The sequence below is a fragment of the Pseudomonas sp. MWU13-2100 genome, assembly GCF_023242365.1.
GTDB lineage: Bacteria > Pseudomonadota > Gammaproteobacteria > Pseudomonadales > Pseudomonadaceae > Aquipseudomonas.
Genome location: NZ_JALLIX010000022.1, coordinates 1 through 55,453, shown reverse-complemented (window position 1 = coordinate 55,453; position 55,453 = coordinate 1). Strand labels below are relative to the sequence as shown.

59 protein-coding genes (1 of these 59 cut by a window edge) are annotated in these 55,453 nt (G+C 62.6%); 29 read left to right on the top strand and 30 right to left on the bottom strand.

Features of this window, described 5'->3' with window-relative positions:
* From M5B99_RS16675 to M5B99_RS16640, 8 genes are all read right to left on the bottom strand, one after another.
* Positions 1 to 558, bottom strand: partial view of a hypothetical protein gene (locus M5B99_RS16675; protein ID WP_248805070.1) — the start only. Its footprint begins 726 nt before the window's first position; only the first 558 of its 1,284 coding nucleotides appear in the window; its start codon is at positions 556 to 558; its stop codon lies beyond the left edge, outside the window.
* Between the two features lie 194 nt (positions 559 to 752).
* Positions 753 to 1,787 (bottom strand): arginine N-succinyltransferase, encoded by a 1,035-nt coding sequence (gene astA, locus M5B99_RS16670; protein ID WP_248805069.1) that lies wholly within the window; start codon positions 1,785 to 1,787, stop codon positions 753 to 755.
* Complete coding sequence (gene ctlX, locus M5B99_RS16665) at positions 1,784 to 2,722, bottom strand: citrulline utilization hydrolase CtlX (protein ID WP_248805068.1); 939 nt, start codon at positions 2,720 to 2,722, stop codon at positions 1,784 to 1,786. The genes astA and ctlX overlap by 4 nt, the downstream gene beginning before the upstream one ends.
* Before the next feature lie 306 nt (positions 2,723 to 3,028).
* Positions 3,029 to 3,508, bottom strand: a complete 480-nt coding sequence (locus tag M5B99_RS16660; protein ID WP_248805067.1) for an Lrp/AsnC family transcriptional regulator — start codon at positions 3,506 to 3,508, stop codon at positions 3,029 to 3,031.
* A 12-nt stretch (positions 3,509 to 3,520) separates the two neighbouring features.
* Complete coding sequence (locus tag M5B99_RS16655; protein WP_248805066.1) at positions 3,521 to 4,282, bottom strand: ABC transporter ATP-binding protein; 762 nt, start codon at positions 4,280 to 4,282, stop codon at positions 3,521 to 3,523.
* Positions 4,283 to 4,446: 164 nt separating this feature from the next.
* The gene (locus M5B99_RS16650) at positions 4,447 to 5,157 is read right to left on the bottom strand and encodes an ABC transporter permease (RefSeq protein WP_177101921.1); all 711 of its coding nucleotides are present in this window, start codon (positions 5,155 to 5,157) and stop codon (positions 4,447 to 4,449) included.
* Positions 5,154 to 5,879, bottom strand: a complete 726-nt coding sequence (locus M5B99_RS16645; RefSeq protein ID WP_248805112.1) for an ABC transporter permease — start codon at positions 5,877 to 5,879, stop codon at positions 5,154 to 5,156. Before M5B99_RS16645 ends, M5B99_RS16650 begins: the two co-directional genes overlap by 4 nt.
* 61 nt (positions 5,880 to 5,940) lie before the next feature.
* Positions 5,941 to 6,720, bottom strand: a complete 780-nt coding sequence (locus tag M5B99_RS16640; protein ID WP_248805065.1) for a transporter substrate-binding domain-containing protein — start codon at positions 6,718 to 6,720, stop codon at positions 5,941 to 5,943.
* Between the two features lie 496 nt (positions 6,721 to 7,216).
* Between M5B99_RS16640 and M5B99_RS16635 the strand changes: the two genes are divergently transcribed.
* Positions 7,217 to 8,323 (top strand): enoyl-CoA hydratase/isomerase family protein, encoded by a 1,107-nt coding sequence (locus M5B99_RS16635; protein WP_248805064.1) that lies wholly within the window; start codon positions 7,217 to 7,219, stop codon positions 8,321 to 8,323.
* A 3-nt stretch (positions 8,324 to 8,326) separates the two neighbouring features.
* A complete protein-coding gene (locus tag M5B99_RS16630; RefSeq protein ID WP_248805063.1) occupies positions 8,327 to 9,478 on the top strand; it encodes an acyl-CoA dehydrogenase family protein in 1,152 nt (383 codons plus the stop codon).
* 179 nt (positions 9,479 to 9,657) lie between these two features.
* Here the strand turns inward: M5B99_RS16630 and M5B99_RS16625 are convergent, their stop codons facing one another.
* The 6 genes from M5B99_RS16625 to M5B99_RS16600 all read right to left on the bottom strand — a co-directional run bounded on the left by M5B99_RS16625 (position 9,658) and on the right by M5B99_RS16600 (position 16,737).
* Complete coding sequence (locus M5B99_RS16625; protein ID WP_248805062.1) at positions 9,658 to 10,431, bottom strand: enoyl-CoA hydratase; 774 nt, start codon at positions 10,429 to 10,431, stop codon at positions 9,658 to 9,660.
* A gap of 15 nt (positions 10,432 to 10,446) precedes the next feature.
* A complete protein-coding gene (locus tag M5B99_RS16620; protein WP_248805061.1) occupies positions 10,447 to 11,574 on the bottom strand; it encodes an acyl-CoA dehydrogenase in 1,128 nt (375 codons plus the stop codon).
* An 8-nt stretch (positions 11,575 to 11,582) separates the two neighbouring features.
* The gene (locus M5B99_RS16615) at positions 11,583 to 12,773 is read right to left on the bottom strand and encodes an acetyl-CoA C-acyltransferase (protein ID WP_248805060.1); all 1,191 of its coding nucleotides are present in this window, start codon (positions 12,771 to 12,773) and stop codon (positions 11,583 to 11,585) included.
* Positions 12,774 to 12,784: 11 nt separating this feature from the next.
* Entirely contained in the window at positions 12,785 to 13,552 is a 768-nt protein-coding gene (locus M5B99_RS16610) for an SDR family NAD(P)-dependent oxidoreductase (RefSeq protein WP_248805059.1), read from the bottom strand.
* Positions 13,553 to 13,718: 166 nt separating this feature from the next.
* Positions 13,719 to 15,365, bottom strand: a complete 1,647-nt coding sequence (locus M5B99_RS16605) for an AMP-binding protein (protein ID WP_248805058.1) — start codon at positions 15,363 to 15,365, stop codon at positions 13,719 to 13,721.
* A gap of 355 nt (positions 15,366 to 15,720) precedes the next feature.
* Positions 15,721 to 16,737, bottom strand: coding sequence for an AraC family transcriptional regulator (locus tag M5B99_RS16600; protein ID WP_248805057.1), 1,017 nt, complete (start codon positions 16,735 to 16,737; stop codon positions 15,721 to 15,723).
* Positions 16,738 to 16,891: 154 nt separating this feature from the next.
* On the opposite strand from M5B99_RS16600, the gene M5B99_RS16595 reads away from it, so the two are divergent.
* A complete protein-coding gene (locus M5B99_RS16595) occupies positions 16,892 to 17,767 on the top strand; it encodes an alpha/beta fold hydrolase (RefSeq protein WP_248805056.1) in 876 nt (291 codons plus the stop codon).
* Positions 17,768 to 17,860: 93 nt separating this feature from the next.
* Positions 17,861 to 19,174: a dicarboxylate/amino acid:cation symporter gene (locus M5B99_RS16590; protein ID WP_248805055.1), complete on the top strand. Its 1,314-nt coding sequence runs from the start codon at positions 17,861 to 17,863 to the stop codon at positions 19,172 to 19,174.
* Positions 19,175 to 19,307: 133 nt separating this feature from the next.
* On the opposite strand, the gene mnmH is transcribed toward M5B99_RS16590, so the two are convergent.
* Together mnmH and selD are read right to left on the bottom strand one after the other, a co-directional pair.
* Positions 19,308 to 20,405: a tRNA 2-selenouridine(34) synthase MnmH gene (gene mnmH / locus M5B99_RS16585; RefSeq protein ID WP_248805054.1), complete on the bottom strand. Its 1,098-nt coding sequence runs from the start codon at positions 20,403 to 20,405 to the stop codon at positions 19,308 to 19,310.
* Entirely contained in the window at positions 20,405 to 21,439 is a 1,035-nt protein-coding gene (gene selD / locus M5B99_RS16580; protein ID WP_248805053.1) for a selenide, water dikinase SelD, read from the bottom strand. Before selD ends, mnmH begins: the two co-directional genes overlap by 1 nt.
* A gap of 214 nt (positions 21,440 to 21,653) precedes the next feature.
* On the opposite strand from selD, the gene gltP reads away from it, so the two are divergent.
* From gltP to M5B99_RS16550, 6 genes are all read left to right on the top strand, one after another.
* Positions 21,654 to 22,988 carry a glutamate/aspartate:proton symporter GltP gene (gene gltP / locus M5B99_RS16575; RefSeq protein WP_248805052.1) on the top strand — a complete coding sequence of 445 codons (1,335 nt, stop codon included), beginning with the start codon at positions 21,654 to 21,656 and terminating at the stop codon, positions 22,986 to 22,988.
* A gap of 42 nt (positions 22,989 to 23,030) precedes the next feature.
* On the top strand, positions 23,031 to 23,870 hold the full coding sequence (locus M5B99_RS16570) for a helix-turn-helix domain-containing protein (RefSeq protein WP_248805051.1): 840 nt from the start codon (positions 23,031 to 23,033) through the stop codon (positions 23,868 to 23,870).
* 100 nt (positions 23,871 to 23,970) lie between these two features.
* Positions 23,971 to 24,879 (top strand): PhzF family phenazine biosynthesis protein, encoded by a 909-nt coding sequence (locus M5B99_RS16565; protein ID WP_248805050.1) that lies wholly within the window; start codon positions 23,971 to 23,973, stop codon positions 24,877 to 24,879.
* Positions 24,869 to 25,378, top strand: coding sequence for a RidA family protein (locus M5B99_RS16560; protein ID WP_248805049.1), 510 nt, complete (start codon positions 24,869 to 24,871; stop codon positions 25,376 to 25,378). The genes M5B99_RS16565 and M5B99_RS16560 overlap by 11 nt, the downstream gene beginning before the upstream one ends.
* A 57-nt stretch (positions 25,379 to 25,435) precedes the next feature.
* Positions 25,436 to 26,269 (top strand): AraC family transcriptional regulator, encoded by an 834-nt coding sequence (locus tag M5B99_RS16555; protein WP_248805048.1) that lies wholly within the window; start codon positions 25,436 to 25,438, stop codon positions 26,267 to 26,269.
* Positions 26,270 to 26,316: 47 nt separating this feature from the next.
* Positions 26,317 to 26,694, top strand: a complete 378-nt coding sequence (locus tag M5B99_RS16550) for a cupin domain-containing protein (RefSeq protein ID WP_248805047.1) — start codon at positions 26,317 to 26,319, stop codon at positions 26,692 to 26,694.
* Positions 26,695 to 26,841: 147 nt separating this feature from the next.
* Here the strand turns inward: M5B99_RS16550 and M5B99_RS16545 are convergent, their stop codons facing one another.
* Positions 26,842 to 28,119, bottom strand: a complete 1,278-nt coding sequence (locus M5B99_RS16545) for a serine/threonine transporter (RefSeq protein ID WP_248805046.1) — start codon at positions 28,117 to 28,119, stop codon at positions 26,842 to 26,844.
* Between the two features lie 229 nt (positions 28,120 to 28,348).
* Here M5B99_RS16545 and M5B99_RS16540 point away from each other — a divergent pair, with 229 nt between their 5' ends.
* The gene (locus M5B99_RS16540) at positions 28,349 to 28,894 is read left to right on the top strand and encodes a DUF4946 domain-containing protein (RefSeq protein ID WP_248805045.1); all 546 of its coding nucleotides are present in this window, start codon (positions 28,349 to 28,351) and stop codon (positions 28,892 to 28,894) included.
* 67 nt (positions 28,895 to 28,961) lie between these two features.
* Here M5B99_RS16540 and M5B99_RS16535 read toward each other — a convergent pair whose 3' ends face one another.
* From M5B99_RS16535 to galU, 6 genes are all read right to left on the bottom strand, one after another.
* Positions 28,962 to 29,420, bottom strand: coding sequence for a DUF2214 family protein (locus tag M5B99_RS16535; RefSeq protein ID WP_248805044.1), 459 nt, complete (start codon positions 29,418 to 29,420; stop codon positions 28,962 to 28,964).
* A 73-nt stretch (positions 29,421 to 29,493) separates the two neighbouring features.
* A complete protein-coding gene (locus tag M5B99_RS16530) occupies positions 29,494 to 30,453 on the bottom strand; it encodes a quinone oxidoreductase family protein (RefSeq protein WP_248805043.1) in 960 nt (319 codons plus the stop codon).
* A 35-nt stretch (positions 30,454 to 30,488) separates the two neighbouring features.
* Positions 30,489 to 30,662 (bottom strand): DUF1427 family protein, encoded by a 174-nt coding sequence (locus M5B99_RS16525; protein ID WP_084615061.1) that lies wholly within the window; start codon positions 30,660 to 30,662, stop codon positions 30,489 to 30,491.
* A 141-nt stretch (positions 30,663 to 30,803) separates the two neighbouring features.
* On the bottom strand, positions 30,804 to 31,571 hold the full coding sequence (locus M5B99_RS16520) for an AraC family transcriptional regulator (RefSeq protein WP_248805042.1): 768 nt from the start codon (positions 31,569 to 31,571) through the stop codon (positions 30,804 to 30,806).
* A 3-nt stretch (positions 31,572 to 31,574) separates the two neighbouring features.
* On the bottom strand, positions 31,575 to 32,933 hold the full coding sequence (gene gorA / locus M5B99_RS16515; RefSeq protein ID WP_248805041.1) for a glutathione-disulfide reductase: 1,359 nt from the start codon (positions 32,931 to 32,933) through the stop codon (positions 31,575 to 31,577).
* A 144-nt stretch (positions 32,934 to 33,077) separates the two neighbouring features.
* A complete protein-coding gene (gene galU / locus M5B99_RS16510; RefSeq protein WP_100943795.1) occupies positions 33,078 to 33,917 on the bottom strand; it encodes a UTP--glucose-1-phosphate uridylyltransferase GalU in 840 nt (279 codons plus the stop codon).
* A 277-nt stretch (positions 33,918 to 34,194) separates the two neighbouring features.
* Here galU and M5B99_RS16505 point away from each other — a divergent pair, with 277 nt between their 5' ends.
* Both M5B99_RS16505 and M5B99_RS16500 read left to right on the top strand, forming a co-directional pair.
* Complete coding sequence (locus M5B99_RS16505; protein WP_248805040.1) at positions 34,195 to 34,383, top strand: hypothetical protein; 189 nt, start codon at positions 34,195 to 34,197, stop codon at positions 34,381 to 34,383.
* Positions 34,384 to 34,390: 7 nt separating this feature from the next.
* Positions 34,391 to 34,672, top strand: coding sequence for a hypothetical protein (locus tag M5B99_RS16500; protein ID WP_248805039.1), 282 nt, complete (start codon positions 34,391 to 34,393; stop codon positions 34,670 to 34,672).
* A 15-nt stretch (positions 34,673 to 34,687) separates the two neighbouring features.
* Here M5B99_RS16500 and M5B99_RS16495 read toward each other — a convergent pair whose 3' ends face one another.
* Positions 34,688 to 35,044, bottom strand: coding sequence for a hypothetical protein (locus tag M5B99_RS16495; RefSeq protein WP_248805038.1), 357 nt, complete (start codon positions 35,042 to 35,044; stop codon positions 34,688 to 34,690).
* Between the two features lie 209 nt (positions 35,045 to 35,253).
* Here M5B99_RS16495 and M5B99_RS16490 point away from each other — a divergent pair, with 209 nt between their 5' ends.
* From M5B99_RS16490 to alkB, 3 genes are read left to right on the top strand one after another with little or no spacing between them, the layout of a single operon-like run.
* The gene (locus tag M5B99_RS16490) at positions 35,254 to 35,559 is read left to right on the top strand and encodes a DUF1883 domain-containing protein (RefSeq protein WP_100943791.1); all 306 of its coding nucleotides are present in this window, start codon (positions 35,254 to 35,256) and stop codon (positions 35,557 to 35,559) included.
* Positions 35,560 to 35,599: 40 nt separating this feature from the next.
* Positions 35,600 to 35,776 carry a hypothetical protein gene (locus M5B99_RS16485; protein WP_177098710.1) on the top strand — a complete coding sequence of 59 codons (177 nt, stop codon included), beginning with the start codon at positions 35,600 to 35,602 and terminating at the stop codon, positions 35,774 to 35,776.
* Between the two features lie 22 nt (positions 35,777 to 35,798).
* Positions 35,799 to 36,455: a DNA oxidative demethylase AlkB gene (gene alkB, locus M5B99_RS16480; protein WP_248805037.1), complete on the top strand. Its 657-nt coding sequence runs from the start codon at positions 35,799 to 35,801 to the stop codon at positions 36,453 to 36,455.
* A 43-nt stretch (positions 36,456 to 36,498) separates the two neighbouring features.
* Here the strand turns inward: alkB and M5B99_RS16475 are convergent, their stop codons facing one another.
* Positions 36,499 to 36,957, bottom strand: a complete 459-nt coding sequence (locus M5B99_RS16475; RefSeq protein WP_248805036.1) for a GyrI-like domain-containing protein — start codon at positions 36,955 to 36,957, stop codon at positions 36,499 to 36,501.
* A 189-nt stretch (positions 36,958 to 37,146) separates the two neighbouring features.
* Here M5B99_RS16475 and M5B99_RS16470 point away from each other — a divergent pair, with 189 nt between their 5' ends.
* From M5B99_RS16470 to M5B99_RS16420, 11 genes are all read left to right on the top strand, one after another.
* Positions 37,147 to 38,211: an NAD(P)H-dependent flavin oxidoreductase gene (locus M5B99_RS16470; RefSeq protein ID WP_248805035.1), complete on the top strand. Its 1,065-nt coding sequence runs from the start codon at positions 37,147 to 37,149 to the stop codon at positions 38,209 to 38,211.
* 243 nt (positions 38,212 to 38,454) lie between these two features.
* Positions 38,455 to 39,222 (top strand): molybdate ABC transporter substrate-binding protein, encoded by a 768-nt coding sequence (modA, locus tag M5B99_RS16465; RefSeq protein WP_248805034.1) that lies wholly within the window; start codon positions 38,455 to 38,457, stop codon positions 39,220 to 39,222.
* The gene (gene modB / locus M5B99_RS16460) at positions 39,223 to 39,903 is read left to right on the top strand and encodes a molybdate ABC transporter permease subunit (RefSeq protein WP_248805033.1); all 681 of its coding nucleotides are present in this window, start codon (positions 39,223 to 39,225) and stop codon (positions 39,901 to 39,903) included.
* A 3-nt stretch (positions 39,904 to 39,906) separates the two neighbouring features.
* Entirely contained in the window at positions 39,907 to 40,995 is a 1,089-nt protein-coding gene (modC, locus tag M5B99_RS16455) for a molybdenum ABC transporter ATP-binding protein (protein ID WP_248805032.1), read from the top strand.
* A gap of 93 nt (positions 40,996 to 41,088) precedes the next feature.
* On the top strand, positions 41,089 to 43,722 hold the full coding sequence (locus M5B99_RS16450) for an MGH1-like glycoside hydrolase domain-containing protein (RefSeq protein ID WP_248805031.1): 2,634 nt from the start codon (positions 41,089 to 41,091) through the stop codon (positions 43,720 to 43,722).
* 412 nt (positions 43,723 to 44,134) lie between these two features.
* A complete protein-coding gene (locus M5B99_RS16445; protein WP_248805030.1) occupies positions 44,135 to 44,428 on the top strand; it encodes a hypothetical protein in 294 nt (97 codons plus the stop codon).
* A gap of 286 nt (positions 44,429 to 44,714) precedes the next feature.
* Entirely contained in the window at positions 44,715 to 47,426 is a 2,712-nt protein-coding gene (mgtA, locus tag M5B99_RS16440) for a magnesium-translocating P-type ATPase (RefSeq protein ID WP_248805029.1), read from the top strand.
* 152 nt (positions 47,427 to 47,578) lie between these two features.
* Positions 47,579 to 47,794, top strand: a complete 216-nt coding sequence (locus M5B99_RS16435; RefSeq protein WP_248805028.1) for a hypothetical protein — start codon at positions 47,579 to 47,581, stop codon at positions 47,792 to 47,794.
* A gap of 24 nt (positions 47,795 to 47,818) precedes the next feature.
* On the top strand, positions 47,819 to 49,549 hold the full coding sequence (locus M5B99_RS16430; protein ID WP_248805027.1) for a Na/Pi cotransporter family protein: 1,731 nt from the start codon (positions 47,819 to 47,821) through the stop codon (positions 49,547 to 49,549).
* Entirely contained in the window at positions 49,537 to 49,887 is a 351-nt protein-coding gene (locus M5B99_RS16425; RefSeq protein ID WP_248805026.1) for a DUF2493 domain-containing protein, read from the top strand. Before M5B99_RS16430 ends, M5B99_RS16425 begins: the two co-directional genes overlap by 13 nt.
* Complete coding sequence (locus M5B99_RS16420; RefSeq protein WP_248805025.1) at positions 49,880 to 50,653, top strand: hypothetical protein; 774 nt, start codon at positions 49,880 to 49,882, stop codon at positions 50,651 to 50,653. Before M5B99_RS16425 ends, M5B99_RS16420 begins: the two co-directional genes overlap by 8 nt.
* A gap of 45 nt (positions 50,654 to 50,698) precedes the next feature.
* Here M5B99_RS16420 and M5B99_RS16415 read toward each other — a convergent pair whose 3' ends face one another.
* The 4 genes from M5B99_RS16415 to M5B99_RS16400 all read right to left on the bottom strand — a co-directional run bounded on the left by M5B99_RS16415 (position 50,699) and on the right by M5B99_RS16400 (position 52,240).
* Positions 50,699 to 50,998 (bottom strand): putative quinol monooxygenase, encoded by a 300-nt coding sequence (locus M5B99_RS16415; protein WP_248805024.1) that lies wholly within the window; start codon positions 50,996 to 50,998, stop codon positions 50,699 to 50,701.
* A gap of 164 nt (positions 50,999 to 51,162) precedes the next feature.
* On the bottom strand, positions 51,163 to 51,381 hold the full coding sequence (locus M5B99_RS16410) for a hypothetical protein (RefSeq protein ID WP_248805114.1): 219 nt from the start codon (positions 51,379 to 51,381) through the stop codon (positions 51,163 to 51,165).
* Between the two features lie 161 nt (positions 51,382 to 51,542).
* Positions 51,543 to 51,707 carry a hypothetical protein gene (locus M5B99_RS16405; protein WP_412548741.1) on the bottom strand — a complete coding sequence of 55 codons (165 nt, stop codon included), beginning with the start codon at positions 51,705 to 51,707 and terminating at the stop codon, positions 51,543 to 51,545.
* A complete protein-coding gene (locus tag M5B99_RS16400; protein ID WP_248805023.1) occupies positions 51,704 to 52,240 on the bottom strand; it encodes a DUF3833 domain-containing protein in 537 nt (178 codons plus the stop codon). Before M5B99_RS16400 ends, M5B99_RS16405 begins: the two co-directional genes overlap by 4 nt.
* Positions 52,241 to 52,718: 478 nt before the next feature.
* On the opposite strand from M5B99_RS16400, the gene M5B99_RS16395 reads away from it, so the two are divergent.
* Both M5B99_RS16395 and M5B99_RS16390 read left to right on the top strand, forming a co-directional pair.
* The gene (locus M5B99_RS16395; RefSeq protein ID WP_248805022.1) at positions 52,719 to 53,291 is read left to right on the top strand and encodes an EAL domain-containing protein; all 573 of its coding nucleotides are present in this window, start codon (positions 52,719 to 52,721) and stop codon (positions 53,289 to 53,291) included.
* 93 nt (positions 53,292 to 53,384) lie between these two features.
* Positions 53,385 to 54,035, top strand: a complete 651-nt coding sequence (locus M5B99_RS16390) for an HAD family hydrolase (protein ID WP_248805021.1) — start codon at positions 53,385 to 53,387, stop codon at positions 54,033 to 54,035.
* A 9-nt stretch (positions 54,036 to 54,044) separates the two neighbouring features.
* On the opposite strand, the gene M5B99_RS16385 is transcribed toward M5B99_RS16390, so the two are convergent.
* Positions 54,045 to 55,298, bottom strand: coding sequence for a 3-phosphoshikimate 1-carboxyvinyltransferase (locus tag M5B99_RS16385; RefSeq protein WP_248805020.1), 1,254 nt, complete (start codon positions 55,296 to 55,298; stop codon positions 54,045 to 54,047).
* Positions 55,299 to 55,453 lie beyond the last annotated feature (155 nt).

Here is a 55,453-nt window from a genome sequence, read left to right as displayed (position 1 = left end):
ATTAGCGACCAGCAGGATCTTGCCGTCCTCCTGCACGGCGCCCGCACAGGCTTCGACACCCGGCAACCCCGGCGGCAACCATCCGTCCCGCGGTCCCTCGGCGAGCCCGCCGGGCAAACGCAGCACTTTCACACCCTGCTCGCCAAAGGTCGGGTCCGGGCACCCGTCGGCGTTGAAACGCGCCACGCCCGGCAAGGTATGCTCATGGTCGAGATAATGCAGGCCGAACAGCAGGATGCGTCCATCGGCGAGCAGTTGCGCGCTGCTGGCCATGGCCTCGACACCGGCCTGGAAGCGGCCACAGACAAATCCGCCGTCACCGAAGGAAGCGTCCGGCGCGCCGTCCTCATGCAGGCGTGCCAGGCCAAAACGACAACCGTCGGCGAAACCTACCTTGAGTACCACCAGGACCTTGCCATCGGCACAGGCCAGCACGTCATTGGCCAGGCTCGATAGACAACCTGGGAACTGCAACCTGACCGTGCCCGACTGCCCAAACGTCGAATCCGCTTCGCCCGCCGGGCCAAGTCGATAGCCTCGCAGTTCCTCCAGTATCATGAGCGGATCCCCCCTGGGGTTGGCAGCCCTGCCTGCCGTGCCGACAGGCAGGGCTGCCGGGTATTCAATCCTTCATCCGCGCGCGCCACAACTGTCAGAAATGACAGTTGCGGCGTTTTTCCGAGCCAGAACACTGACTTTGCGGTCCTTTCCCATTCCCCCGAGCGTTCGACACGTTTCAGCGCAGCAACAGGCTAGGCGGCAGCCTGTTGCGCACGGCGCGCCGACAGGGTCACGGCGCGCACCGAAGCCCCCGCCTCCAGTCCCAGCTCCCTGGCGGTCCGGGCCTCGACCACCAGGGTCCCGGCGGCGATCCGGGCCGGTGCGGCGGCAATCCGGCACTCGGCGAACTGGCGGTTATGGATCAGGTATGGCTCGGCCTGCTCGCCGGGCGTACCGATGCTCAGTACCAGTACCCGACTGTCGCGCACGGCGCGGATTTCATCAGTGGCGCACTCGATCAACGGCCCGCCGTCGAAGATATCGACGTAGTCCTTGAAGCCGAACCCTTCGGCCTTGAGCATGCCCAGCGCCGGTTCAGTATTGGGGTGGACCCGGCCGATCACCGCCTGCGCGGTTTTCGGCAGCAGGCAGGTGGGCAGCGGGAACTTGGGCATCAGTTCGGCGATAAAGGTCTTGTTGCCCTGGCCGGTAAGGAAGTCGGCGTCGGCGAAATCCATCTTGAAGAAGTGTCGCCCCAGCCCCTCCCAGAATGGGGAGATGCCCTGCTCGTCGGAATAACCGCGCATCTCGGCGATCACCTTGTCGCCGAAGCATTCGCGGAATTCGGCGAGGAACAAAAAGCGCGCCTTGGACAACAGCCGGCCGTTCAGGCCCTCGCGATGATTGGCACCGAGGAACAGCGAGCACAGTTCGGAATGTCCGGTCATGTCGTTGCCCAGGAACAGGGTCGGCAGATGCTGGTTGATCGACAGGTTTTTCGACGCCGCAACCAACAGGCCGACCCGGTAGTTGTACCAGGGCTCGCGCAGGCCGACAGCGCCAGCCAGGGCGCAGATACCCACGACTTCGCCCTCAGCGGCCTCAAGGACGAACAGGTAGTCGGCATCGCCGCGCTCGGCGATGCCGGCGAAGGTCTTCTGCGCCCACTCCAGACGATGGTGCAGGCGCTGCGGATCGGCGGGCAATGTGGTCAGGCCGGCGCCGGCGCTTTGCGCCAGGCACAGCAAGGCAGGAAGGTCGGACAGGCGCGCGGGACGGACAATCATCGGGCGCACTCCACGGTGACGGGATGCCTGGGCAAGAAGACTTCGGCGAGCATGCAACGGGCACTGCCGCCGCCAATGCGTTCGATGGTGTCGATCTTGACCGGCAAGGGCGTGGCATGGCGTTCGACTTGTCGTCGTTGCCCGGCGTCGAGCGCCGCCCAGGCCGTGCGCGACATCACCAGTAGCGGCTCGCCCCGGCGGCTGTGCACTTCCAGCATGTTGCCGGCGAAGGACTCCAGCTGCTTCCAGTCCAGGGCCAGGACTTCCTTGCCGCTGGACTCCAGGCGCTGGCGCAGGCCTTCGCGCTCGGTCTGATCGCTGACAGCCTGCAGGCAGACCACGGCCAGATGTCGGCCGACGCTCATCATCACATTGGTGTGGTAGATCGGCACGCCGGCCCGGTCCACGGCATTGAACCCGCAGAGCTCATAACCGAGGTGATCGAGCACTGGCTGCAAGGCCGCGGCATGGGTGCGAGTGGAATAGCCGGCGTAGCAGATTCGCTGTTCGCGGTCGAAGACCATGCTGCCGGTGCCTTCGACAAACAGGCCCTCGGCCTCCAGGCCGGAAAAGTCCACGCAGTGCAACACCTGGTGCTGTTCACGCAGCCAGTCGAGCACCCCCTTGTGGCGCTCCAGGCGGCGGTTATGCCCCTGCATCGGATAGATCACCAGAGTGCCGTCGGGATGACTGCTCCAGCAATTATTGGGAAAGATCGAGTCCGGGGTATGCGGCAAGGCACGGTCGTGGTGCACCAGGACCTCGACGTCGTGGGCGCGCAAGGTCGCGACATACTGGTCGAACTCCTCGAGGGCCTGCTGCTGGACGTTTTCGTCGATCTGGGCCTGCTGCTGGAAGCGGTTGTTGGCGGCGGTATCGGGATTGAAGGCAAAGCTCGCCGGACGAACCATCAAGACGGTGTGGGTGGTTTGCATGGGCACGAATTCAATGAGGGGTTGAGGTGCTCATTGTCTGTTCGAGGCGGGGAAAAACCCGGTTGATAAGTCGGCGGCGAAGGCTGGAAACGGCTGAAAGATTGGCGTGGTGCAGCAGAATCGGCGAGCGGCTGAAATACGTTGCAAGAATGAACATCAGCCTCGCCCTCAAGGCCCTTTTCGCGGGCAAGCTCCGCTCCCACAATGTCGGTGTCCTCTTCAAAATCAGCATACAACCGAGGTCCTGAGGGAGCGGAGCTGGTCGGGACGCCGCGCTGCCGCGAAGAACGATAACGCGGTCCCTCGCTACGCCATCGAGGTCTTGACCATCGCCAGCTCAGGATGACTGACCAGCTTGTCGATATGCAGCTCCGGGTCCTCCAGCCAGGTTTCCGTCAGGACCCGGTAATGTTCCATGTCGCGACAACGCATGCGCAGGCTGTAGTCGAACGCGCCGCTGATCAAGCGACACTCCAGTACCTGGGGGCAGGCCCGGGTCTTGGCCTCGAAGGCCTTCTGCGCCGCCCGCCCGCTCTGGTTCGATAACGCCACCAGCACCAGCAGCGACAGGCCCGCCGAGAGTTTCTTCTCGTCGAGAATCGCCCCGTAACCGCGGATCACACCCAACTGCTCCAGCTTGCGTACCCGCTCCAGGCAAGGCCGGGGCGTCAGGTGCACACGCTCGGAGAGCTTCTGGTAGGTGATACGCCCATCGTGGCGCAACACCTCGATAATTGCCTGGTCGATGCGATCCAGGACGATCGACAGGTCACGAATATCCGCCATGAATGGCTTGCCTCACTTCAAACGGCCAGAAAGAAACTGTTGCAAACGCTCGCTTTGCGGATGGTCGAGCATCCGGGCATCGCCCTGCTCTTCGACCCGACCTTGATGGAGGAACAGCACCTGGCTGGAGACCTGCCGGGCAAAGCCCATCTCGTGCGTTACCATGAGCATTGTACGACCTTCCTCGGCCAGCGCCTGAATCACTTTCAAGACCTCGCCCACCAACTCCGGGTCGAGCGCCGAGGTCGGTTCGTCGAACAGCAGGATCTGCGGCTCCATGGCCAGGGCCCGGGCAATCGCCACCCGTTGCTGCTGGCCGCCGGAGAGAAACGCCGGATGCTGCCCGGCCACCCGCTGGGGCAAGCCGACCTTGTCGAGATAGGCCCGGGCCCGCTCCTCGGCATCCTTGCGCGCCACCCCCAGAACCCGGCACGGTGCCAGGACAATATTCTCCAGCACCGTCAGGTGGCTCCACAGGTTGAAATGCTGGAACACCATGGCCAGTCGGGTGCGCAGGCGCTGCAATTGTGCCGGACTGGTGACCTTCATGCCGCCCGGCGCCGGATGGGTGGCGATCAACTCGCCGTCCAGCTCGATGCGACCTTCGTCGGCGCGTTCGAGGAAATTGATGCAGCGCAGCATGGTACTTTTGCCCGAGCCGCTGGCGCCGATCATGCTCACCACATCGCCGGAGCGGGCCTGGAGCGATACGCCCTTGAGGACTTCGTTATCGCCGAAGCGCTTGTAGAGGTTTTCGATATTCAATTTGTACATGGACTACTCCGGGGTCACGACCCTGGAAAAATGGGAGAAACACGCTCCTTGTAGGAGCCGGCTTGCTGGCGATGAGGTCAGTGAATCCAGCGTTGAATTCGAGGATGCCATCGCCAGCAAACCGGCTCCTCCAGGTTGTGTGGTGTTTACACGATTGATTGGGGTCAGTGCGCCGGGCCGAGGAAGCCCAGCCAGCGCCGCTCCGCCAGCCGGAACACACCCACCAGCCCGAAGGACAGGCCCAGATAGAGCAACCCGGCAATCCCGAAGGCCTGGAAAGTCATGAAGGTCGCGGAGTTGGCGTCCCGGGCGACCTTGAGGATGTCCGGGATGGTCGCGGTAAACGCCACCGACGTCGCGTGCAACATCAGGATCACTTCATTGCCGTAGTACGGCAGCGCCCGGCGCAACGCAGACGGCAGGATCAAGCGCACGGCCAGGCGCCAGCCGCTCAGGCCATAGGCGTGGGCCGCCTCGATTTCACCGTAGGGAATGCTGCGAATCGCCCCGGCGAAAATCTCCACGGTGTAGGCACAGGTGTTAAGCACGAACGCCAGCAAGGTGCAGTTCATCGCATCGCGGAAAAAAGCTTCCAGCAAGGGCTGTTCACGGACCACCGCCATGCCGTAGACGCCGCTGTAGCAGATCAGCAGCTGGATATAGAGCGGCGTGCCGCGAAAGACATAGGTGAAGGCCTGTACCGGCCAGCGCAACAACGGGTTGCGCGACACCCGCAGCAACGCCAACGGCAAGGACAGCACGAAACCAATGGCAATGCTGGCGCACAATAGCCACAGGGTCATGGCCAGGCCCGTCAGGCCCTCGCCGTCAGTGAACAGGAAAGGTTGCCAGTATTCCCGGAACAACTCGATCATCGCGCCGACTCCCGCACACCAAGGTTGAAACGTCGCTCCAGACGACGCAGCACATAGTTCGAAGCGCTGGTGATCAGCAGATAGAGCAACGCCGCCAGCACCAGGAAATACATCATGTTGAAGGTGCTTTTACCGGCGTCCTGAGCGACCTTGACCAGGTCGGCGAGGCCAATGATCGACACCAGCGCCGTGGCCTTGAGCAAAACCAGCCAGTTATTGCCCAGGCTCGGCAAGGCGAAACGCATCATCTGCGGGAAGACCACACAGCGAAACCGCTGCCAGGCGCTTAGCCCATACGCCGTCGCGGCCTCGGTCTGGCCCTGGGGCACGCTCAGGATCGCGCCACGAAAGGTCTCGCTGAAATACGCGCCATAGATAAAGCCCAGGGTCACCACGCCCGCCACGAAGGGATCGATTTCCAGGTAGGGCCAGCCCATGGCCTCGGTCAGATGACTGAGCCAACCCTGCAGGCTGTAGAAAATCAGCAGCATCAGCACCAGGTCGGGAATACCGCGGATCAGCGTGGTGTAGAGGGTCGCCGGCAGGTTGAGCAGCCGCAGCGGCGACAACCTCGCCGTGGCACCGAGCAAGCCCAGGATCATGCTCACCAGCAGCGACAGCGCCGAGAGCTGGGCGGTGACCCACACGCCATGCAACAGCAGCGGGCCATAGCCCTGCAGGCCGGAAGCGTCCAGGCCGAAGAGTTCGAGAAAGGTCGTCACATCGATCACCCGTGTTCCATCGCCACGACCCACCGCCGCACGGGGGTCATGGTCGCTGGGATCAGTTGTTGTAGAGGTCCAGGTCGCCGAAGTATTTCTTCTGCAGTTGGGCGTAGATGCCCTTCTCGTGCAGCGCCTTGATCGCAGCGTTGAGCATGCGTTTCAGCTCGTCGTTGCCTTGGCGTACACCAATGGCGATGTCCGTCGGGATCATCGGGTCGCTGATCGCCACGCTGTTCTGGAAGGCCTCGCCCTGGGGCGACTTGAGGAAACTCATCTCGGCTTGCAGCTTGTCCTGGATCGAGCCGTCGAGACGACCGTAGACCAGGTCGGCGTAGACCTGGTCCTGATTCTGGTAGGCACGGATCTTTACCCCGCCCGGCGCCAGGCGCGCCTTGGCATAGGCCTCCTGGATCGTGCCCTGCATATAGCCGATGGTCTTGCCCTTGAGGGATTCGGCGCTCGGTTGCAGCCCCGAGTCCTTGCGGGTGACGATGGCAGTCGGGCCGGCGTAAAGCCTGTCGGTGAAGTCGATCTGCTTCTTGCGCGGCTCGGTGACGGTCATCGACGACTCGATGGCGTCGAACTTGCCGGCCTTGAGTGCCGGGATCAGCCCGTCGAAATCATTGCTGACCCAGACGCATTTGAGCTTCAGCTCGGCGCAAATAGCATTGCCCAGGTCGATGCCGAAGCCCTGCACGCCACCGTCGGCGGTGCTCGATTCAAACGGCGGGTAAGACGGATTGGTGCCAAAGCGCAGCTCTTTCCATTCCTTGGCGCTTGCGCCGCCACAACAAAGCGCCAATGCCAGCACAGGTAAGGTCAGCCATGTATGAGTCATCTTCAGAGTCCCGGATTATTTGGAGTTATCGCGTGCCGGCGCAGGCCGACACGCTTTTGGACAGGGGCAGAGAATGGTCGCGGTCAATGCCGCGCGATCGTTCTTGTTGTTATGGAATAAGCCCGGACCCGCAAGGATCGGGGCTCGTCCTCTTGCAGACGCTCGGAGGAACATCGTCGCAAGGAGGCCAGAATGCCAACTCAAGACACCAAGCGGGTGTCGTAAGACCACACCGAAACAGCCGGAAGAAGCCCGTGGCGGGACACTCACAGCCGATCCTGTCGCGACGTGTTGCCCGGAGGCGGCGTGATTCGCTTTGAAGCCCAGGCCCGGCTAAGGTCTAGGGACGGCGTATGCGAGTGCAATCGGCCCAGGCAAAAATGCAGATTCAACTTGCGATTATTCCAGTTGTACACGGCAAATTTGCACTGTTACGATCGGGCATCGTTCACCCGCCGAACACACCAAAAAAGACAATAAAAGCAGGGAGTTAGCAATGACTGCTAGGGTTTCATCCTCCGCCACCCCAGAGTTCGACAGCGCCGACGCCGATGTCCTGGCCGACGTGCGCAACCATATCGGCCACCTGACCCTCAACCGCCCCGCCGGCCTCAATGCCCTGACCCTGGACATGATCCGCGCCCTGCACCAACAGCTCGACGCCTGGGCCCACGACCCCGAGGTGAACGCGGTGGTCTTGCGCGGTGCCGGTGAGCGGGCCTTCTGTGCCGGCGGCGATATCCGCTCGCTGTATGACAGCTACCAAAGCGGCGGGTGCCTGCACGAAGACTTCTTCGTCGAGGAATACGCCCTGGACCTGGCGATCCACCACTACCGCAAACCGGTTCTGGCGCTGATGGACGGCTTTGTCCTGGGTGGCGGCATGGGGCTGGTGCAAGGCGCCGACCTGCGAGTGGTCACCGAGCGCAGTCGACTGGCCATGCCGGAAGTCGGCATCGGCTACTTCCCGGATGTCGGCGGCAGTCATTTCCTCCCACGGATTCCCGGTGAACTGGGCATCTACCTGGGAGTTGCCGGCGTGCAGATCCGCGCCGCCGACGCCCTCTACTGCGGGCTGGCCGATTGGTACCTGACCAGCGACAAACTGGCCCAACTGGACGAACGCCTCGACCGCTTGCAATGGCACGAAACGCCGCTCAAGGACCTCCAGGGCCTGCTGGCAAAACTCGCCGTGCAAACCCTGCCCGATGCGCCGCTGGACGCATTGCGTCCGGCCATCGACCACTTCTTCGCCCTGCCGGATGTACCGAGCATGGTCGAGCAGTTGCGTGAAGTGACCGTCGCCGACAGCCATGAATGGGCCCGGGAAACCGCCGACCTGCTGGAGACCCGCTCGCCCCTGGCCATGGCGGTGACCCTGGAAATGCTTCGGCGCGGCCGCCATCTGGCCCTGGAAGACTGCTTCGCCCTGGAGCTGCACCTGGATCGCCAGTGGTTCGACCGTGGCGACCTGATGGAGGGCGTGCGCGCCCTGCTGATCGACAAGGACAAATCCCCACACTGGAACCCACCGACCCTGCGCGAACTGGATGCCGAGCATGTCGCCAGCTTTTTCCATGGCCTCGACACAAGCGGGAACTGAACCATGCACGATATCGAACTGAGCGAAGAACAAGTAATGATCCGCGACATGGCCCGGGACTTCGCCCGTGGCGAGATCGCGCCTCACGCCCAGGCCTGGGAAAAAGCCGGCTGGATCGATGACGGCCTGGTCGCCAAGATGGGCGAGTTGGGCCTGCTGGGCATGGTCGTGCCCGAGGAATGGGGCGGGACCTATGTCGACTACGTGGCCTATGCCCTGGCCGTGGAAGAGATTTCCGCCGGCGACGGCGCCACCGGCGCGCTGATGAGCATTCACAACTCGGTCGGCTGCGGGCCGGTCCTCAACTACGGCAGCCAGGCCCAGAAGGAGATCTGGCTGGAGCGCCTCGCCACCGGCCAGGCCATCGGTTGCTTCTGCCTCACCGAACCCCAGGCCGGCTCCGAGGCCCACAACCTGCGGACCCGTGCTGAATTGAAGGACGGCGAATGGGTCATCAATGGCGCCAAGCAGTTCGTCAGCAACGGCAAGCGTGCCGAACTGGCGATTGTCTTTGCCGTCACCGATCCGAATCTGGGCAAGAAAGGCCTCTCCGCGTTTCTGGTACCGACTGATACACCGGGCTTTATCGTCGACCGTACCGAACACAAGATGGGTATTCGCGCCTCCGACACCTGCGCGGTGACCCTCAACCAGTGCCGCGTGCCCGAGGCCAACCTGTTGGGCGAGCGCGGCAAGGGCCTGGCGATTGCCCTGTCGAACCTGGAAGGTGGTCGCATCGGCATCGCCGCCCAGGCGCTGGGCATCGCCCGGGCCGCGTTCGAGGCGGCGCTGGCCTATGCGCGGGAACGGGTGCAGTTCGACAAGCCGATTATCGAGCACCAGAGCATCGCCAACCTGCTGGCCGACATGCACACCCGGATCAATGCCACACGCCTGCTGATCCTGCATGCGGCGCGCCTGCGCAGTGCCGGGCAGCCATGCCTGTCGGAAGCCTCACAAGCCAAGCTGTTCGCCTCGGAAATGGCCGAGAAGGTCTGCTCCTCGGCCATGCAGATTCATGGTGGCTATGGGTATCTGGAAGATTATCCGGTGGAGCGGTATTACCGCGATGCGCGGATCACGCAGATCTATGAAGGATCGAGCGAGATTCAGCGGATGCTGATCGCGCGGGAACTGAAGCACTACCTGGTGTAACCGCAGAGCACGGCCTTGTGGCGAGCGGGCTTGCCCGCGCTGGGGTGCGAAGCGCCCCTAAAACCATCGAACCCGGTCTATCAGACAGACCGAGATGAGCGGTTTTACGACTGCTGCGCAGCCGAGCGCGGGCAAGCCCGCTCGCCACACTAATCCACCCTACCCAATCCTCCTGCGGCTCAACTGTCCTTGAACCGCGCCTCGCGCTTGGCGATAAACGCCGCCATGCCTTCCTTCTGATCCTGGGTCGCAAACGCCGCATGGAACACCCGGCGCTCGAAACGCACACCTTCCGACAGGCTGACCTCGAAGGCGCGGTTGACGCTTTCCTTGACCATCATGCTGATCGGCACCGACTTGCTGGCAATCAACGCCGCCACCTTCAGCGCTTCCTCCAGCAACTCGTCGGTCGGCACAATCCGCGCCACGATACCGCAACGTTCGGCTTCCAGCGCATCGATAAAACGCCCGGTCAGGCACATTTCCATGGCCTTGGCCTTGCCCACCGCGCGGGTCAGGCGCTGGGTGCCGCCCATGCCCGGCAGCACCCCGAGGTTGATTTCCGGCTGACCGAACTTGGCGTTGTCGCCGGCCAGGATAAAGTCGCACATCAGGGCCAGCTCACAACCGCCACCCAAGGCAAAACCGGACACCGCGGCGATAATCGGCTTGCGTCGGTTGGCCACCCGGTCGCTATCGCTGAACAGGTCGTCCATATAGATACGCGGGTAGGTCAGCTCGGCCATTTCCTTGATATCGGCCCCGGCCGCAAAGGCCTTTTTCGAGCCCGTCAGCACGATGCAGCCAATGTTCGGATCAGCTTCCAGTGCATCCAGCGCCTGGTTCAACTCGCTGATGATCTGGGCGTTCAGGGCGTTGAGCGCCTGCGGGCGGTTCAGGGTAATCAGGCCGACACGGTCCTTGATTTCCAGCAGAATGGTTTCATAACTCATCGATAGATTCCTTGATCACAGGTTGCGCGAAATGACCATGCGCTGAATGTCGCTGGTGCCTTCGTAAATCTGGCAGACCCGCACGTCGCGATAGATCCGCTCCAACGGGAAGTCGCTCAAATAGCCATAGCCGCCCAGGGTTTGCAAGGCTTGCGAGCAGACTTTCTCGGCCATTTCCGAAGCAAACAGCTTGGCCATGGAGGCCTCCACCAGCGCCGGCTTGCCGCTGTCACGCAGGGCCGCCGCGTAGTGCACCATCTGCCGGGCTACGGCAATCTGGGTGGCCATGTCCGCCAGGCGGAAGGCCACGGCCTGATGCTCGATCAGCGCCTTGCCGAAACTTTCCCGCTCGCGGGCATAGTCGCGGGCGGCCTCGAAGGCGGCCCGGGCCATGCCCACCGATTGCGCGGCGATGCCGACACGGCCGCCTTCCAGGTTGGCCAAGGCAATGCGGTAGCCCTCGCCCTCCTCGCCCAGGCGGTTGGCCACCGGCACCTGCACATCCTCGAAGAGGATCTGGCAGGTGTCGGAGGCATGCTGGCCAAGCTTGTCCTCGACCCGGGCGACGATATAGCCCGGTGAATCAGTGGGCACAATAAAGGCGCTGATCCCGCGTTTACCCGCGTCTGGATCGGTCACCGCGAAGACGATCACCACCCCGGCGTTCTGCCCGGAGGTGATGAACTGCTTGCAGCCATTAAGCACGTAATGGTCGCCCACCAGCTTGGCACGGGTTTTCAGGCCACTGGCATCGGAGCCGGCCTGGGGCTCGGTCAGGGCAAAGGCACCGAGCATGGCGCCGCTGGCCAGTGCCGGGAGGAAACGGGCTTTCTGCTCCTCGCTGCCGAGCTTGAGGATCGGCACGCAGCCGACCGAGTTGTGCACACTCATGATGGTCGAGCAGGCACCGTCGCCGGCGGCGATTTCTTCCAGGGCCATGGCGTAGGCCAGGTAGCCGGTGTCGCAGCCGCCCCACTGTTCCGGGACCAGCATGCCGAAAAAGCCCAGCCCGGCCATTTCGCCGATGGCCTCTTTCGGAAAGCGGTGCTCGCGGTCCCATTCGGCGGCGAAGGGTTTCAGGCGTTCCTGGGAAAAATCCCGGGCCGCTTCGGCGATTTGTTGTTGCTCATCGGTGGGTAACATGACAACTCCTAGTACAGGCACTCGACGGCCATGGCCGTGGCTTCACCGCCGCCAATGCAAATGGCCGCGACACCGCGCCTCAGGCCTTTCTGGCGCAGGGCCGAAAGCAGGCTGACCAGAATCCGCGCGCCGGACGCACCGATCGGATGGCCCAAGGCACAGGCACCGCCATGGACGTTGACCTTGTCGTGGTGCAGCGCCAGCTTCTGCATGGTCACCAGGGTGACCACGGCAAAGGCTTCGTTGATTTCGAAGCGATCGACCTGGTCCAGGGACCAGCCGGTTTTTTTCATCAGTTTCTCGATCGCGCCCACCGGGGCCACCGGGAACAGGCCCGGGGTATCGGCGAACGACGCATGCCCGCGAATCACCACCAGGGGTGTGAGGCCGCGCTTCTGCGCTTCGGACTGACGCATCAGCACCAGCGCCGCCGCGCCGTCGGAGATCGAACTGGAGTTCGCCGCCGTGACCGTGCCACCTGGGCGGAATGCCGGTTTCAGGCTGGCAATCTTGTCCAGCCTGGCCTTGGGCGGCTGTTCGTCGTCGCTGATCAGCCGCTGCTCCTTGCCCACGGTGACCGTCAGCGGCACGATTTCCGCGCGGAAACGACCGTCGCGGATAGCCTCTTGCGCGCGGGTCAGCGACGCCACGGCAAAGGCATCCTGGGTTTCGCGGCTGAAGCCGTGGGTTTCGGCGCAATCCTCGGCGAAGGTGCCCATCAGGCGCCCCTTGTCGTAGGCATCTTCCAGGCCATCGAGGAACATATGATCGAGCACCTGGCCGTGGCCCATGCGGTAGCCGCTACGGGCCCGATCCAGCAGGTACGGCGCATTGGACATGCTCTCCATGCCGCCGGACACCACCACTTCGGCGCTGCCGGCCACGAGCATGTCGTGGGCGAGGATGGTCGCTTCCATGCCGGAGCCACACATCTTGTTCAGGGTGGTGCAGCGGGTGGACTTGTCCAGCCCGGCACCGAGGGCCGCCTGGCGGGCCGGAGCCTGGCCGAGACCGGCGGACAGCACGCAGCCGAACAGCACGTGCTCGACTTCGTCCGGTGCCAGCTCGGCGCGCTCGACGGCGGCGCGGATCGCGGCGGCGCCCAGTTGCGGCGCGCTGAGGCTTTTCAGGTCGCCCTGGAAGCCACCCATGGGGGTGCGCACGGCACTGACGATAACAATCGGATCGTTGGCAGTCATGATCGATTCTCCTATTTCGCGGCCATGCGCAAGGCGCCGTCGAGACGGATCACCTCGCCATTGAGCATGCTGTTTTCAATGATATGCCGCACCAGCGCGGCATACTCGGTGGGTTTGCCCAGGCGTGGCGGAAACGGCACGCCGGCCGCGAGCGAGGCGCGGACTTCGGGACTCATGCCGGCCATCATCGGAGTTTCGAAGATGCCAGGGGCGATGGTCATCACCCGAATGCCGAAGCGTGCCAATTCGCGGGCGGCCGGCAGGGTCAGACTGACGATGGCGCCTTTGGAGGCGGCATAGGCGGCCTGGCCTATCTGGCCGTCATAGGCGGCAGCGGAGGCGGTATTGATAATCACCCCGCGCTCGCCCTCGGCATTCGCCTCGGTTTCGGCGATGGCGGCGGCGGCCAGGCGCAGCAGGTTGAAGCTGCCGATCAGGTTGACGTTGATCACCTGGCTGAAGCTTTCCAGCAGGTGTGGGCCGTTCTTGCCGAGGATCTTCTCGCCACGCACGATACCGGCGCAGTTGACCAGGCCGTGCAGGCCGCCAAAGGCCTCGACCGCCGCCTGCACCGCCGCCTGGGCCTGGGTTTCCTGGGTGATGTCCGCGACCATGCTGCGGGCTTGTGTGCCGAGTTTTTTCGCCTGGGCGGCGACGGCCTCGGCATTGAGGTCCACCAACATCACTTTGGCGCCGGCGGCCACCAGCATTTCAGCGGTGGCCGCACCAAGGCCGGAAGCCCCGCCGCTGACCATGAAAGCCTTGTTTTTAATGTCCATTGCATTGTCCTTCGTTAAAACCGTCAATGAGTGCCCTGTAGGAATGGAGCTTTTACAGACGGTGAGCTGGAGCTTTTGTGGGAGCGGAGCTTGCCCGCGAAGGCGTCACTGAGGCGGCTAAAAGCTTCGCGGGCAAGCTCCGCTCCCACACAAGGGGCTGGTGTATTCAGGTCGCGGCCTGGGCCTTGGCGATCTCCTGATTACGCAAGATAAAGCGCTGCAACTTGCCACTCGGGGTCTTGGGCAGCTCGTCGACAAATTCGATTTCCCGTGGATAGGCATGGGCCGCCAGGCGCTTGCGCACATGCAAGCGCAACTCCTCGGCCAACTGCGGCTCGGCACGGTAGCGCGCGCCGAGCACGACAAAGGCCTTCACCACCTCGGTGCGCTCCGGGCAAGGCTTGCCGACCACCGCCGCGTCCACCACCGCCGGATGCTCCACCAGGGCGCTTTCCACATCGAACGGCCCCACCCGATAGCCCGAGGTGGTAATCACATCATCGCTGCGCCCGACGAAGCTGATGCTGCCGTCCGGATTCAGCTCCACAGTGTCACCACTGAGGTAGTACGGGCCGACAAAGGCCTTGGTCTCGAACCCCTGGTAGCCGTTGAACCAGAACATCGGCGACCGGGAACGATCCAGCGCGAGAATCCCCGGCTGCCCGACATCCAGCTCCCGTTGCTGCTCGTCCAGCACCACAATGCGATGCCCGGGCGAGGCTAACCCCGCCGAGCCGATATGCACCGGGTGCTCGAGACCGTGGTGATTGCACAGCACCATGCCGATTTCGGTCTGGCCGTAATGGTCGAGAATAGTCACCCCCAGGTTGTCGGCGAACCAGCGGATCACCTCCGGGTTCAGCGGCTCGCCGGCACTGCTGACCACCCGCAGGCGACCCTTGATCTTGCTGGCGAAAGCCTCGCCGGCGGCAATCAGCAAACGGTAGGCGGTAGGCGATCCGGTGAGGTTGGTGATGGCGTATTTCTCGATGATCCGGCAGGTACTCTCCACCGTGAACGGGCCATCGTAGAAGGTGATCGGGTGGCCAATGCCCAGCGGCCCGGTGATGCCGTAGTACAGACCGTAGGCCCAACCAGGATCGGCGACATTCCAGAACGCGTCTTCAGGGCGCAGGTCGACCGCGTCACGGGTGTAGTTCTGGAACGCGATGATTGCCTTGAGCGGCACCTCCAGGGGTTTCGCCGGGCCGCTGGTGCCTGAGGTGAACATCAGCAGGAACGGGTCTTCCCCCGTAAGCAACACCGGCTCACAGTAGGCCGGGTAGTTGTCCAGTTCGGCCCAGAAGCTGAAATCGCCGCGCATGATGCCCTGTCCCTTGGGGCCGCCGACCGTGACGATGGCCGGGCAGTCGGCGACTTCGCTGAGTTTGTCGCGATTGGCGGCGTCGGTGACCACCAGCTTGGCACCGGAGCCGCTCAGGCGGTGCTCGATGGACTTGGGGCCGAAAGCGGTAAACAGCGGCTGGTAGACGGCGCCGATGCGCCAGGTGGCGAACAGCGTGATCAAGAGCTCGACATTGCGCGGCAACAGCGCGGCGACCTTGTCGCCACGGCGCACACCCTGAGTCAGCAGGAAGTTGGCGAAACGCGCGGCCTTGTCCTGCAATTCACTGAAGGTATGGATCGCGCTGCTGCCGTCGCGGCCTTCCCAGAACAGCGCGATGCGCCCCGGCAAGGCATGCCGGTCGCAGCATTCCACACAGGCGTTGAGTGCCGTCAACGTCCCTTTGAGGCCCGCTTGGGCCGCTTGCTGATAATCGAAGTCCGCGGTGGCAGTCTGATAGTCGCGCATGTCCAGAATCTCTCGGTCTTGTTATTGGAAGGAACCGTAGAAAAATCCTGGAAATAGTCGCGCTGTCAGGGACTTGGGACAATGGTCAAAGCTATCAACCTGATTGACTGGTTTGGCCAATAACGGCCCCGTGCCGACCTTGTGGGAGCCCGCTTGCCGACGATGGGATCGACGCCGTGTCCTGACAAACCGCGTCGCCTGGATCGCCGGCAAGCCAGCTCCTACAGATTTTGTGTCGAATGCACGATCTGAACCCGACTCAAATATTGTGGGAGCGGAGCTTGCCCGCGAAGGGGCCCTCAAGCCTGCACGGTCCGTCCGGGCGCCAGCGTCAGCAAGCCCGGCACAAGACGAGCTAGTGTGCGTCGTTGAGAATCAGGCTGCGATAATGCCCCGGGTTGGACCCGGACCATTTGCGAAAAGCCTTGTAGAACGAACTGGCGTCGGCGAAGCCCAGCCGGGTGGCGATCTCGGCGAAGCTGATCGACGGCTCCGCCAGCCAGACAATCGCCCACTCCTTGCGCACGTTGTCCTTGAGGCCCTGGTAGGTCTGCCCTTCTTCCGCCAACCGCCGACGCAGGGTCGAGGCCGACATGCACCATTGCACGGCCAGGCCTGCGGTTTCCGGCCAGTCTTCGGCCGGCCGTTGGCGCAGGTCCTGCTTGATTCGGCTGGCCAGACTCTGTGCATCGCGGTACTTGACCAGGATATTGGCCGGCGCCAGCGTCAGGAAGCGTCGCAGCTCCTCGGCACTGCGCTTGATTGGCAGGTCCAGGCAGTCGGCGGAAAAGATCATCCGGGTGCGCGGTCGATCAAAACGCAGGTTCTCGGAAAACATCACCCGATAGTCCTCGCAGTAATCCGGCTCGGCACAGCGCAGCTCGATGGCCAGGATCGGAATACGCCGCCCGGCCAGCCAGCAGGCCACGCCATGCACGATCATCCAATAGGTGAAGTAGGTAAACGGCCGGCGCGCCTGGCCTTCCGGCTCCAGCAGGACAATTTCCGCCAGGCTTTGCCGGCGCACCAGTTGCGCCGGCAGGCGCTCGAGCATCAACGAGAGGAAATCCAGCACCGAGTCCAACCCGGCCACCACCGTCGACTGCGCCATGCCGGCGCGGCACAGATAGGCAAAGCTGCCGGAACGCAGCTTGCGCGGATCCATGCCGAAGAACTCGTCATCGTTGCGCCGCGCCAACCGGCGCCACAAGCGCGCATAGTCGCCGGCCGGCACCCGGGCATCGGCTTGTTCCAGCAGCGTCGAGTCGATCCCGACCTTGTCCAGCAGCTGCACGGTGTCCGCACCGGGGGCGCAACTCTGCAACAGTGCCTCGTGCACCAGGTGGATGGAGATGGTGTCTTTTTCCGACATTGGCCGTCACTCAAGCCCTGTACTGATCCGTGTGTCGGCTATCTTAACAGCGCCACGACCCAACACACTTCATGAACAAGCGCACCACGCTTTGCGCCTTGCCCTGCGCGCTGTGGGTCTTAGGATGTACACAACAATCATAAGGAGTCATTCCATGTTCGCCGGATTCCAGAAAGACCAGCGCCACGTCAATGGTGCGGACATTGCCTACCGCGTCGGCGGCAGCGGGCCGGGCCTGCTCCTGCTGCACGGTCACCCGCAGACGCATGTCATCTGGCACAAGATCGCCGGCGAGCTGGCCAAGCACTTCACCGTGGTCGCCGCCGACCTGCGCGGCTATGGCGACAGCGCCCGGCCAGCGGCCGACGAGCAGCATCTGAACTACTCCAAACGCGAGATGGGTCGCGACGGCGTGGCCCTGATGGAGTCCCTGGGTTTCAGCGAGTTCTCGATCCTGGCCCACGACCGTGGGGCTCGCGTTGCCCATCGCCTGGCCCTCGACCATCCCCAGGCCGTGCAACGCATGGTACTGCTGGATATCGCCCCGACCCTGGCGATGTACGCCCAGACCGACGAAGCTTTTGCCCGCGCCTACTGGCACTGGTTCTTCCTGATCCGCCCGGCACCACTGCCGGAAACCCTGATCGAAGCCAACCCGGAACAATACCTGCGCAGCGTGATGGGCAGCCGCAGTGCCGGCCTCAAGCCCTTTACCGACGAAGCCTTCAGCGAATATGTGCGCTGCATCAGCCTGCCCGGCAGCGCGCGGGGTATCTGTGAAGACTACCGCGCCAGCGCCAGCGTCGACCTGGAACACGACCGCGCCGATATCGAGGCCGGACGCCAACTGAACATGCCACTGCTGGTGCTCTGGGGGGCCGAAGGTATCGTGGGACGCTGTTTCGATCCGCTGCGCGAATGGCAACAGGTCGCCACCGATGTACGTGGCAAGGCGCTGCCCGGCGGTCATTACCTGGCTGAAGAAATCCCGCAACAACTGCTCGGCGAAGTCCTGACCTTCCTGCGCTGAACAGCCCGACTCAAAGGACCTGATCCCCCCGGGCCGCCGCCAACGGCCCAGGACGGGATCGGCTTGCCCAAAAACCGCGACGAGATAATAACAATGACAATCCGCAAACTGCTGGGAACCCTGTATATCCAGGTGGTCATCGCCATTGTGCTGGGGGTGCTGATCGGCAACCACTGGCCGCAGACCGGCATCGAGCTCAAACCCCTGGGCGACGGCTTCATCAAGCTGATCAAGATGATCATCGGCCCGATCATCTTCTGCACCGTGGTCTCCGGCATCACCAGCATGCACGACGTCAAACAGGTCGGGCGGGTCGGCGGCAAGGCCCTGCTGTACTTCGAAATCGTCTCCACCTTCGCCCTGGCGATCGGCCTGCTGGCCGCCCACATCCTGCACCCCGGCTCGGGTTTCAATGTCGACGTGAAAACCCTCGACACCTCGGCCATCGCCAACTTTGTCGGCCAGGCCCAGCATGGCGAAGGCGTTATCGGCTTCCTGCTGCACGTAATCCCCAGCACGTTCTTCGACGCCTTCTCCCAGGGCGAAATCCTGCCGGTGCTGTTCGTCTCGATCCTGTTCGGCCTGGCACTGGTCATGGTCGGTGAAAAGGCCCGTCCACTGGTGGGCGTGATCCACCAGGCCAGCGAAGTGTTCTTCCGAATTGTCGGCATGATTGCCCGCGTGGCACCGATCGGCGCGTTCGGCGCAATGGCCTTCACCATCGGTAAATACGGCCTGGGCTCGCTGCTGCCGCTGATGAAGCTGGTCGGCACCTTCTATCTGACGGCGTTCATCTTCATCACCTGCGTACTGGGCAGCATCGCCCGTTATGCCGGTTTCAGCATCTTCCGCCTGCTGGGCTACATCAAGTCGGAATTGCTGATCGTGCTCGGCACCAGTTCGTCGGAATCCGCCCTGCCGCAGCTTATCCAAAAGTTGGAAAGCCTGGGCTGCTCCAAGGGCGTGGTGGGTATCGTGGTGCCGACCGGCTACACCTTCAACCTCGACGGCACCAATATCTACATGACCCTGGCGGTGCTGTTCCTGGCCCAGGCGACCAATATCGACCTGACCCTGGAGCAGCAGTTGACCTTGCTGGCGGTAACCATGCTGACCTCCAAGGGCGCCGGGGCGGTGGTCGGGGCGGGGTTTGTCGCCTTGGCCGCGAGCCTGGCGGTGGTGCCGACCGTACCGGTGGCGGCGATGGTGCTGATCCTCGGGGTCGACCGGTTCATGGCCGAGTGTCGCTCATTGACCAACATCATCGGCAACGCCGTCGCCTCGCTGGTGGTGGCCGCCTGGGAAGGCGAACTGGACCGCAGCAAAATGGCGCCGATCGCCCTCAAGCGTGGCCGCAAGGCCCTGACAGCCCAAGCGGCCGCCGATGCCGCCAAGGTAACCCAATAACCCTGTGGGAGCCGGCTAGGCCCTTGAGTCTTGCATCGATTTCAAGGACACCATCGCCGTAACTCGACTAACGCTCCGTCAGGAGAGCAATAGTTCTACAGTGACCACTGTTGACCCGACATGAAATGTCCGTTCAACTCCTGTTGCGGCGGCTCCTGAGATATTCCAGCACCGCCGCCTGCTCCCCGGCGAATTCGATCCTTTCGCCTTTGCTTTCACGCTGGAAGGCGTACATCGGATCGTAATATTCGTTCAGCAAACCTTCGATCCAGCCCCGGTGCAGATCCACCGCGCCGCTGCGCTCCTGCTCCTCAAGCGCCGCCTGCATCAAGGCCTTCAACCGCTGGTGCCGCTCGCCACCAAGACGCTTGTGGATGTTATCCAGGCTGCCCAGCAGACGCTCGGCAAACAGCCGGAACCCCTGTTCGGCATACACCGTGACGAACTCCGCGCAGAGCTCAACCACATAGTCACGCAGGATACGCTCGACCCGACTCTCCAGGCTGTCTTCGAGCCAGACCATGGAAAACCGTTGCATCCCCTGGTACAGCGCCAATGGCAAGGCGCAACGCCCGACCATGCGGCTTTCATCTTCCAGCACGAAGGACTCGATGCCCCGGTCCTGCTTCTTCAACAGGTCCACGGCCAGGCGATTTTCAAAGTCGATATTCGACGGCTGGCCGGTAGCGCGCTTGCCGAAGCTGGAGCCGCGATGGTTGGCGTGTCCTTCGAGGTCCAGGCTGTTTTCCAGCTGGACGATCACATCGGTCTTGCCCGTACCGGTCATGCCCCCCAACAGGACGAAGTCCGCCTGTGCCACGGCCTGCTCGACGGTCTGCATCAGAAAGCCGCGCATTGCCTTGTAGCCACCGCCCACCCGCGGAAAGTCGATCCCCGCCTCAAAGAGCCACTGCTGGACAATCTGCGAGCGCAGCCCGCCACGGAAGCAATACAGCACACCGTCGGGATGGGCGCGGGTGAAATCGGTCCAGGCCTGGAGCCGGGCCGCCTTGACCTCACCGCCCACCAGTTGGTGGCCGAGGACAATCGCGGCCTGCTGCCCGTGCTGCTTGTAGCAAGTGCCAACCCGTTGCCGCTCCAGGTCGGTCATCAGCGGCAGGTTGACCACCCCGGGAAAGGCGCCCTTGTTGAATTCGACAGGCGCCCGGGTATCCATCATCGGAGTGTCATTGAGAAACAAACTGCGGTAGTCGGTGATATCGCGGGACATCAATACACCTCTACCGCATGGCTCTGTCGCTCCACCAATTGACCGATGGGCTCGAGCGTCAGGCCCAGCTCGGCGGCCACGGCGAGGAACTCGGCCTCGCCTTCGGCGGTCACCGCCACCAACAGCCCACCGCTGGTCTGCGGGTCGCACAGCACGCGCTTGTGCAATTCACGCAGAGGCCCGACCTTGCTGGCGTAGCTGTCGTAATTGCGCAGGGTGCCGCCGGGCACGCAGCCCAGGTCCAGGTAGTATTCGACCATTGGCAGGCGCGGTACCTGCTCATAGACGATACGTGCAGTGAGGCCGCTGCCATCGGCCATTTCCACCAGATGGCCGAGCAGGCCGAAGCCGGTGACGTCGGTCATTGCGGTGACCCCAGCCAGCTTGCCGAAGCGACTGCCGGGTTTGTTCAGGGTGCACATCCAGTCCCGGGCCACACCGACGTCCTCACTGCGCAACTTGCCTTTCTTTTCCGCAGTGGTCAGTACGCCGATACCCAGGGGTTTGGTCAGGTACAGCTTGCAGTCGGCCGTCGCGGTATCGTTGCGCTTCATATGGCGCTTTTCCACCAGACCGGTCACCGCCAGGCCGAAAATCGGCTCGGGGGTGTCGATCGAGTGACCGCCGGCCAACGGAATGCCCGCCGCATCGCACACCGCTCGACCGCCGCGAATCACTTCGCGGGCGATTTCCGGGGCCAGCAGGTTCACCGGCCAGCCAAGAATGGCGATGGCCATGATCGGATCGCCGCCCATGGCATAGATATCACTGATGGCATTGGTCGCGGCAATCCGGCCGAAATCGAAGGGATCGTCGACGATCGGCATGAAAAAGTCGGTGGTGGAGACCACTCCCCGCTCTTCATCGATGGCATACACGGCGGCATCGTCACGCGAGGCATTGCCGACCCAGAGTTTCGGATCAAGATGCTGCGCGCCACTGCCGGCCAGGATGACTTCCAGCACCTGGGGCGAAATCTTGCAGCCGCAGCCGGCGCCGTGGCTGTACTGGGTCAGACGAATCGGTTCGCTCATCGGTACACCTCAATCCGTTTCAAATTCCAACGAGTTTAACAGAGCCACCGACTCAGGGCCCGGATCAGACATGGCCCAATCGTGAGCTTGCCCGGCCCGATTGGCGCTCCTGCCCGGGGATTTGCGGCTCAACATCGAGCTGCCCCACCGGCGAGCCATTGCCCGCCCCCCGGCCCCTGTATCGACCTCCAACAAAAACGGGAACCCTCCTACCATGAACAAGGCAAAACTGAGCCTCGCCTGGCAGATCGTCATCGGTCTGCTGCTGGGCATCGCCGTCGGCGCGCTCCTCAACCACTCCAGCGCGGACAAGGCCTGGTGGATCGGCACACTCCTGCAACCGGCGGGCGACCTGTTCATCCGCCTGATCAAGATGATCGTCATCCCGATCGTCGTTTCCTCGCTGATCGTCGGTATCGCCGGGGTCGGCGACGGCAAGAAACTCGGGCGTATCGGTTTCAAGACCCTGCTGTACTTCGAAATCATCACCACCGTGGCAATCATCGTCGGCCTGGTCCTGGCGAACCTGTTCCAGCCCGGCCATGGCATCGACATGAGTCTGCTGGGGACCACGGATATTTCCCAGTACGAGAAAACCACCAACGAGGTACAGGCCAACCACGCCTTTATCACCACCCTGCTGAACATGGTGCCATCGAATCTGTTCGCCGCCCTCGTACGAGGCGACATGCTGCCGATCATCTTCTTCTCGGTGATGTTCGGCCTTGGCCTGTCGAGCCTCAAGGACGAACTGCGCCTGCCCCTGGTCGGGGTGCTGGAGGGTGTCTCGCAAAGCATGTTCAAGGTCACCCACATGATCATGCGCTATGCCCCGCTCGGAGTCTTCGCGCTGATTTCGGTGACCGTGGCCAACTTCGGCTTCGCCTCGCTGTGGCCGCTGGCGCGTCTGGTGACGCTGGTGTACGCCGCCATCGCATTTTTCGGCGTGGTGGTGTTCGGGCTGGTGGCGCGGATCTGCGGCTTCTCGGTGTTCCGGCTGATGCGCATCCTCAAGGCCGAGCTGATCCTTGGTTTCTCCACCGCCAGCTCGGAAACCGTGCTGCCACGGATCATCGAGAAGATGGAAGCCTTCGGCGCGCCACGGGCGATCAGCCGTTTCGTGGTGCCGACCGGCTACTCCTTCAACCTCGACGGTTCGACCCTGTACCAGAGCATCGCGGCGGTGTTCATTGCCCAGTTGTACGGGATCGACCTGTCCCTCGGCCAGCAGATCACCCTGGTACTGACCCTGATGGTGACCTCCAAGGGCATCGCCGGGGTGCCGGGAGTGTCGTTCGTGGTGCTGCTCGCCACCTTGGGCAGCGTCGGCATTCCCCTCGAAGGCCTGGCGTTCATTGCCGGAGTCGACCGCATCATGGATATGGCCAGGACCGCGCTGAATATCGTCGGCAATGCCCTGGCGGTGGTGGTCGTGGCACGCTGGGAAGGCCTCTACGATGACGCGGCGGGCGAGCGTTACTGGCAATCGCTGTCGCAACCGCAACCGCAACCGCAACCGGACGAGCAGACGCTTGTGCCGGTGCGTTAACAGATAGACTGATACCTGATTCACCACGCCGGAGGTCACCCCATGGCGCATTTATCGCCCAAGCTCAGCGGCATGTCCCCCGACGTGTTCCGCTTCGAGACCAGCGAAAGCAGCGGCTATGCCCAGGACTGGCACGCCCACGACTGTCATATGCTGCTGTTGCCGCGCCAGGGCGGGTTGTTCCTGGCGACCGAAAGCCACACCCACGCACTCCACGTCTCGCGCCAGGCCTTCTCCCTGGTGCCGGCGGATTTCGCCCACTCGACCCAGGCGGCCCCCGGGCGGGAAAAGCATATGGCGCTCTACGTCGACTCGCAGTACATCCACCACCAGGGCCGGCTCGACGGCTACCAGGCCTTTGCCGCACAGGCTGATCGCGCGGCGGTCTGGCAAGGCAGCGAGATCCTGGACAGCATCCTGCGCCTGCATGACCAGCTCGCGACGGGATGCTCGGCCGAAGCCTTCCGGCGCCAGGTCCCGCAGCTCAACCACCTGCTGTTCGAAGAGTGCGCCCGGCTGATCGCCCGCCAGCAACCGCCGGTGCAACACAGCGACAGCCAGCGCAACGCCCTGCTGGTCCGCGATATCCAGCGCTACGTGCGTGAACACCTGCAGGACGAGCTGAATATCGACCTGATCGGCTACCAGTTCCACCTGTCGCGACGCCACCTCACCCGCCTGTTCAAGGCCTGCTGCGATGAAACCCTGGTGGACTTCACCAATCGCACCCGGGTCGAAACCGCCGCGCGACTGATCTCCAGCAGTTCCCTGTCGATCCTCGACGTCAGCCTGGCCGTGGGCATCGACTCGCCGTCCTACCTGGCGCGCCTGTTCAAGCGCTACCTGGGCCTGGTGCCCAGCGACCTACGCAAGCCGCACTGAGGCCATGGCCCAAACGTTCGCCTGCACGACCCGATCCGCCTAGAACCTGTCGCTGTCGGTTGCCAGAATCGACCTCATCCACCGTGTCGCGAGGTCAGGTATGAGTGATGTACAGGTTGTAGAAGTCTTCAAATCAAAACAGGGTGGCGGCAACCCCGCCCCCATCGCCGTCGATGCTGACGGCTTGAGCGCCGGGCAGATGACCGCCATCGCCCGCGCCTACGGACATGAAAGTGGCTTTGCCTTCACCCCGCAGGATCAGGCCAGCCACGACTACCATTTCCGCTTCTTCGTGCCCCTGCATGAAATGAGCATGTGCGGCCACGCCACCATCGGTACCGTCTGGCTGCTGCAACAACTGGGCAAGCTCAACCGCCGGCAACTGTCCATCCAGACCCAGAGCGGCACCGTGACCGCGCATATCCAGGGCAATCCGGGTGACGACGCATTCATCGAGATCTCCCAACCGACAGGCGTGGTCAGCCGAGTCGACGACGCCGAGATCCGGGCCCGGATCATCGAGGCCATCGGCCTGCAGCCGGACGACCTACTCGACCTGCCGTTCCTGAACGTCGCCACCAGCCGGGTCAAGACCCTGGTCCCGGTCAAGACCCCGGCCCTGCTGGATGCCGCACATCCCGACTCACCGCGCATCAAGGACTTGTGCGAGCAGATCGACTCCACCGGGCTCTACCTGTTCTGTCCACGTCCGGACATCCCCCGGCAGTTCGACAGCCGGCAATTCCCCAAGGCCTCGGGCTACCCCGAAGACGCCGCCACCGGCATTGCCGCCACGGCCCTGGCGTTCGGCCTGCTGGAGTACGGCATGATCGAGGCCGATGAACAGCCGATCCTGGTGCATCAGGGCCGGGCCATGGGTCGACCCTCCGATATCTACGTGCGCCTGGACCTGGACGCGGGCAGTGCGCAGCCGGTCGGTTGTTATGTCGGTGGCTACAGCGCCTTTGCCGCCGAACAGCAACCGGCGGGAGAGCAGCATGAGCGCTGAAATCCGCCAATGGCTGCCTTTCTCCGAAGTCCGACAACCGTACCAGGCATTGCTCTGGGCGATTTACCGCGAGGCGCCGCACAGCTTCGTGGTCCCGACACACTTCAAGTTGAGCGTGCGTGACGGCAACCTGCTGTGGGTATCGGGCCAGGTGCCGCGCTTCAACCATGAGATTCGCCATACCGGGATCGTCGGCCAGGATATTTCCCTGGAGCAGGCGCGGGAAGCGGCCCGACTGTGCACGGCAAACTTCCTGTCGATTGTCGCCGCCGCCTGCGATGGCGACCTGGAACGTGTCGAGCAGATCGTTCGCATCACCGGTTATGTACGGGCACCCTCGGATTTCGGCGCTCAATCCGAGGTGATCAACGCGGCCTCCGAAGTCCTGGTCCAGGTCTTCGGCGAGCGTGGCCAACATGCGCGCTCGGCCATCGGCGTGCTGTCCCTGCCAGGTGGCGCGGCGGTGGAGATAGAAGGTGTGGTTCGATTGAAGGATTAAACCGCGTTTTCCTTTACCATTCGCTTACCTCGGACGGCAAAGGGAGCATCAGGCCACATGGATCAGCACACAGCAATCACCGACTGGGTCCGGCGGGCGCCACAATCCAGCCCGCTGGAGCGTATTGAAGCGTTCTTTTCCGGCCACGGCTTCGATCCTCATCGCCACGACACCTACGCCATCGGTTGCACCTTGTCCGGCGTGCAGAGTTTCAAGTATCGCGGTAGCCAGCGGCATAGCCTGCCCGGCGGCACCCTGGTACTGCACCCGGACGAGGTTCACGATGGCCAGGCCGGGACGCGGGACGGTTTCAAGTACCGCATGGTCTATGTACAACCCTCCTTGATCCAATCGGCACTGGGCGGGCAGCCCCTGCCCTTTGTTCCCGGCGGCATCAGCCACGATCCGCGCCTGCGCCGGGCCACCGAAGCCCTGCTGCGGGGCATGGACAACGTCCTTGATCCACTGGAGGAGGAAGACGCGCTGTTCGACCTGGCCCAGACCCTGAATGCGCTCAGCGGCTCACCCCGGCAGCCGCGCAGCTTCGACTACCAGGCGGCGGAACGGGCTCGGGAGTACATTCACAGCGCCCTGGATCGCACGGTTACCCTCGATGAGCTGGCCGAACACAGCGGCCGTGATCGCTGGAATCTGTCACGGGACTTCCGAATGCTGTTCGGCACCAGCCCTTATCGCTACCTGAGCATGCGCCGCCTGGACCTCGTCCGGTCATTGCTGGTTCAGGGCCGATCACTGGCCGAGGCGGCGTTGATCGCCGGCTTTACCGACCAGAGCCATATGACCCGCCAGTTCGGCAAGACCTTCGGCCAGTCGCCGGGACGCTGGCTGAACATGCAGCAGTTGCACAATCGTACAAGCGGCCGACGCTGAAACACGGCTAGGCTGGGTCCCAAGTCATCCACCAAGAGGCCTAGCCCATGAATACCCCGCAAATCCTTTCACCTATCAATTTCGCCCAGAAACTCGCGCTGTTCGATGACCTGTGGAAGCCCCGGGTCATTGCCGAAATGAACGACTACCAGTTCAAGGTGGTAAAGATCGAAGGCGATTTCGTCTGGCACTCCCATGCCGACACCGATGAGACGTTCATCATCCTGGAAGGCGTGCTGCGCATCGACTTTCGCGACCGCCAGGTGCATCTGGCGGCGGGCGAAATGCTGGTGGTGCCCAAGGGCGTCGAACACAAGCCGTTTGCCGAGCGAGAGGTCAAGATGCTGCTGATCGAACCGCGGGGGGTGGTCAATACCGGTGATGTAGGTGGGGAAAGGACAGCCAGTAATGACGTGTGGATTTGAGGCGTCTGTCAGATAGCTTTCGCGGGCAAGCACCGCTCCCACGGTGTTTCGTCGAACCTATGTGCCGTGTACGACACATACCTTGTGGGAGCGGTGCTTGCCCGCGAAGAACGATAACGCGGTCTCTCTGCAAGACCGCGTTTCAGATCACGTCGACAACGAATAGATCAACGCCGAAATCGCCACCAACCCCACCAGCGTGACGAACACGTTGGACATCTGCCCCGAGTACTGCCGCATCGCCGGCACCCGGCGAATCGCGTACATCGGCATCAGGAACAGCAACGCCGCGATGATCGGCCCGCCGAGGGTCTCGATCATGCCGAGAATGCTCGGGTTCAAGGTTGCCACCAACCAGCACACCACCAGCATGAACGCCGCCGTCATCCGGTCCAGGGCCTTGGCACCTGGTTTGCGCCCGCTCTTGGCGATCAGCCCCTTGAGGCCCTCACTGGCCCCGATGTAGTGCCCCAGGAAGGACTTGGCAATGGCCACGAAGGCAATCAACGGCGCCGCGAAGGCGATGGTCGGGTTGCTGAAGTGGTTGGCCAGGTACGACAGGATCGACAGGTTCTGCGCCTTGGCTTCGGCCAATTGCGCCGGCGACAGGGTCAGCACGCAACTGAAGACGAAGAACAGCACCATCACCACCATCAGCAGGTGGGCCCGCGACAGGATCTGCGAACTGCGTTCCTCGGCGTGGTCACCATGGCGACGTTTCTGGTCAACCGCGAAGGCCGAGATGATCGGCGAATGGTTGAAGGAAAAGACCATCACCGGAATGGCCAGCCACAAGGTATGCAGCAAGGCCGACGGCTCGGGCAGATTGCCAGCCGTGGCGAGGATGCCGCCGTTCCAGTGCGGTACCAGGTACACCGCCAGGAACAGCAAGGCGACGATAAACGGATAGACCATCAGGCTCATGGCCTTGACGATCACCTGCTCGCCACAACGCACCACCACCAGCAGGCCGAGGATCAGCATCAGCGACAGCAGCGCCCGGGGCGGCGGCACCAGGTGCAACTGGTGTTCGAGGAAACTGCCGACGGTATTGGTCAGCGCCACGCTGTAGATCAGCAGGATCGGGAAGATCGCGAAGAAGTAGAGCAAGGTGATCAGTGCCCCGGCCTTGATGCCGAAGTGTTCTTCCACCACCTCGGTGATGTCCGTGCCCTCGCGCCCGGAGAGCACGAAACGGGTCAGGCCACGGTGGGCGTAGAAGGTCATGGGGAACGCCAGCACCGCCAGGACCAGCAACGGCCAGAAACCGCCCAGCCCCGCGTTGATCGGCAGAAACAAGGTGCCCGCGCCGACGGCCGTGCCGAACAGGCCCAGCATCCAGGTGGTGTCTTGGCGGCTCCAGCTGCTCAGTGCAGCGGGTGCCGATTCATAGCGTTCGTCGACGCTGTTGGCCTGGTCATTCATCCGGTCGAATCTCCGTTAGCCGGTCATTACCGCGCGACCGGGACGGATAAAAACAGGTTACTGGCAGCGCCCCGGCCAATAAGAGGGGCGCGATTGTCCGGGATTAAGCTTGAGAAGCAAAGGGTTAGCTGAGTAACGGTCGATTGCGCCGGCAGTTTTATCCGCCATCGCCTGCGGAGTATTGATACACTGTAACAAGAACCCCCAGCCTCTCGACCAGTGCCTTGCCATGACCTCCGTGCAATGTCGTGCCTGCTTTACCGCCCTTCTTCTGCTCCTGGGCAGCTCGTCGGCCCCAGCTGACGACCTGATCATCACCTGGCCCGGAGACTGGGAGGTGCAGACCCTGCCCCCGGCCCAGAATGCCGCGGGCGAAGTGATCAGCGGCCTGCGCCAGCGCGCGGTGAAGAACGATGCCAATGGCGACCCGCTGATGGTCATGGAGTTGACCGAGTCGGGGCTCAATCCCGACCATGCAGTCAACCTCCCGGGGGTGTTGCTGGAAATGCGCAAGGCGGTGCAGAAGAACTTTGTCGAGCGCGGTTTCATGAGTGTCTGCAACCGCATTCACGACAGCACGCTGGGGGGGATGGCGGCGGTGGAAACCACCTGCACCATCACCCAGAACGGCGGCCATGTGATGACCCAGACCCTGGTGGCCGCGGCCCGCGACGGCAAGGCCTATTCCTTGCTCTATGCCGGTTCGGCGGACGGTTACAAGAGCGTCGAGCCGGTGGTCAACGGCATCCGGGCGAGCCTGCACCTGCAGCCCTGACGTGGCCCCTGTGGGAGCCGGCTCGCCGGCAAGGGCGGCCGCCCCATCACCGCGGGAGCACAGGCCCCTACCCGGCCAGGAATCCCCGGGCCATGCCGCTGGCGGCAATTACGATCAGCATGATCAACAGCGCTTCGATATGGCTGATCCGGGCGAATAGCCGGGCGCGGCCGATCTCGATGGCCGAGCCCTTCTTCTGCGCAATACGCCATTTGATCAGGCTGATCATCGGTGCCAGCTCCAGCAGCAGGATAATCACGAACAAGGTCAACTTGAGGTGGAACAGCGGCTGGTGCAGGTAGTAATCCGTGCCCTTCTCGAAACCGCCGAAAGCCCGCAGGCCACCGGTGATCAGCAGGATCCCGGCGCTGATGCCCCAGAGGTTGTCCCAGACAAACACCTGCCGCAGCTCCGCCGGGCTGGTGCCGCTGAGGCGACGCAAGGCCCCGCCGCGACCGAAGACCGCCGCCAGGGCGATACCGAACGCCAGAAGATGGAGTGCAGCCAGGGACCAGTGAGCGAACATCGGATCGTCTCCTTGAATGAGCAAGACAGTTGTAGCTCAAGCCGCCGATGTTTGCGCAGGTTCCTGGCTCACCTCAAGGCAGCAGGATCACCTTGTCACTGCCGCCCTGATTGACCTCGGCATAACGCGCCAGGCCCTCGGACAGTGGCGACTCCAACAACCCTGTCGGCAGTTCCAGCAAGCCCTCGTCAAAGAAGCGCCCGAACTGATCGAGCATCCGCGCGCAGGCCTCGGTGCCGTAGAGCAGCGAGTTGATCCCGACCACCGAACCGCCCTTGCGATACAAGGCCAGGGCCGGCAACTGCACATGACCGTCCACCGGCGCGGCGATGATCGCGATCCGGCCGAAAGGCGCCAGGGCCGTCACCGCCGCTGGCAGCCAGAAGCCGGTGGTGTCGAAGATCACATCGGCGCCACCCGGGAATACACTATTGACCGATGCCGCCAGGTCTTCCGGCTTGTCCAGTTGAATGGCCTCAAAACCCTTGTCCCGCAGCGTCTTGACCTGCTCCGCGCGCCGCACCGCCCCCAACACCCGTGCCCCGCGAATCTTCGCCAGGGCCAGCGCGGCGCTGCCGACGGCGCCATTGGCACCGATCACCAGCAAGCGTGTATCGGCCGTCACCAGGCTGCGCTCCAGAGCGTCCCAGGCGGTGGTGAACGGCACGCCGAGGCTGGCGGCCTGGGCGAAGCTCAGATGCGCCGGCTTGATCGCCACACCGCTGGCGGGCAGGGTCAGGTATTGGGCATGGGAACCGTCGCCGGTAAAGCCCAGCTCCTTGCCGGTGCCCCAGACTTCCTGGCCCAGCAACGCTTGCGGCCCTTCGATCACTACGCCGGCGAAGTCCCGCCCGGGAATCCGTGGCAGCGTGGTGTAGGCGAAACGACCGAGCACGTTTTTCACGTCGCTGGGATTCAGGCCGGCCGCCATGATCTGCACCAGGACTTCTCCGGCAGCAGGTACCGGGGTGGGCACGTCGACCAGTTGCAGGGCCGAGAGATCGCCGGTTTTCGCAAATTGCAGGGCTTTCATAAAATACGCATCCGATCAGAGAAAAACGTGGGGATTCAGGACAGCCAGCCGGCGACCAACTGCTTGCCCAGGGGCCAGGCCTTTTCCCCCAGTTGCATGCCCAAAAGGCCAACCAGGGCCACGGCGGGCGGTGCCGGGGAGCGGAAGTCGAGGCCGCCGTAAAGCAGGCCGACGGCGATGCCGATTGCGAGAGAGATAAGGTAGCTCATGATGAACTCCGGGCTCGATGAGAGAATGCCCAGAGTCTATGACCGGCAAAGCGGGGGCGTCGGTCAAAGGCTTCTGTATTTCGGCCAAGGCGCTCGCTCCCACAGCGGCAGACCGTACGCGTTATTGTTGGAGGGTGGCCGCTAGCTCGCCGGATAGTGGGACGGCGCCACGCCCAGGGCACGCCGGAACATGTCGCTGAAACTACTCGGCGAGTAGCCCAGCTCCCGGGCGATACGGCTGACCGGCACGCCCTGGATCAGCTCCGCGACGGCGGTCGCCAATTGCACCTGGCGCCGCCACTCGGCGAAGCCCATGCCCAACTCGCCCTGGAACAAGCGCGCCAGGGTCCGCACGCTGGCTCCGGCCGATTGCGCGTGCTGCTCGAAAGAAATCTCCAGGGACGGTGCACTCATGACCGCCTGGCACAGGTTCATCAACCGACGATCACTCTCCGAAGGCAGGGGAATCTTCAGAAATGCCCGCCGCGCCCGCTTGAGCTCCAGCAGGGCCAGGTTGACCAGCGCTTCGTAATAGTCGCCCCGGGGATCCTCGGCCTGCTCCACCAGATGCACGATCAACTCGCGCAGCAGGCCGCCGACCTCGATCACCTGGACGCTGTCTTCGAGGGTTTCGGCCAACGCCGGGCGCAGGTAGATATTGCGCATCTGCAGGTCCGAGACCACCCGGATCCCATGGGGGACACCGGGCGGCAGCCATACCGCGCGCTGCGGCGGGACCGCCAGGGCCTCGTGGGGCGTCTCGACCCACATCACCCCCGACATCGCGTAGAGCAACTGGCCCCAGACGTGCGCGTGGGGCTCGATGAACAATCCCCGCGGGTAAGTCCGGGCCAAAGGTTGTAGCGGCCTGTCGGTGTCGCTCAGGTCCGGCGGCGCTGCCAGGGCCATGGCTCAGCCAGCAACCGGCGTGCGCATGGTGACGAACTCTTCGGCCGCCGTCGGGTGCACGCCGATGGTTTCGTCGAAATGCTGCTTGGTCGCGCCGGCTTTCAAGGCAATGGCCAGCCCCTGAACGATTTCCCCGGCCTCCGGCCCGACCATATGGCAACCCAGCACCTTGTCGGTCTTGGCGTCCACCACCAGTTTCATCAGGGTCCGCTCCTGACACTCGGTCAGGGTCAGCTTCATCGGCCGAAAGCGGCTTTCGAAGATCTGCACCTCATGGCCCTGCTCCCGTGCCTGCTCTTCGCTCAGGCCGACGGTTCCGATATTCGGCAGGCTGAACACCGCCGTCGGAATCATCGCGTAATCCACCGGACGATACTGCTCGGGCTTGAACAGGCGACGGGCCACCGCCATGCCTTCGGCCAGGGCCACTGGGGTCAGTTGCACACGCCCGATGACATCGCCCAGGGCGAGGATCGACGGTTCGCTGGTCTGGTATTGCTCGTCGACCTGGATAAAGCCGTGTTTGTCCAGCTTCACCCCGGTGTTTTCCAAGCCCAGGTTGTCCAGCATCGGCCGCCGGCCGGTGGCGTAGAAGATGCAATCGGCCTCCAACTCGCGACCATCCTTGAGGGTGGCCTTGAGGCTGCCGTCAGCCTGCTTGTCGATCCGCTCGATATCGGCGTTGAAGTTCAGGCCCAATCCGCGCTTGGTCAGCTCTTCCTTCAGATGACGGCGCACCGAACCGTCGAAACCACGCAGGAACAGGTCGCCACGATAGAGCAGCTGGGTATCGGCGCCCAGGCCGTGGAAAATTCCGGCGAACTCAACGGCAATGTAGCCACCGCCGACCACCAGGATGCGCTTGGGCAGTTCCTTGAGGAAGAAGGCCTCATTGGAACTGATGGCGTGCTCATGGCCCGGAATGTCGGGAATCTGCGGCCAGCCGCCGGTGGCGATGAGGATATGCCTGGCGCTGTAGCGTTGGCCGTTGACTTCGACCTGATGCGGGTCGACCAGCTTGCCGTGACCTTCGAGCAGGGTCACACCGCTGTTGACCAGCAAGCTGCGGTAGATGCCATTGAGGCGGTGAATTTCCTTGTCCTTGTTGGCGATCAGGGTGGCCCAGTCAAAGTCCGCCTCCCCCAGCGACCAGCCAAAGCCCTGGGCCTGCTCGAAGTCCTCGGCGAAATGCGCGCCGTACACCAGGAGCTTTTTCGGCACGCAGCCGACGTTGACGCAGGTCCCGCCCAGGTAGCGGCTTTCGACCACCGCCACCTTGGCACCAAACCCGGCGGCAAACCGCGCCGCACGCACACCGCCGGAACCGGCGCCAATCACAAACAGGTCAAAATCGTAGGCCATTTCAATCTCCTCGGCAGGCGCACAGCATACCCGCTGTAGCCTTCAGGGTCAGCGTCAGGCATACATGAGGGCGCACCAACGAAAAAGCCACCCGGGTGGGTGGCTTTCTTTACTACGAAACGCTTTTTTACAAAAGCAGGCCTATCAGTAAGCCTTGCCAGTTTTGTAGAAGTGCTCAAAGCAGAAGTTGGTGGCTTCGATGTAACCTTCGGCACCACCGCAGTCGAAACGCTTGCCTTTGAACTTATAGGCAATCACGCAACCGTCCTGGGCCTGTTTCATCAGGGCGTCGGTGATCTGGATCTCGCCACCCTTGCCTGGCTCGGTCTGCTCGATCAGGGCGAAGATGTCCGGGGTCAGGATGTAACGACCGATGATCGCCAGGTTCGACGGTGCATCTTCCGGCTTCGGCTTCTCGACCATGTTGCGTACGCGGTACAGGTCGTCGCCGATCAGGTCGCCGGCAATCACGCCGTACTTGTTGGTTTCCTGCGGATCGACTTCCTGGATTGCAACGATGGTGCAGCGATACTGCTTGTACAGCTTGACCATCTGGGTCAGGACGCCGTCGCCTTCGAGGTTGACGCACAGGTCGTCCGCCAGTACCACGGCGAAGGGTTCGTCACCGATCAATGGCCGACCGGTCAGGATCGCGTGACCCAGGCCTTTCATTTCGGTCTGACGGGTGTAGGAGAACGAGCACTCGTCCAGCAGCTTGCGGATACCGACCAGGTACTTTTCCTTGTCGGTGCCCTTGATCTGGTTTTCCAACTCGTAGCTGATGTCGAAGTGGTCTTCCAGTGCGCGTTTGCCGCGACCGGTCACAATCGAGATCTCGGTAAGGCCGGCATCCAGCGCTTCCTCGACGCCGTACTGGATCAGTGGCTTGTTCACCACCGGCAGCATTTCCTTGGGCATGGCTTTAGTCGCTGGGAGGAAGCGAGTACCGTAACCGGCTGCTGGGAACAAGCATTTCTTGATCATATAAGTCCTTGAAAGGGCGGTGTGTACAAGTTTCGGCGCAGTCTAATCAGGCAGCGGTCACCTTACAATGCCCTACTGATAGCAGACTGACGTCAATCTAGAGAAACCTGACGGCAGATAGTTCCGGGTTTGTGTCAAATTTTGCTACATCCGGCGCTTACCGGCCCGGTCAAGCCTCCACCTTTACGCTTCGGCCATCAACTCTAGCCGCTATTGACGGTTTGTGCCTTGATCTGAGCTATCATCAGCACCTTTCATCAGCCCATGAGACAGATCGATGTCGGCAGCAAAGAACGTGAACGGTTACCTGATCAATCAAGCAAAAGATGGCCAATGGTGGCTGACCGGTGTCGATGGCGAAGCGGTTGCCGGTCCGTTCCCCAGCGAAGCCCTGGCCATTGAAGTGGCCTCGGTGTTCGAAGACACCCCTGCCCCCGCCGCCCGGCGCCGTGGCAACAAGGATTGAAGCCGGCATGAACAAATTCCTGGCATTGACCGCTCTACTGACCCTTGGCGGCTGCGCCACGGCGTCCAAAACCTATCTGAACAACGGCCAGCAGGGCCTGGCCATCGACTGTTCGGGCGAAGCGATGTCCTGGGCCAAGTGCTACGAGAAGGCCGACGCCTCCTGTGCCGGTACCGGCTACACCATCGTCGGCACCGATGGCACCCCGTCGCCCAAGGAAAGCGACAAGACCCTGGGCGTCGATGTGGGCAACTTCAAAAGCCGCACGGTGACCGTGGTGTGCAAATAGCCAGAGGCCAGGTGTTCAGCCTGAAATACAGTGTTCCGCGGCATTGAGCACCGCCTTGGAGCGCAAGGGAAAATTCGACATACTCTCGAAGACCTTGATGCTGCTGCCGCTGGAGCGCTCTTCGATAAACAGCACCGCCGACGGGCTGGTGGAGAAGCGGTCACGCACGATCACCTTGACCCCGTCCTTGTGATAAGGCTCGATCAACGAAGGTCCACGATCCTTGGCCAGCCGCGTATCGAAGCACTGGGCATAAGCCATGGGCTTCTTGCCGGAGATCACGGCCATTGTCGGCGGTGACTGCTCGATGTCCGATACGCTTGCGCACCCGCTCATGGCCAGAGCGACCAATGCCCACACACCCCACTTCATAAGCAAATCTCCGATAAAGACGGTAGGACAGCGCCCAAGCGATTTTTCTCCCACACCCTAGGATTTAATCCAACTTTTATGGCGACAAGCCTACACAATCCGTCAGACTGGTGCCCCTGTCGGTCGAATAATTCCGCTGACGCGCTAAAAACACCCTGCGCCACATGCTATCTTTTTGATTTTGTAGAAAAAGCCTTCTGGAGACGCCCTTGAAATTCATCCACCAGCGCGAGCACCTCAACGAAGACGACATCGTCGTGATCGAATGCTCCCAGACGTGCAACATCCGCCTGATGAACGACGCCAACTTTCGCAGCTTCAAGAATGGCGGGCGGCATACCTATCACGGCGGCGCCTTTGATACCTTTCCGGCGAAGATCACCATCCCGAGCACCGGTTTCTGGAACATCACCATTGATACCGTGGTGACCAAGCGCGCCATCAGCGTCACCCGCAAGCCGAACCTGACGCACTCGATTCGCATCATCCGTCGCTCCAGCTCGAAACTGCGCTGAATCGCGCCACCGCCGTCCATCTTCTGTTACTGGAATCGCCGTGAACACCACACCCACCACCAAGTACGTCATCAAATACAAGCTCAACGGTGAGCGTCGCTTCGAATTCGCCCAACTGGAAAACGGCAGCGACGAGCAAGCACTGGCTGCGCTGAAAGCCATTCATGGCGAAAGTGACGATGTCATCAGCGATGTGAAAGCGAGCAAGGCGCTGTAAGACCTCGCCCCCACTACCGGCCATGACCCTCGATCTGTTTGCCGACGCCGACCTGCAGCAACCCGAACGCTTCGAAACCATCGGAGCACAATCCTGCGTGCTGCGCGGCTTTGCGCTGCCCTGGGTCGGGCGCCTGTTGCCGGCCCTGGCCGAAGTACTGGTACAGGCACCGTTTCGGCAGATGATTACCCCGGGAGGTTTCACCATGTCCGCCAGCCTGAGCAGTTGTGGCGAACTGGGCTGGACCACCGATCGCAACGGCTACCGCTACACCCGCGTCGACCCGCAAAGCGGACGGCCCTGGCCGGAAATGCCCGCAGTGTTCCGGCAACTGGCGGCGCAGGCGGCTCAGGCGGCTGGCTTTACCCAGTTCAGCCCCGATGCCTGCCTGATCAATCGCTACCTGCCGGGGGCGAAGATGTCCTTGCACCAGGACCGCAACGAACGCGATTTCAGTGCGCCCGTGGTCTCGGTCTCCCTGGGCCTGCCGGCGATTTTCCTGTTTGGTGGCCACGAACGCAGCGACAAGACCCAGCGCATCCCATTGTTTCACGGTGATATCGTGGTGTGGGGCGGCGTCGACCGACTGCGTTTCCACGGCGTGTTGCCGATCAAGGACGGCCAGCACCCACAGTTGGGGGCCGAGCGCCTGAACTTCACCCTGCGCAGCGCCGGTTAACCGACTGTGCCTTGGCGGTTGACGTCCACCGCCAAGCGTCACTTCAATCGACGATACCGATATACACCGCCACGCTGTCAGGCCCGGTATAGGCTTCGAAATCCGTGGCAAAGCGGCGCTGTCCGGGATGCTGCTCGAAGTAGGACCAGATTCGGCCCCAGGTGTCGATCACGGTTTTCGGCATGGTGCCACGTCCCTCGAAGACCAGGTAGGGCCCTGCCTGCACCTGCAGAGTCTCATAACCGGGTGCGGGCGCGCTGACCGCCACTGCGGCCGTCACATCGAAATAGCCGCTGGCATCGGATTCGTAACCGGAGTAGACGCCGTACACCAGCGAGTCCGGCTGCCGGGTACTGATGCGCCCGGCCAGCCCGTCAGAGAAAAAACCGCCCCACAGCCCGCCGATTCTTGCCGTCTGCGCTTGCTGTTCATCCTGATTGCGGGTACGGACCTGCAGGCCGGACACCTGGAAAGCCGCCACTTCCACGCGTTTCACATCCATCTGAATGGTGCTCCTGAGAGGGTGTTTTGAAGTGCGACAACTTTAGGTGGGTTCTGCGGCGACGTCACTGGGGAGCTCTTTTTTTGCGTGTTCAAATAAGACAGCGACTGGCCTTGCAGACCTTATTCCTGATACAAACCAGCCCTGTTCTCGTCGTTATCCTTTTATCTGCCCCGGAGAAAAGTCGCCATGAGCACCTGGCCTGACACCCGCATTCTTGACCTGTTCGGCATCGAACTCCCGATCATCCAGGGCCCGCTGGCCGGAGCGACCACCTGCGCCATGATGATCGGCGTCGCGCGGGCCGGCGGCCTCGCGTCTTTGCCCTGCGCGATGCTGACCCCGGAGCAGATTCGCCAGGAAGTGCAGCTCTTTCGCAGCTCGACCCAGGCGCCGTTGAACATCAACTTCTTCTGCCACCAGCCGCCGGCGGCGGACCCGGAGCGGGAAAAACGCTGGAAGGAACGCCTGGCGCCCTACTACCGTGAACTGGGCGTGGATTTCAATGCACCGACGCCCGTGTCCAGTCGTGCGCCCTTCGATGAAACCAGCTGCCAGCTGGTGGAAGAACTGCGTCCGGAGATCGTCAGTTTCCACTTTGGCCTGCCGCCCGAGCCCCTGCTCAACCGGGTGAAAGCCACCGGCGCGACGATTGTCGGCTGCGCGACCACCGTAGATGAGGCGCGCTGGCTGGAAGAGCGTGGCTGTCACGCGATCATCGCCATGGGCAACGAAGCCGGCGGCCATCGCGGCATCTTCCTGAGCAAAGACCTCAATACCCAGGTCGGCACCATCGCCCTGGTGCCTCAGATCGCCGACGCGGTGGATGTGCCGGTGATTGCCGCCGGCGGTATCGGCGACGGTCGCGGCATTGCGGCGGCCTTTATGCTCGGGGCCTCGGCGGTACAACTGGGGACCGCTTACCTCTTCACCCCGGAGGCCAAGGTCTCGGCGTCCCATCATCAGGCACTGCGTACGGCGAAGGAAAGCGAGACGGCCCTGACCAACCTGTTCACCGGCCGGCCGGCACGGGGCATCATGAACCGGGTGATGCGTGAGCTGGGGCCGATCAGCGACATGGCCCCGGCGTTTCCCCTGGCCGGCGGTGCGCTGCTGCCGCTGCGGGCCAAGGGCGAGGCGGACTTCAGCAACCTGTGGTCGGGCCAGGCGTTGCGATTGAGTGTGGAGTTGCCGGCCGAGGCATTGACCCGGCAGCTGGCGGAACAGGCCCAGGCGATCCTGAAAGGACGCTGATCCTCTTGCAGGAGCCGGCTTGCCGGCGATGAGGCCCTTGAGTGCTGCGGCGAGCATTCGGACGCCATCGCCGGCAAGCCGGCTCCCACAAGGGATGTGGCGTGTTCAAGAAAGGGGGACCCTCGCCACGGCCATCAAATCGCTATATATTTATTTATATAGCGATTTATCCTCTCAGCGCCGCACACTTCCTATAACAAGCGGCGCATTTGCCTGTCCCTTTCCTTTGAACGGAGCCGCTTCATGACCATTCGCGCCCCACGCTTTGCCCCGATTTGCCTGGCCGCCCTCCTCGGCGTGCTCGCTTTCAGCTCGGCCCAGGCCGCCGAAGTCCAGGTCGCCGTCGCGGCCAACTTCACCGCGCCGATCCAGGCCATCGCCGCCGACTTCGAAAAAGACACCGGCCACAAGCTGGTCGCGGCCTACGGCGCCACGGGCCAGTTCTACACCCAGATCAAGAACGGCGCGCCGTTCGAAGTGTTCCTGGCCGCCGATGACAGCACCCCCGCCAAACTGGAAAAAGAAGGCGATATCGTTGCCGGCTCGCGCTTCACCTATGCCACCGGCACCCTGGCCCTGTGGTCGGCCAAGGACGGTTATGTCGATGCCAAGGGCCAGGTGCTCAAGGACAACCACTACCAGCACCTGTCCATCGCCGACCCGAAGGCCGCGCCTTATGGCCTGGCCGCTACCCAGGTCCTGGCCAGGCTCGGCCTGACCGACAAGGTCAAGGACAAGCTGGTCACCGGCCAGAACATTACCCAGGCCTACCAGTTCATCTCCACCGGCAATGCCGAGTTGGGTTTTGTCGCCCTGTCGCAGATCTACAAGGACGGCAAGGTCACCAGCGGTTCGGCGTGGATCGTTCCAGCCGACATGCACGAGGCGATCAAGCAGGACGCGGTGATCCTGACCAAGGGCAAGGACAATGCCGCCGCCAAGGCGCTGGTCGAGTACCTCAAGGGACCGAAAGCCGCCGCTATCATCAAATCCTACGGTTACCAACTCTAAATGCCGCTCACGAGTGCTGATTTCGCCGCGATCTGGCTGACCCTGAAACTGGCGTCCCTGGTCACTATCATCCTGTTGCTGATCGGCACTCCGATTGCGCTCTGGCTGGCCCGCACCCACTCCTGGCTGCGCGGACCGGTGGGCGCGGTGGTGGCACTGCCGCTGGTGCTGCCGCCGACGGTGATCGGCTTCTACCTGCTGATCGCCTTCGGCCCCCACGGCTTTATCGGCCAGTTCACCCAGTCCATCGGACTGGGCACCCTCACTTTCAGCTTCACCGGGTTGGTGATCGGCTCGGTGATCTACTCGATGCCCTTTGTGGTGCAACCGCTGCAAAACGCGTTCAGTACCATCGGTACTCGCCCGTTGGAGGTGGCGGCGACTTTGCGTGCCAACCCCTGGGACACTTTCTTCAGCGTGGTCCTGCCCCTGGCACGACCAGGCTTTATCACCGCCGCGATCCTCGGCTTTGCCCATACCGTCGGCGAGTTCGGCGTGGTGCTGATGATCGGCGGCAATATCCCGGAAAAGACCCGGGTGGTCTCGGTGCAGATCTACGACCATGTCGAGGCCATGGAATACCTCCAGGCCCACTGGCTGGCCGGCGCCATGCTGGTGTTTTCCTTTCTCGTGTTGCTGGCGCTGTACTCCAGCCGCAAGACCAAAATGGGCTGGAGTTGAGCCATGGCTTCTTCGATACAGGTCCGCCTGCGCCTCGGTTATCCGGACTTTGTCCTGGACCTCGACCTGCAATTGCCCGGCCGTGGCATTACTGCCTTGTATGGGCACTCGGGCTCGGGCAAGACCACCTGCCTGCGCTGCATCGCCGGCTTGGAAAAAGCCTCCGAGGCCTTTATCCAGATCAACGACCAGGTCTGGCAGGACAGCGCGCGCAAGCTGTTCGTCCCGCCGCACAAGCGTGCCCTGGGCTACGTGTTCCAGGAAGCCAGCCTGTTTGCGCACCTGTCGGTGCGCGCCAACCTGGAATTCGGCCTGCGTCGCATTCCCCGCGCACAACGCCGGGTGGACATGGCCCACGCCACCCACTTGCTGGGCATCGGACATCTGCTCGAACGCCAGCCAGAGCATCTGTCCGGCGGCGAGCGCCAGCGTATCGGCATTGCCCGGGCGTTGCTCACCAGCCCGCGACTGCTGCTGATGGACGAACCGCTGGCGGCGCTCGACAGCCAGCGCAAGAACGAGATCCTGCCCTACCTCGAACGCCTGCATGAGGAGCTGGATATCCCGGTGCTCTATGTCAGTCACTCCCAGGACGAAGTGGCGCGCCTGGCCGACCATATCGTCCTGCTCAGCGCGGGCAAGGCCCTGGCCAGCGGCCCCATCGGCGAAACCCTGGCGCGGCTCGACCTGCCCATGGCCCTGGGCGATGACGCCGGGGTGGTGATCGAGGGCACGGTCAGTGCCTACGACAGCCAGTACCAGCTGCTGACCTTGCAACTGCCCGACAGCCTGCTGAACGTGCGGGTCGCTCACGCGGCACTGGCACCGGGCAAGCGCCTGCGCGTCAAGATCCAGGCCCGCGACGTCAGCCTCAGCCGGCAACCGGGCGAACACAGCAGCATCCTCAATCTGCTGCCGGTGACCATCACCGGGGAAGTCCCCGCCGACAACAGTGCCCATGTGCTGATCCGCCTGGAGGCTGCGGGCACGCCGTTGCTGGCGCGGATCACCCGCTACTCCCGTGACCAGCTCAAGCTGACTCCGGGGCAGACCCTCTGGGCGCAGATCAAGGCGGTGGCGGTGCTGGCCTGACGCCTGAATACACGCCACGCGCAACATCCGACTCCCGCAACGCCATCGCCGCGTTCTACACTGCTGCTCATTCCCCAAGCGACGGAAGACCCGATGACGGCCAAACCAGCAGCGACGCTTCTCGACACCCTTGAAGGCCGGCGCCTGGCGGGCGAGGATGCCGTCCGCTGGCGTGAATGGGGCCCCTACCTGAGCGAACGACAATGGGGCACGGTGCGCGAGGACTACAGCGCCGACGGCGATGCCTGGGCCTATTTCCCCCATGAGCACGCCCGCAGCCGCGCCTATCGCTGGGGCGAGGAAGGGCTCGCTGGCTTTTCCGACAAATCCCAGCACTGGTGCCTCGGGCTGGCCCTCTGGAACGAACATGACCCGATTCTCAAGGAGCGCCTGTTCGGCCTGGACAACGCCGAAGGCAACCACGGCGAAGACGTCAAGGAGTTGTACTTCTATGTCGATGGCGTGCCCAGCCACGCCTATATGCGCATGCTCTACAAATACCCCCAGGCAGCCTTTCCCTACAGCGACCTGATCAGCGAAAATGCCCGACGCGGCCTGGGTGATGCCGAGTACGAGATCCTCGATACCGGAGTGTTCGAGGACAACCGCTATTTCGATATCACCGTCGAGTACGCCAAGCAGGGGCCGAACGACATCGTCATGCGGGTCAGCGTGCACAACCGCTTTCACCTGCCCGCCCGGCTGCGCGTGCTGCCGCATCTCTGGGCGCGCAATGACTGGAGCTGGAGCGCCCACGCCCGGCGGCCGAGCCTGACCCTGGAAGGTGACAAGGTCAGCGCCCTGCACGCCGGCTGCGACCCCATGCAGGCCAGTGCCTGGGGTGATCACGGCCACGAATGGCTGTTCTGCGAAAACGAAACCAACACCCGGCGACTGTACGGTTCGCCAGCCGACGGCCCGTTCAAGGATGGCATCAACGACCATGTAGTGAACGGTGCCGAGAGCATTCGCCGGGATGCCGGGACACGGGTGGCGGCGCACTTTTCCCTGGCGCTGCAAGGGGATGAAACCCGTACGGTTTACCTGCGTTTCGCGCCCCCCGACGCCGAAAGGATCAACGCTCGCCAGCTGTTTGCAAAGCGCCGCCAGGAAGCCGATGACTTCTATGCCGTCTTGCAAGAAGGCCTCGAGGACACCGACGCGCGCAATGTCCAGCGCCAGGCCCTGGCCGGCCTGCTGTGGTCCAAGCAGCTCTATTACTTCGATGTGAACCAGTGGCTCGACGGCGACCCGACCCAGCCGCCACCACCGGCCGAACGCCTGCACCTGCGCAACAGCCACTGGCGGCACCTGTCGAACTTCGACATCGTCTCCATGCCGGACAAATGGGAGTACCCCTGGTATGCCTCCTGGGACCTGGGTTTCCAGGCGGTGGCCTTCGCCCTGATCGACCCGGGCTTCGCCAAGCACCAGTTGCTGCTCTTGGTCAAAGACCGCTTCATGCACCCTAATGGCCAGTTGCCCGCCTACGAGTGGCGCTTCGACGACGCCAACCCGCCAGTGCATGCCTGGGCATCGTGGCGGGTCTACCAGCGGGAAAAGGAGCTGATGGGGACCGGCGACCTGGATTTCCTCGAACGGATCTTCCACAAGCTGTTGTTGAACTTCTCCTGGTGGGTCAACCGCAAGGATGCCGAGGGGCGCAACCTGTTCCAGGGCGGCTTCCTGGGGCTGGACAATATCGCCTTGTTCAACCGCTCCGACGACCTGCCGCCCGGTGACAGCCTGGACCAGGCCGACGGCACCGCCTGGGTCGCCGCCTATGCCCTGGACATGATGCGCATTGCCCTGGAACTGGCCAAACGCAATCCGGTGTATGTCGATATCGCGGTGAAATTCTTCGAGCACTTTCTCTATATCGCCGGGGCGATCAACCGGGTCGATGACAGCGCCGAAGGCCTGTGGGACAGCCAGGACGAATTCTTCTACGACGTGCTGCAACATCCCGATGGCCGCAGCGAACCGGTGCGCCTGCGCTCCATCGTCGGACTGATGCCACTGTTCGCCGTGCTGGTGCTGGAGCAGCGCGAACATGAAGGCCTGCCCGGCCTGCGTGAGCGGCTACTGGGCTTCATGCACCACCGACCGGATCTCGCGGCCCTGGTCTCGCGCTGGAACGAACCCGGCGACGGCAATCGCCTGCTGCTGGCCCTGTTGCGTGGCGAACGCACCAAAAACCTGCTCAAGCGCATGCTCGATGAAGCCGAGTTCCTCTCCGACTTCGGTATCCGCTCGCTGTCCAAGGCGTTTGCCGCGCAACCGTTGGCCATGCAGCTCGACGGCAAGATCCTCAGCGCCCGCTACCAACCGGCGGAGTCCGACTCGCGCCTGTACGGCGGCAACTCGAACTGGCGCGGACCGTTGTGGATGCCGATCAACTACTTGCTGATCGAGTCGCTGCGCGAATTCCACCGCTACTACGACGATCACTTTTCCGTGGAGTACCCCAGCGGTTCCGGCTATCTGTCGTCACTGGATGAAGTCGCCGACAGCCTGGGCCAACGCCTGACCTCGCTGTTTCTCCTCGACGACAACGGATACCGTCCGACAATGGCGGCCTACGCACAGTTGCAGGCCGATCCGGCGAGTCGCGACCTGGTGCTGTTCCATGAGTATTTCCATGGCGACAGCGGACGCGGCCTGGGCGCCTCCCATCAAACCGGCTGGAGTGCGTTGGTGGCCTTGCTGCTGCAACCGCGACGCTGATCCCCCACCAGGTGTCCGCTTGAGCACACACATGAATATGTATTCGAACGCCACGACGATACATATTCACTTCATAGAAACAAAACAACTTCAGCAGCCCATAACGGAACAGTATTCCTTTCACTTCAGCTTATATTCAGGTTAATACAAGAAAACACCACATTGGATGTTGACTTCAAGCACCTCGTTGAGTAAATTCCCCCTGCCTGCTGCTCAGGCCTTTTTTCAACTCATAAAAGAACCCAATGGACACAGTATCTAGACGCTGTCCGGTTCCCGCGAATGCGGCTCACCGGGCGCTTAACCCAGAAAATGACGGGACTCGACGCACAGGTCGGGTGAGCTGCGCCAGGGCTTGATGCTCTTTCCGTAACTCGCCTCTGCCGGCGCCAGTCCGGTCGCGAGGTGTGTTATGACTTTCAAATCCTCTGTAATGCCCGGCGTTCGCGCCTTTGCTTCGAACATGCGCGTCAAACTGTCCCGTGAGCCGGTGAAATCGGCCCGCGGCAACGCCCTGTTCGCCGCCCCCTCCTCCAAGGCTTCGGCACGCGCCTCCATCGGCTGGCGTATCTGCCCGAGCACCGGCCAGCTGCAACAACGCTGGAATTTCGATGACAGCCAGGACCCGCAGAGTATCGGGCTTGCGCAGCTGTTCCAGCGCGCCGGCCTGACCCTGAACCTGTATGTCGAGACCCGCGCCGCTTAATTATCCGGCGCTGATACAGACAACTAACACGGCGACACTTTCAACTTGGAAGTGCACGGCATTGTCATGCCCTTAATTATTAAAACTTGAGTACTTCATTATGGACGAAGCCAGTAGGCGGTTCGCTGTCCGTCATTATTTCGTGAACGGGCAGCGAACGTTAAAACCTTATACACCCTCTTATCCGAATCCCTCACATCCGCGTGACTCGGCCTGTATTCGTTCGCCTGTTGAATAGGTGAGTCGTCTATATGCCCGGTCACGAAGATGTGACAGAGGCATCGCTATGAACGCAGTCAAAGACCCTATCCGGCCAACCGCAAACCGCGCGACGCAAGACCCCAAGCTGTCGATGCGCGCCGCCCGCGAATCGCAACACACCCTGGCAACCACCCTGAGCAACGTCAACGCCAGCCGTGACGGCCTGACCGAACTGGACGCCGCCGGCCGCCTGCAGCGCGAAGGCTTCAACGAAGTCGCCCACGACAAGCCGCCACACGTCCTGATCCAGCTCCTCCAGGCGCTGAACAACCCCTTCATCTACGTGCTGCTGATCCTGGCCGGCATCAGCTTCTTCACCGATTTCTGGCTGGCCGAGCGTGCCGGTGAAGAAGGTGACCTGACCAAGGTCATCATCATCATGACCATGGTCACCCTGAGCAGCAGCCTGCGTTTCTGGCAGGAGCACCGTTCAGCCAAGTCCGCCGAAGCCCTCAAGGCCATGGTCCGGACCACCGCCAGCGTGCTGCGGCGCGCGCAACCGGGCAACAAGCCAGTGCTGCGCGAAGTACCGATGCGTGAACTGGTGGCCGGCGATATCGTGCAACTGTCGGCCGGCGACATGATTCCGGCGGATATCCGCCTGATCGAGTCCCGCGACCTGTTTATCAGCCAGGCCGTGCTCACCGGTGAAGCCTTGCCGGTGGAGAAGTACGACACCCTCGGCGATGTAGCGGCCAAATCCGCCACCACCGGCACCGATCAGAGCAATCTACTGGACTTGCAGAACATCTGCTTCATGGGCACCAACGTGGTCAGCGGCACCGCCAAGGCCGTGGTGGTGGCCACCGGTGCGCGCACCTACTTCGGCTCGCTGGCCAAGGCGATTGTCGGCTCGCGGGTGCAGACCGCCTTTGATCGCGGGGTGAACAGTGTCAGCTGGCTGCTGATCCGCTTCATGCTGGTGATGGTACCGGTGGTATTCCTGCTCAATGGTTTTTCCAAAGGCGACTGGAGCGATGCCCTGCTCTTCGCCCTGGCGGTCGCCGTCGGCCTGACCCCGGAAATGCTGCCGATGATCGTCAGCGCCAACCTCGCCAAGGGCGCCATGGCCATGGCCCGGCGCAAGGTGGTGGTCAAGCGCCTGAACGCGATCCAGAACTTCGGTTCCATGGACGTGCTGTGCACCGACAAGACTGGCACCCTGACCCAGGACAAGATCATCCTCGAGCACCATGTCGACACCACCGGACAGCGCGATGACGCGGTGCTCGGCCTGGCCTGGCTCAACAGCTACCACCAGAGCGGCATGAAGAACCTGATGGACCAGGCGGTCCTGCAGTTCTCCAGGGAGAACCCAAAGTTCCAGGAACCGTTCGCCTACAGCAAGGTCGATGAACTGCCCTTCGACTTCGTTCGCCGCCGCCTGTCGGTCATCGTCCAGGACAGCCGTGCCGATCACCTGCTGGTGTGCAAGGGCGCGGTCGAGGAAATGCTCGCCATCTCCAGCCACGTCATGGAAGGCAACGAAGTCATGGCCCTCGACGAGCAGCGCCGCAAGAGCCTGCTGGCCCTGGCCAACGATTACAACAAGGACGGCTTCCGCGTCCTGCTGCTGGCGACCCGCGATATTCTCAAAGGCCAAACCAAGGGGCAATACAAGACCGCCGACGAGCGTGACCTGGTCATCCGCGGTTTCCTGACCTTCCTCGATCCGCCGAAAGAAACCGCGGGGCCGGCGATTGCCGCTCTGCGTGATATCGGCGTCATGGTCAAGGTACTGACCGGCGACAACGCCGTGGTCACCTGCAAGATCTGCCGCGAAGTCGGGCTCGAGCCAGGCCTGCCGCTGCTCGGCCAGGATATCGAGCACATGGACGACGCAACCCTCAAGCTGCGCGTGGAGGAACGCACGGTCTTCGCCAAGCTGACCCCGTTGCAGAAATCCCGGGTGCTCAAGGCGCTGCAATCCAACGGTCACACCGTCGGCTTCCTCGGCGACGGCATCAACGACGCCCCGGCCCTGCGGGACGCCGACGTCGGGATTTCGGTGGACAGCGGCACGGACATCGCCAAGGAGTCGGCCGACATCATCCTGCTGGAAAAGAGCCTGATGGTGCTGGAAGAAGGCGTGCTCAAGGGCCGCGAAACCTTCGGCAATATCATGAAGTACCTGAACATGACCGCCAGCTCCAACTTCGGCAACGTGTTCTCGGTGCTGGTGGCCAGTGCCTTCATCCCGTTCCTGCCGATGCTGTCGATCCACCTGCTGTTGCAGAACCTGATCTACGACATCTCCCAGCTGGCCCTGCCGTGGGACAAGATGGACAAGGAATACCTGCGCAAGCCACGCAAGTGGGACGCGAAGAACATCGGGCGCTTCATGTTATGGATCGGGCCGACCTCATCGATCTTCGACATGACCACTTTTGCCCTGATGTGGTACGTGTTCGCCGCCAACAGCGTGGAAGCCCAGGCGCTGTTCCAGTCCGGCTGGTTCATCGAAGGCCTGCTGTCGCAGACCCTGGTGGTGCATATGCTGCGGACCCAGAAGATCCCATTCTTCCAGAGCACCGCGTCGTTGCCGATCATCGTCATGACATGCCTGGCGGTCAGCATCGGCATCTACCTGCCGTTCTCGCAACTGGGCACGCTGGTCGGCCTGGTGCCGTTGCCGATGACCTACTTCCCGTGGCTGGTTGGCACCCTGCTGGCCTACTGCGTGGTGGCCCAGGGCATGAAGACGTACTACATCCGCCGCTTCAAGCAGTGGTTCTAACGCAGCGCCAAGGATCACACCGAACCTGTAGGAGCAGAGCTTGCTCGCGAAGGGGCCCTTGAGGCCGCCAAAAGCTTCGCGGGCAAGCTCCGCTCCCACACCTTGTATTCACCCATTGGCACCGATAACCCGGCCATCCCCCGGAGCCCACCATGGAACCATTCAGCCAGTTCCTCGCCGTGCTCGACTACAGCTATCGGGCGCTGTCGGTCCTGTTCCTGACCCGAGCGGCAAAAGTGGTCAGGCGGGTCACCGTGAAGCTCTATGTTCGCGGGACGCTGACCGCTATCGAAATGCGCTACCTGCTGGCGTTCTCCAGCAGCATCAGTCGTATCTCGGTGAGGTTGCTGCGCCCACCCAGAAAGTAAAAAACCAGTACGTGGAGAATCCTCATGTCTGGAACCGCTCTGTTGATCCACCTCGCCGGTGCCATAGCCCTGTTGCTATGGGGCACCCACATGATTTCAACCGCCCTGCTGCGCGGCTTCGGCACCCAGTTGCGCAATGGCCTGGGACGCAATCTCGATAAACGCTGGAAGGCCCTGCTCTGCGGCATCGGCATCACCAGCGTGCTGCAAAGCAGTACCGCGGTAAGCCTCATGGCCACCTCGTTCACCGCTGCCGGCACCCTCAGCCTCGCCCCGGCGCTGGCCGTGATGCTGGGGGCCAATATCGGCTCGACCCTGGTCGTGCAACTGCTCAGCTTCGACACCTCGATCGCCATCCCCCTGGTGCTGCTGGTGGGCTTCGTGGTATTCCGCCTGCGCGACGACTCACGCTATGAAAGCGTCGGCTGCGCCCTGATCGGCCTGGGCCTGATGCTGCTGGCGCTGAGCCTGCTGAGCGCGGCCCTGGGGCAGATGGAAAGCACACCGCTGTTCCATGTGCTCATGCAAGGCCTGGACGGCGACCTGCTGATCGCCCTGCTGGTGGCGGTGCTGCTGACCTGGATGTGCCACTCCAGCGTCGCGGTGATCCTGTTGATCGTCTCCCTCGCCGGCACCGGACTGATGTCGCCGGTGACCACCCTGGCGCTGGTGCTCGGGGTCAATATCGGCGGCGCCTTGCCGTCGGTGATGAATGCCGGCACTCCGGTCGCCCGGCGCCTGCCACTGGGCAATCTGCTGGTGCGGTTGTTTGGCGCACTGCTGGTGCTGCCCTTCGCCAATCTGCTGGGCAAGAGCCTGGCCGGCACCAACATCGCCCCCGCGCACCTGGTGGTCTACCTGCATATCGCCTTCAACCTGCTCCTGGCCCTGGGCTTTATCGGCCTGGTGGACTCGCTCGCCAGAGGGCTGACACGCTTGTTGCCGACGCCGGAACAGGCCGCCGACCCGGGCATGCCGCAGTACCTCGACGAGGCCGGCCTGGAAGTGGCCAATATCGGCCTGTCAAACGCCGTGCGCGAAGCCCTGCGCGTCGCCGACATGCTCTCGGTGATGCTCGACCGGGTACTGCAGCTGTTCCAGAAACCCGGCGAAGTGTCGGCCGAGGATATCCGTCAACTCGACCAATCCCTGGATCTGCTCAGCGCGGCGATCCGCGCCTACCTGGCGGACATCGGCCAGGACGGCTTGAGCGACGAGGATGCTGATCGCGCCCAGGAGATCCTCATGTTCGTGATCAACCTGGAGCATGCCGGCGACATCCTCTCCAGCAACCTCGCCCAGTTGGCAGCGCGCCGTCGGCGCCGTGGCGAACGTTTCTCCGAGTTCGAGCTGGGGCATATCTATCCGCTGCACGAAGAACTGCGCGAAAGCCTGAGCCTGGCGGTCACGGTGTTCCTGCGCGAAGACATCGTCACCGCGCACCGCCTGGTGGAGCGCAAGGAAGTGATTCGTCGCCTGGAAGCCAGCGCCAGCCGCGAACACTTTCGCAAACTCAGCGCCGACAAAAGCACCTGGGCCGAATCCGGGGATATTTTCCAGCGGGTGCTGCGCGATTACCGGCGCGTGCACCACCACATCGCGGCACTGGCTTATCCGGTTCTCGAACGTTCGGGAGAACGTGTCATGGAAGCCCGCCCCCTGGGTGCGAACGAGCCGGCTCCCGGGTCCATGCACGCCTTTGAACTCAATGACGCCCCCCTGATCGACAAGGACAACTCCCCATGCGCGTCCTGATCTGCGCCGGTCGCTACTACCTGAACGCGGCGATGTGTCGCAAGGCCCTTGAGGCTTATCACCAGACCCGCAGGATCAGCGTCCTGATCCACGGCGGCAACCAGTTCCTGGGCAGCGAAGTCGAGGACTGGGCCCGGGAAAACGGCACGCACCTGGTGCGCTATCCGTCCAATTGGCAGCTCTACGGCAAGCAGGCCGAACGCCGACGCAACCAGTTCATGCTGACGGACAGCGAGCCGGAGCTGGTGATTGCCTTTCCCGGCGGCCACGACACCGAAGAACTGTTGGCCCAGGCCAAAGCCATGAATATCGAAATAAGGAGCATTAACCATGACTGAAAAAACAACAATTTCCAACTCCCTGCTCAAGCACCTACCCGCCGCCCAACAGCGCGCCCTGCAGCGCTCGGTGGTCTTTGTCGGTGCCACCTTCGGCACCTTCCTGCTGCTTTCGCTCTACTCCAGGGCCCATGCGGCCGGCGGCTCGTACGTCGTCGACGATGGCGGCATCAACGACCCCGGCCAGTGCAATATCGACACCTGGTACAAGAGCGGTCGACACCACGCCGCCAACGGCGAAACCGTGCTGTCGGCGGACTGCACGCCGACCGGCCTGCCCTCCGTGCAACTCGGTGCCGACATCAACCGCAGCCGCGATGACGGCGAGCACACGACGATGCTGAGTCCACACTTCAAGGCCTCGATTTTCACTCGCCAAACCCTGGGGCTCGAAGCCGCTGTCCTGGTCCAGGCCCATCTCGCCACGGCTCGCCGGCATGCCTTCGACGGCGCCGACCTCGCGCTGCCACTGACCTACACGCCGTTCGAAGCCTTGCGCCTGACCGTCAGCGGCGGCTGGTACCACGCCCATAACGACGGCGCGCCCAGCGAGGGCCTGACCTGGGGCAGCGGTGTGGAATACGACGTACTGAAATCGCTGACCCTGGTGGCAGAGCGTTTCGGCCAACAAGATGGCGATCAGGGATGGCAGGCCGGACCGCGCCTGCATATTGGCAAAAACCTCGACATCGACCTGGTGGCCGGTCAACACCTGTCGGGCGACCGTGACCGCTGGTTCACCAGCGGAGCCACTGTGCGCTTCTAAGCGCCCCGCAACGAACCTGGCGCTTGCCTGCCAGGTTCATCAGACTTACTGCCCAGGCACCTCATCCAGCAGCAGGACCTGGCGCTCGCTCAATAGATCGCCGATTGCAGCAGCCATGATCCGATAGTGCTCGGTGTTGCGGTGGTGTTCGATGGCGTCATGGTTGGTCCAACGCTCGACGAAGACAAAACGCTCAGGGTCGGCCTGATCGACATGCAGGACATACTCACGACAGCCGGCTTCGGCGCGGGACGGGACCACGCAAGCCCTGAGATGGGGTTCCAGTTCGGCGGCCTTGCCCGGCTTGGCATGAAGGATGGCCACAACACGAATTTCATGATTCATGGGATTTCCTGGAAAAGGGAGATGAAGTCGTGAGCGATCATGAGCCCTTGCCCCGCTGCCTTCAAGTCAAAGGAGAGCATTAGCCACGGCAGCGACGTTGATGAAGCCCGGGTTTTCAGCGGCAGACGAACAACACAACCCGGCTTCGCGCCGGGCCGTGTGTCTCAAGGTTTGAGCGGCAGTTCTTCGTCAAGCTCCGACAGGCTCTTGCCATCGTCGGGGTGTTTCCAGGTTTGCGGCGGCACCTCTTGATCGGTTTCGTCGCTCGGGCTCTCACTGAGCGGCTCTTGATCCTCATCCGGGATCGGCACCTTGCGCCAGGGCATGGCCTGGACGCGCGAGTGCGCAGACGCCGTGAACGGGAAAGCAGGTTGAGTATCCATACGCACCTCGCGTCAGCAGCCCGGACCATCCGGGCTGTCAATCAAGTGTAGGCAATACCGGAACACCTTGCCCCCCCCTGTAGGAGCAACTGTCTTGACCGTTTTTTGAAAGTGATTTCAAGGGACGGTCAAGCTCCCACAGCTCCAGGCCATGCAATTTTTTAAGGAAATAACCGCCGCAGCACTTCACCGCGCGCGTCCAGCAAGGTACGCATGCCCTGCTCCAGTCGAGCTCGCAGCAGGTAGAAGCCGCCCTCCAGCAAAAGCAGCTCCAGTTCCTGGACACGCCCTTCGGCGGCCCATTCACTCAAAGCCTGAAGGTTCATTGCGACACCACCGGCTGCCGGCGGAAAAACAGGGTCACCTGACCCAGTTCGACGCCGAGCTTGCTCATGCTCGAACGATTGATCAAGGTGTCCTCATCCATCAGGTACATCCAGTCGTCGAGGCTCACCTCCCAGGTCGAGCCGTCCACCGGCAGTTTCATCTGATAACGCCAGCGCAGGGCATTGCCCGCCACTTCGCCGTACGCCTCGCCGACCACATCCGCGGCACGGCCGGTCCAGCGCCCGGAGGCCCCCGGGGTCAGGGTCCAGATCCGCTGCTGGCGGCTGCCGTCGCTATAGAGGAAATGTTCATCGAGAATCAGTTGCTCACCTTCGCGGCGGCTGGCGATCTGTACATGGAAGCGCTTGGCCACCTCCCCCGAACGCTTCTGGAAGATGCCCCAGGCCTCCACCGGTTGCGAAAAGAAGCGCACCAGATCGAGTGAGGGACGTTCGGCGGCGTAGTGATCGACTTCGACATTGCCGCAACTGCCCAGCAAGAAGCAACAAAGCGCCATCAGCAGGATCCGCATGCTCGAACACCTCGTAGACTCAGACTTATCGCAGGACAGCGCCCTAGACATTATACAAAAATTATTTTTTGTAAAGGTCTTATCGAAAGCTTCCAATGCTTGAGCCAGATCGGCTCATTCATGAGTTTGAGAGCAATACAGAGCACCAGAAGCCGTGCTGAACGGCACAAAAATCCCGCCTACTTGGTGATTTTAACCGCCAGATTCCAATACGACGCGCCGTGCCGGCTCGACCGCACCGAAGAGAACAAGTCGCGCTATCGACAGGATCGCTCAAAAAAATCAACAAAAAAAGGATAAAAACCGAAAGACAGGCATAGCCTCGAAGACCTGTCGCGATAATTTCCTATACACTTTAAAACAGATGTACAGGAATTATCCTCACACAGAGTCGATATCAAAATGACCTCATTGATATCACCCCGTACTGTTCGGAAAAGTCGAATTTCCCGGACATGGAAGTGGTGCCCACAGTATTTTGAGCCGGGTTAGTGAAAGCAATCGCTATGCATTCGATCAGGCCTTCCGGGTAAAGGCTGTCGTATTGGCCGCTCGGCTCGCAATACCCTGCTATCTCAGTATCAACTTCCTACCCCATGCGGTGTACCAGCCGGCGGCCTGCATCCGCGCCACGCTGGAAGCGGCAAAACGCTTCAACTTCCCGACCAGCCGAATCATCTTCGAAGTCACCAAAAACGAGTACCTGGTCTATAAGCAGCACATCAAGCAAATTATGCTGGAATATAGAAAACAAGGCTTCAAGACCGCTATTGACGACTTTGGCGCAGGTTATTCCGGGCTCTGTTTTCTCGCCGAGTTTCAACCCGACATCGTCAAGCTGGACATGGAGCTTATCCGAAATATCCACGACGACCGGGTAAGGCTGGTCATCGTCGAAAGCGTGCTGAACATGTGTCGATCTCTCGACATGCGGGTGATTGCCGAGGGCGTCGAACTTTTCCAAGGCTACCTGTTCGCCCGCCCGCAGTTCGAAGCCCTGCCCTGCATCACATGGCCAACAGAACCCGCGGATAACCGCCAGGACGCTTGAACAAGCCGTCGACCTGCTCCGCGCACCGGTAAAAAAGCCCGTGCTAGCATGCTGCCTTTGCCCTGCAAACAGGGCTGACAGCGGAGAACAGAGATGGTTGAAGGTCAGCGATTCGCGGCGTTTCTATTCGATATGGACGGGACACTGCTCAACTCCATCGCCAGCGCCGAGCGCGTCTGGGCCAGATGGGCAAAGCGCCACGGCCTCGATGTGCAAGCCTTCCTGCAGACCATTCACGGTGTACGCAGTATCGAGACCGTGCGTCGCCAGAACCTGCCGGGCGTCGATCCCGAGCGTGAAGCGGCGGCAATCACCCAGGCCGAAATCGACGATGTCGAGGGCGTGATCGCCATCGAGGGCGCGAAAGCCTTCCTCTCCAGCCTGCCACCGGAGCGCTGGGCGATTGTCACCTCGGCGCCACGGGCCCTGGCCGAACGCCGGATGGCCGCGGCCGGCCTGGACTTTCCCGCATTGGTGATCACCGCCGAAGACATCGCCCACGGCAAGCCGGCGCCCGATTGCTACCTGCTGGCGGCGCAACGCTTGGGCGTCAACCCACAAGACTGTCTGGTATTTGAAGATGCCCCAGCGGGCATCAGCGCCGGCGAAGCCGCTGAGGCCCGGGTGGTAGTGATCAGTGCCACCCACGCGCACCCGATGGAAACTCCGCACCGGGTGCTGGCCGATTACCGGCAGGTCGCCGTCGACATCAGCGAACAGGGCCTGGCGCTGGTCCGGGCCTGATCGCATCCGTCAGGCGTACCGTACGCCCAGCGAAGCCAGGGCCTTCCAGTAATCCGGGTAGGTCTTGGCCACGCAATCGGGGTCCTGGATGCGGATACCGGCGACTTTCAGCCCGGCCAGGGCGAAGCACATGGCGATGCGATGGTCGGAATGAGTGTCGATCAGGGCATCGCAGGTGCTGCCGGCCAGGGCCGGATCGGCGGCGACCAGCAGGTCGTCACCTTCCACGCTCGCCAGGCCCGGACGAATACCATTGAGGCCATCGAACAGCGCCTGGACCCGATCGCACTCCTTGACCCGCAGGTTCGCCAGCTCGACGAAACGCACCGGGGTCTTATTGAACGCCGCCAGCACCGCCAGGGTCGGGATCGCGTCCTGCATCTGCGAACCATTGATCACGGCCGGCATGTGCGGGAACTGCTGGATCAGCTCCAGCGCCTTGGCGTCCGGCTGGGTGAAGTCTGCACCGGCCACGCCCAGGTCGATATGACCGTCGGTCAGGGCTTGCGCCGCCCACAGGTAAGTGGCCGCCGAAGCGTCCGGTTCGATCCGGTAGTCGCAGGCCTGGTAGCCGGTGGCGGCGACGCGCCAGAGGGTCTCGTCCAGCACTTCCACCCGGGCACCGAAGGCCTGCATGCAGGCGATGGTCAGGTCGACATAGCCGCGGGCACCGATGTCCTTGCCGGTCAGCGCCACCTCGATCGGCGCCTCGCCGCAGGCCGCCAGCATCAGCAACGCCGAGACGTACTGACTGGACAGGCCGCCGTCGATCTCGAAACGCTTGGCCTGCACGCCGCCACGCCCATTCACAATCACCGGTGGGCAACCCGTCTCGCTGGAAACGTCCAGGCCACCGCGTTGCAGGGCTTCGAGCAGCGGGCCGATCGGGCGCTTGCGCATATAGTGGTCGCCATCCAGCACCACGCGGCCGTTGACCGTGGTCACCGCGGCGGTCAAGAAGCGCACCGCGGTCCCGGCATTGCCGAGGAACAGCGCTTGTTCCGGCACTTGCAGCTTGCCGTTGCCGGTGACCACGAAGGTGGTCTCGTCCGGCTCGTCGATCTGCACGCCCATCTGCCGCAGGGCGGTGGACATATGGCGGGTGTCATCGCTTTTCAGCGCGCCGGACAGGCGGCTGGTGCCCTTGGCCAGGGCGGCGAGCAACAAGGCCCGGTTAGTGATCGACTTCGAACCGGGCGGCGTCACCTTGCCGTTCAGGGACGCGTTCGGCGGGATCACGGTGAGGGTTTGCTGCACAGCCATTCATCAACTCTCCAGGCTCGAAAGATAAGCGCACACGCTCGTGCACCTCGACAGTCCGCCATGATGCCATTAATGCGCCCGCTCGATCACCCGTTTCCGTCGTCGACAGCAATAAGGCGATATCGACCATAGGGGAGCCGGGCCATAAAAAATAA

Coding starts and splice junctions, on each gene's coding strand:
- astA (WP_248805069.1), bottom strand. CDS start 1,787: ATGATTGTCCGTCCCGCGCGCCTGTCCGACCTTCCTGCCTTGCTGTGC.
- ctlX (WP_248805068.1), bottom strand. CDS start 2,722: ATGCAAACCACCCACACCGTCTTGATGGTTCGTCCGGCGAGCTTTGCC.
- M5B99_RS16660 (WP_248805067.1), bottom strand. CDS start 3,508: ATGGCGGATATTCGTGACCTGTCGATCGTCCTGGATCGCATCGACCAG.
- M5B99_RS16655 (WP_248805066.1), bottom strand. CDS start 4,282: ATGTACAAATTGAATATCGAAAACCTCTACAAGCGCTTCGGCGATAAC.
- M5B99_RS16650 (WP_177101921.1), bottom strand. CDS start 5,157: ATGATCGAGTTGTTCCGGGAATACTGGCAACCTTTCCTGTTCACTGAC.
- M5B99_RS16640 (WP_248805065.1), bottom strand. CDS start 6,720: ATGACTCATACATGGCTGACCTTACCTGTGCTGGCATTGGCGCTTTGT.
- M5B99_RS16635 (WP_248805064.1), top strand. CDS start 7,217: ATGACTGCTAGGGTTTCATCCTCCGCCACCCCAGAGTTCGACAGCGCC.
- M5B99_RS16630 (WP_248805063.1), top strand. CDS start 8,327: ATGCACGATATCGAACTGAGCGAAGAACAAGTAATGATCCGCGACATG.
- M5B99_RS16625 (WP_248805062.1), bottom strand. CDS start 10,431: ATGAGTTATGAAACCATTCTGCTGGAAATCAAGGACCGTGTCGGCCTG.
- M5B99_RS16620 (WP_248805061.1), bottom strand. CDS start 11,574: ATGTTACCCACCGATGAGCAACAACAAATCGCCGAAGCGGCCCGGGAT.
- M5B99_RS16615 (WP_248805060.1), bottom strand. CDS start 12,773: ATGACTGCCAACGATCCGATTGTTATCGTCAGTGCCGTGCGCACCCCC.
- M5B99_RS16610 (WP_248805059.1), bottom strand. CDS start 13,552: ATGGACATTAAAAACAAGGCTTTCATGGTCAGCGGCGGGGCTTCCGGC.
- M5B99_RS16605 (WP_248805058.1), bottom strand. CDS start 15,365: ATGCGCGACTATCAGACTGCCACCGCGGACTTCGATTATCAGCAAGCG.
- M5B99_RS16600 (WP_248805057.1), bottom strand. CDS start 16,737: ATGTCGGAAAAAGACACCATCTCCATCCACCTGGTGCACGAGGCACTG.
- M5B99_RS16595 (WP_248805056.1), top strand. CDS start 16,892: ATGTTCGCCGGATTCCAGAAAGACCAGCGCCACGTCAATGGTGCGGAC.
- M5B99_RS16590 (WP_248805055.1), top strand. CDS start 17,861: ATGACAATCCGCAAACTGCTGGGAACCCTGTATATCCAGGTGGTCATC.
- mnmH (WP_248805054.1), bottom strand. CDS start 20,405: ATGTCCCGCGATATCACCGACTACCGCAGTTTGTTTCTCAATGACACT.
- selD (WP_248805053.1), bottom strand. CDS start 21,439: ATGAGCGAACCGATTCGTCTGACCCAGTACAGCCACGGCGCCGGCTGC.
- gltP (WP_248805052.1), top strand. CDS start 21,654: ATGAACAAGGCAAAACTGAGCCTCGCCTGGCAGATCGTCATCGGTCTG.
- M5B99_RS16570 (WP_248805051.1), top strand. CDS start 23,031: ATGGCGCATTTATCGCCCAAGCTCAGCGGCATGTCCCCCGACGTGTTC.
- M5B99_RS16565 (WP_248805050.1), top strand. CDS start 23,971: ATGAGTGATGTACAGGTTGTAGAAGTCTTCAAATCAAAACAGGGTGGC.
- M5B99_RS16560 (WP_248805049.1), top strand. CDS start 24,869: ATGAGCGCTGAAATCCGCCAATGGCTGCCTTTCTCCGAAGTCCGACAA.
- M5B99_RS16555 (WP_248805048.1), top strand. CDS start 25,436: ATGGATCAGCACACAGCAATCACCGACTGGGTCCGGCGGGCGCCACAA.
- M5B99_RS16550 (WP_248805047.1), top strand. CDS start 26,317: ATGAATACCCCGCAAATCCTTTCACCTATCAATTTCGCCCAGAAACTC.
- M5B99_RS16545 (WP_248805046.1), bottom strand. CDS start 28,119: ATGAATGACCAGGCCAACAGCGTCGACGAACGCTATGAATCGGCACCC.
- M5B99_RS16540 (WP_248805045.1), top strand. CDS start 28,349: ATGACCTCCGTGCAATGTCGTGCCTGCTTTACCGCCCTTCTTCTGCTC.
- M5B99_RS16535 (WP_248805044.1), bottom strand. CDS start 29,420: ATGTTCGCTCACTGGTCCCTGGCTGCACTCCATCTTCTGGCGTTCGGT.
- M5B99_RS16530 (WP_248805043.1), bottom strand. CDS start 30,453: ATGAAAGCCCTGCAATTTGCGAAAACCGGCGATCTCTCGGCCCTGCAA.
- M5B99_RS16525 (WP_084615061.1), bottom strand. CDS start 30,662: ATGAGCTACCTTATCTCTCTCGCAATCGGCATCGCCGTCGGCCTGCTT.
- M5B99_RS16520 (WP_248805042.1), bottom strand. CDS start 31,571: ATGGCCCTGGCAGCGCCGCCGGACCTGAGCGACACCGACAGGCCGCTA.
- gorA (WP_248805041.1), bottom strand. CDS start 32,933: ATGGCCTACGATTTTGACCTGTTTGTGATTGGCGCCGGTTCCGGCGGT.
- galU (WP_100943795.1), bottom strand. CDS start 33,917: ATGATCAAGAAATGCTTGTTCCCAGCAGCCGGTTACGGTACTCGCTTC.
- M5B99_RS16505 (WP_248805040.1), top strand. CDS start 34,195: ATGTCGGCAGCAAAGAACGTGAACGGTTACCTGATCAATCAAGCAAAA.
- M5B99_RS16500 (WP_248805039.1), top strand. CDS start 34,391: ATGAACAAATTCCTGGCATTGACCGCTCTACTGACCCTTGGCGGCTGC.
- M5B99_RS16495 (WP_248805038.1), bottom strand. CDS start 35,044: ATGAAGTGGGGTGTGTGGGCATTGGTCGCTCTGGCCATGAGCGGGTGC.
- alkB (WP_248805037.1), top strand. CDS start 35,799: ATGACCCTCGATCTGTTTGCCGACGCCGACCTGCAGCAACCCGAACGC.
- M5B99_RS16475 (WP_248805036.1), bottom strand. CDS start 36,957: ATGGATGTGAAACGCGTGGAAGTGGCGGCTTTCCAGGTGTCCGGCCTG.
- M5B99_RS16470 (WP_248805035.1), top strand. CDS start 37,147: ATGAGCACCTGGCCTGACACCCGCATTCTTGACCTGTTCGGCATCGAA.
- modA (WP_248805034.1), top strand. CDS start 38,455: ATGACCATTCGCGCCCCACGCTTTGCCCCGATTTGCCTGGCCGCCCTC.
- modB (WP_248805033.1), top strand. CDS start 39,223: ATGCCGCTCACGAGTGCTGATTTCGCCGCGATCTGGCTGACCCTGAAA.
- modC (WP_248805032.1), top strand. CDS start 39,907: ATGGCTTCTTCGATACAGGTCCGCCTGCGCCTCGGTTATCCGGACTTT.
- M5B99_RS16450 (WP_248805031.1), top strand. CDS start 41,089: ATGACGGCCAAACCAGCAGCGACGCTTCTCGACACCCTTGAAGGCCGG.
- M5B99_RS16445 (WP_248805030.1), top strand. CDS start 44,135: ATGACTTTCAAATCCTCTGTAATGCCCGGCGTTCGCGCCTTTGCTTCG.
- mgtA (WP_248805029.1), top strand. CDS start 44,715: ATGAACGCAGTCAAAGACCCTATCCGGCCAACCGCAAACCGCGCGACG.
- M5B99_RS16435 (WP_248805028.1), top strand. CDS start 47,579: ATGGAACCATTCAGCCAGTTCCTCGCCGTGCTCGACTACAGCTATCGG.
- M5B99_RS16430 (WP_248805027.1), top strand. CDS start 47,819: ATGTCTGGAACCGCTCTGTTGATCCACCTCGCCGGTGCCATAGCCCTG.
- M5B99_RS16425 (WP_248805026.1), top strand. CDS start 49,537: ATGCGCGTCCTGATCTGCGCCGGTCGCTACTACCTGAACGCGGCGATG.
- M5B99_RS16420 (WP_248805025.1), top strand. CDS start 49,880: ATGACTGAAAAAACAACAATTTCCAACTCCCTGCTCAAGCACCTACCC.
- M5B99_RS16415 (WP_248805024.1), bottom strand. CDS start 50,998: ATGAATCATGAAATTCGTGTTGTGGCCATCCTTCATGCCAAGCCGGGC.
- M5B99_RS16410 (WP_248805114.1), bottom strand. CDS start 51,381: ATGGATACTCAACCTGCTTTCCCGTTCACGGCGTCTGCGCACTCGCGC.
- M5B99_RS16405 (WP_412548741.1), bottom strand. CDS start 51,707: ATGAACCTTCAGGCTTTGAGTGAATGGGCCGCCGAAGGGCGTGTCCAG.
- M5B99_RS16400 (WP_248805023.1), bottom strand. CDS start 52,240: ATGCGGATCCTGCTGATGGCGCTTTGTTGCTTCTTGCTGGGCAGTTGC.
- M5B99_RS16390 (WP_248805021.1), top strand. CDS start 53,385: ATGGTTGAAGGTCAGCGATTCGCGGCGTTTCTATTCGATATGGACGGG.
- M5B99_RS16385 (WP_248805020.1), bottom strand. CDS start 55,298: ATGGCTGTGCAGCAAACCCTCACCGTGATCCCGCCGAACGCGTCCCTG.